We start from the raw sequence: 55821 nt of genomic DNA, 5'->3' as shown, positions 1-55821 counted from the left end.
ACGAGGAACACGATGGTCGTCGCGACCCCGATCAGGATCATGCCGATCGTGCCGCCCACGATCGCCGGCACCCACGCGACGATGACGCCGACGGGCGAGGCGATGGCCGACATCATGTCGTCCCACGCGGCGTCGATCGGCAGGGGTGCCGAATCCGACAGGGCGACGACGAGTCGCAGGGCGACGAAGAGCACGGTGGCGACGACCCCGACGACGAGCGCGCGGGCGCGGCGCGCATCAGGGCCGACGGGCGAGAGCGGTGCGACGGTGCCGGCCGCCGCGGCGTCGTCGGTGGAGGCGTCCATTCCGACATCATGGCAAGGGGCTCCCCGCCGGAAGGGGCACTTGCGAACCGCCGGATCAGTCCTCTCGGAACACGACGGGCGCGTCCGCGAGACGGAGGCCCGAGGCACGGATAGCCGCCTCGACGGCGTCCGCGGAGGCAGGATCGCCTCTGATCTGGGTTCTCGGGACCCCGTCGGTCGGCGTACCTCCGCCGGCACCGTCCCAGAATTCCGTCACGCCGTACTCGTCGACGATCGTGCGCAGCAGCGCGGCGTACGCGGCTGATTCTCCCGGCGCAGGTACAGCCGTCAGCTGCGGCCCGCTGATCTCGATCTCGCGGTCGGCCTCGACGCCGGCGGCTCGCCGCAGGTCGTCGGCCGCGGCGACGAACGGGATCATCGACGAGACCTCCGCGCGGCCGTCGAGCAGGTCCGAGAACGAGAGGCGACCGTTCTCCCATACGGCGGCCTGGATGCTGCGCCCCGGGGCGAGGCGGTCCACCGCCTCCACCGTGGGCACCACGTCGAGCCGGAAGTCCGGGCAGCCGGATTCCGTACGGTCGGCGAACACCCACACCTGGGCACGCGCGGGTGTCTGCACGACGAGCCCCCAGTCGATCGGGTCGGCGTTCCGCGAAGAGCACGCGATCTCGAGGACGGCCGGCAGTCCGGAGCGCTCGACCGTGACCCGGAGGGAGGACACCGGGCTCCAGAAGGCGGGCGCCTCCACCCACCGTTCCTTCTCGACGGCCCCGACGCCCGGCATCGCGGCGATCTCCGCAGCGAAGGCATCGAATTCCGCGCTCGGGCGATCGAAGTGCGTCTCATCGATCGACCAGCCGAAGACCAGCACGAAGCCGCCGCCGAGTCCGATGGCGGCAAGGACGAGCGCGGCGATGCCGAGGGTCCTCAGCCGGGACACCCGTGTCGGCGCGGACGTCGTCATGAGAGCCCCCGTTCCCGCGCGTGTCGGGTCCGAGGGTACAGACGTGAAGGAGACGCCGAATGGACGTGGGGGGAACGGGACGGGTCGGGGTGGGCGTCACCCCGGGAACAGCCCTGAGAGCACGAAGGCCCACAGGCTGATCACCACGAGCATCCCCAGGCTGTAGCCGATGGACGCCCGAAGGATCTCACCCTCTCGCCCCGACAGGCCGACCGCTCCCGCCGCGATCGCGATCGACTGCGGGGACACCACCTTCGCCGTGGTGCCGCCGGCGGTGTTCGCGGCGATGAGGAGGTCGGGCTGAACGGCGATGCGCTCGGCCGTCGCGACCTGGAGGGGACCGAAGAGGGTGTTGTTGTTGACCACCGACCCGGTGAGGAACACTCCGATCCACCCGATGATCGGCGCGAACAGCGGGAACAGCGGACCCACCGCGGCCAGCGCGCTCCCGATGCTCGCCGACCCTCCGGAGTAGTTCGCGATGTTGGCCAGCACCAGGATCGCGGCGATCAGCACCAGTGCCCGCCAGAGCTCGCGCAGCGTGGCGGCGAGCTCGCGGCCCAGATCGGAGCCCGACAGGCGCGGCGTCGTGAAGAACGACACGAGCACCGCGAGGAGGATCGCCGTTCCGGTGGCGTTGAGGGGCGTGAAGTCCCACGTCACCGCGACGGTCGTGCCGCTGGCGGTGACGACTTCGCCCGTGAGGCCGGGAATCGGCAGCTTCAGCACCGCCGCACTCAGCGGTCCGCCGGCGGCGAAGAGCGCCTTGAACCACGGCAGGCTCCACACGAGGATGAAGCCGGTCAGGATGTAGAACGGACTCCACGCCACGATCACCTCGCGCGCCGTGTGCCGCTCGACCGGGGGCGCCTCGCTGCCCCCCTCGCGGAAGACATTCCGGGGTTGCCACACGCGGCCGAAGAGGAACAGCGCCACCATCGCGCCGAGGCCCGCACCGAGGTCGGCCAGCTCGGGTCCGAGGAACCACAGGACTCCCGCCTGGATGCCGCTGAACACGACGCTCACGAGGAGGACGGCCGGCCACGTCTCCCGCAGCCCGCGCCATCCGTCGAGGATCACGACGAGGAGGAACGGCACGAGGAACGTCAGCGGCTGCAGAAGGAGGACCATCGTGCGCGACAGCTCGGCGACATCGATTCCCGCCACTTGGGCACCGACGATCACCGGGATGCCGATCGCCCCGTACGCCCCCGCCGCGACGTTGGCCACGAGCGACAGCATCGCCGCCTTGACCGGGCGGAATCCCAGCTGCACGAGCAGCGCCGCGCAGATCGCGATCGGGACACCGAACCCCGCGGCCCCCTCGAGGAACGCTCCGAACGCGAAGGTGATCAGCAGCACCTGGATGCGCTGGTCAGTGGAGATACCCGAGATCGAGGCCCGGATGACGTCGAATCGCCCGCTCGCGACCGCCAACCGGTACAGCCACACGGCCATGACGATGATGTAGGCGATCGGCCAGACGGCAGTGAGCAGGCCGATCAGCGCCGACCCGCCGATCGCGGGAGCGGGCATCCCGAAGACGAGGGCCGCGACGATCACTTCGGCGACGACCGCGATGGCCGCGGAGACGATCCCCGTGAGCTTGAGCACGACCAGGCACAGCAGGAAGATCACGAGCGGGATGGCGGCGACGAGCGCCGACAGCCAGAGGCTGGAGAGGGGATCGACGTTCTGGGTCCACAGCGCGTCGGTCATCGCGGCCCCGCCCCGTACGCCAGTGTCACGGTCCACGGGTCGCGCGAAAGGTCGGCCAGCGAGTAGTGCACCGGCCGGTCGGGCACCCATCCCCGGGAGAGGTCCTCATCGAGGCGGATGTGCTCGGGCTGAACCCGGGATCCGCGGCCGTCGGCGTGACGGACGGCGGTGACGCGGGTCCAGTGGGCGAGCAGCTGCGCCGCGCCGGCATCCGGGAAGAGGTGCGAATGCCGGCGCATCTCTTCGAGGTCTGCCGCTGTCGGGTTCGCCGCGCGCAGGTCGACACCGAGGGGGATGACGGTGTCGGCGACCGCGACGACGGTCGCCGGACCCCTGCTGCACGTGTGGATGGACAGGGGCACCTCTTCACCCGCCACCGTCGCGAGCAGGCGGGGGTGATAGCCGAACTGCGCGGGAGCCTCGCGGATGACCCTGACATCGCGGGGCTCGGCGCCCAGAAGTGCGGCGATGACTTCGCTCGCCAGAAGACGCTTGCGCTCGTGGTGGTCGAGCCGATCGCTCACCCCGAGGGCTGCGGCGACTCCCGCCGGTGCCGACAGTTCTTCCGAGTCCACGAGCTGCCCCTCTCTCGTCGCGGCGTGCAGAGACCGCGTCGACGGCTTCACGCTAGCGAGAATCGAGACAATTCTGAATGACCCCCCGTTGCGGAGCGGTCGGGGCTAGGCTCCGCAAGTCGCGGTGCCCCCGGCGAGGACGGACGGTCGCCGGCTCGGCCAGGACCGAGGAGGGCCCCGCCGCGCGGGCATTCCTCAGAACGGTGCGGGCTCTGCGCTGCAGGCTCCGGGCGGGCGGGGTGGTGGCGGTGGTGGCGGTGGTGCGGGGTCGTCGGGGAGGAATCTGACCGCTGGCGTGTAGGGGAGAGGGTGGTCGGTGTAGACGCGTCCGGTGGGGGAGGTCCATTCGAGGATCCCGGCGGGGAGTTGTCTCACTTTCCAGCGGGTGAATTGCTTCTGTGTGTGGTGTCTCTGGCAGAGGTGGGCGAGGTTGCTGACGTCGGTGGGGCCGCCGAGGGCGTGGTCGTGGGTGTGGTCGACTTCGCAGCGGATGGCGGGGGCGGCGCACCCGGGCCATCGGCAGTGGCGGTCGCGGGCGCGGAGGTGGCGGTTGATCGCTGTGGTGCGGTGGTAGGTGTCGGTGCGGAGCACGGCCCCGGTGACGGGGTGGGTGATGACCCGGTCCCAGGGGACGGGGGTGGTCTCGGCCAGGGCGCGGGCGGTTGCGGCGTCGATGGGTCCATGGCCGACGAGGTCGGCGGGATCGAGGTTCTCGTTCCCGGGTCGCAGCATGGTGAGGGCAGGAACGACGACCTGCACCCGCGCGCGGATCGCGCCGAGCATGCCGGGGCCGTCGTCGCCGCGGGTGGGGTCAGCGTCGGGCGCGGCGGTGAGCAGGAGGTCGGCGAGGAGGTCGGCGCGCACCTGATCGGCCGTCCGTATGTCAGGCGTTCGGGTGTCAGGCATCCGCGTGTCGGGCGCGGCCGTCGTCGCGGCCTGCGAGCGGTCGCCGCGGTCGTCACCACCCCCACGACCACCCGCGGGTTCTCCCGCGGAGTCACGGACCCGCGGCGCTGAGTCTCGGCGGAGGTCGACGATCGCGGCGCTCTGCTGCACGAGCCGGTCGTAGATCCCCACCGCGAGCACGGTGGGGAGGGTCGCGATCAGGTCGGACATCCCGTCCTCCCCGGTCACCACCCGCACGCACCGGGTTTGGCGGCCGCGGTGGTGCCGTTCGGTGAGGGTCGTGGGCTGCAGCGACTCCGCCAACGCCAGAAGACGGGTCTTCACCCGTCCGGGGCTCAGTCCGTCAGCGGTGGCGACGGCGAGAACGTCGAACTCGTGGCGACGATCCTGCGGCAGCGAGATACCGGCATCCACGATCACCTGCACGTGCGCGCGGGACAGGACCCCCGCCTCCCACGCGTCCAGCGTCACGGGGAAGTCGTCGGCGAGGGTCATCGCCCGCCCGATCTGTGCTTGCACGCTCCGATCCGACAGGTGCGACGCGGCCGCGATCTCGGACGCGACCTCCCGCACCGCCATCTCCGCCGCCCGCGCCGATGCCCGCACCCCTACGGAAGAGTCCAGGGCGAGGTGTCCCGCGCGGGCCAACGCCCGCACCCGCCGCGCTTCGGCCGAGGCGACCTCGGCATCTACTCCGCGCACCTCGACCAGCACCGACGACAGGGCCGCAGCCGAGTCATCCGGTGGTGTCGAGGACGGATCGAAGGTCATGTATGCATGCTAGCGAGGGGGTCCGACACCGAACCCGCCCCACCCACCCAAATGGGGACAGATCCGACACGCCACCCGATGGGGAGGAGGGGTGCTGCACCGTCGCACCAGCAGAATCCGCGACTGATCGGGGGTTTGCACGGAGGAACATGCCGCGGGTGAACTTCTGCAGGCGCGCAGCGATGCCCCGAACTGGCCGCCGTCAGGCCGCGTTCGCGACCCGCGACAAGCCCGCGCGGACCGCCCGCGTCGTCTCGTCGGCGAGGACCTCGCCGTGCCCGCGGCGCAACCCGTCGTAGATCGCCGCGACGACGTCGGCGGGGTCGTTCAGCGGCTGGTCGGTCAGACCGTCGTTCATCGGGGTGTCGGTGAAGGCGAGGTACGCGCCCACAACCTGCACACCCTGCGGCTCCAGTTCGAGGCGCAGCCCCTCGGTCGCCGACCAGAGGGCCGCCTTGGAAATGCTGTAGCCCTTGCCCCACGCCAGCCAGGACAGCACCGACGCGACGTTGATCACCGCACCCTTCGCGGCGACCAGGCGCGGCGCGAACGCACGGGTCAGCAGGAGGGGGCCGAACAGATTCGTCTCCAGCTGAGCGCGGATGTCCGCCACGTCGCCGGTCACCAGGTCACCCTGACGCAGGATGCCGGCGTTGTTGACGAGCACGTCGACATCCGCGGCATCCCGCGCCGCCCGCTCGATCGCGCTCTCGTCGGTGACGTCGAGGACGAGGGGCACGACGCGCGGGTCGCCCCAGTCCCGCGGCGAGCGCGCCGCCGCGTAGACCTTCTTCGCTCCGCCCGCGAGCGCCTGCCGCACGAACTCCGTGCCCAGCCCGCCGTTCGCGCCCGTGACGAGCACGACGGCATCCGAGATTTCCGTCATTTCTTCTCTCCTTGTTCGAGTCCGCCCGAGCGGGCGGGGGTCGGGTAGGCGGCACCGGAGCCCGGAATACCGCTGCCGGGTGTCGTGGCGCCGGGGCCCGGGTTGCCGGCGCCGGGGGCCCGGACACCCGCGCGGGACGCCAGCGCGACGAGGGCGACCGCGGCCAGGAACGCCGCGTATCCGATCGCCGTCGCGGGCAGCGCGAACACCGTCGCGAGCTGACCGGCGACGAGCGCGGGCACACCGTAGCTGAGGTAGGCGACGACGTAGATCGCCGCCATGAGGCCGCCGCGCTCGTGGGTGTGGGCGGCTGCGCTCAGGGGTCGGAGCACGGCCGCGAAGCCGAGGCCGTTGCCGATGCCCGCGGCGAGCGCGGCGGCCATCACGATCCCGGTCGAGGCGGTGCCGATGCCGACGATCAGAAGGATGCCGCCGACCGCGCATCCGAGCGCGCCCACCACCGCCGAGGTCCGTGGCGCGAGGCCGGTCGCGGCGAGTCCCGCGACGGCGGCGACGGCGGGCTGGAGGAACACGAGCGCCGAGGCGGCCACGGTGTCGAGCCCAAGGGTGTGGTGCGCGAGGGACGGCATGAGCCCGAGGAACAGGCCCGAGCTCATCCACGCGGCGGAGACGAGCCAGGCCCCGCGGAGGAACTCCGGACGCACGCGCCGGGGAATCGCGACGCGCGGGACGAGCGAGCGCCACGCGCCCGCGACCCTCGACGAGGACTCCGGCGTGAGCAGGACCGCTCCGAGGGCGACCACCACGAGCAGCGCGATCGGCACGAACACGGCGACCGAGGGCGCGGGCGCGAGGGCAACCGCCACGCCACCGAACAATGCGCCCAGCGCGAGGCCGCCGATCGGGATCGTTCCGGCGATCTGCGTCATGCGACCGCGCGCGTGCGGCGGCACGGTTTCGGACACCATCGCGGTGAACGTGCCGATCGCCGCGCCCGTCGAGATCCCCTGCACCGCGCGGGCCACGACGACCCACTCCGCCGATGCCGCCGCCAGGTGGAGACCGCACGCGACGAGGAGCAGCAGCAACGCACCGATCATGACGGGCCGGCGGCCGACGTGGTCGGACAACGACCCGGCGATCAGGAGCGTGACCAGCAGCGTGAACGCGTAGACGGAGAACATCACGGTGAGCGTCCCGTCGCCGAAGCCCCACAGCCCCTGGTCGTAGACGAACAGCGGACTGCCCGCGCCCGCGGCGGCCGCGACGGCGAGGGAGCCGAGAAGGTTCAGCGCCGTGTACCAGCGGGCGCGCGTCGTCCACTGGGCGGGCGGGCCGGACAGCGTGCCGGTACGGGGAGGTGCGGCGGAAACGGTGGTCTCGCTCACGACATTTACTTTCTTCAAAGGAGTAAGTACCGGAACGCTAACGCGTATGCTTGCTTCAAGCAAGTCAGAGGAGGATGCCATGCCCCTGCGGTCCGACTGGAGCGGGAACGTCTGCCCGATCGCGCGCGGGATCGACGCCGTCGGCGACCCGTGGGTGCTGTTGATCCTTCGCGAGTCGCTCGCCGGCGCGCGCCGCTTCGACGACTTCAAGCGTCGGATGGATGCCGCGGACAACGTGCTGTCGTCGCGCCTGTCGAGCATGGTGTCGTCGGGACTCCTCGAGACGAGGGCCTACACGACCGGACCGCGCCCGCGCGTCGAGTACCTCCCCACGCGCGCCGCGACCGATGCGCTGCCGATCCTGCAGGCGTACGCGGCCTGGGCGCACGAGCACCGCCCGTCCGAGAACGAGGACCCGACGTTCGCCGTGATCTGCGGCGCCTGTGGCGTGGCATCCGATCGGTCGGAGGTCTGCGAGCACTGCGGAGCGCTGCTCGACGTCGACAACGAGGTGGCGTGGCAGAGGCCCGGCCCGTGGGAGGGCCGCGTCGTGACCCTCGGCTGAACGCCACGACCGGGGCGCACCACGGAGCGCCCCGCGCCCCGGCACCGCGGACGCAGATCACGCCTCTCGTTAGGCTCGAAGGGATGAGTACACCGGTGAACGGCGACATGGTCTCCGCGGCCGTCGTCGCCTACCTCGGGTGGGGGCGCGGCCCGCACCCGGCCGCCGACGCGCAAGCGGTCGCGGATCTCGCGCATCGGCACGGTGTTCCCGCTTCCGACCTGGCGCGCGCCGTGGATCACGCGATCGCCGCGGCGAACACGATTCGCGTGGACGAGCTCGCGCCCGAGGGCGGCTCCCGTTTCGCATCCCGCCTCCGCGCCCTGCTTCCCTGGCTCGAGGACGACGCCGTCGCCGCACTGACCTCGCGCGCGTTCTGGTACGCGGGGTGGGACGGCGGAGAACCTCCCCCTCCGCACATCAGCCCTGGCCCCGACGGCCAGGCCGAACACGCGGCGACCGGCGAGACGCCCGACATCGCGCCTCGCGCCGACCGGCATGCCGAACACGCGGCGACCGGCGAGACGCCCGCACCACGGGAGTATTGGCGACACTCGACGAGTCTCGGGCCCCGCTACTTCGCTTTCTCCGCCGGGCACGACTTCATCCTCCGCGGTGGGGAATGGGTGCCCTATGACGTGTACAAGTCCGGTCCGAGCTGGTGGCGCCTCACGGGCGAGACCGACACGGAGGTCGTCGACAGGTCGGACCTGCCCCCGGGAACCCCGGACTGAACGACCGAACGCCGGCCCGCCCCGCTTCCCGCGGGACCGGCCGGCGTTCGGGAGGCAGGCCCGAAAGAGACCGTTCTAGGAGACGGTCTCCACTGCCTCGGCCACCGGCACCAGATCGGCCGTGTGGTACGCGAAGACCAGGCGCGCCGGCACCGACCCCGCGAGCACTTCCTCCACCGAGCGGTTCACGTCCGCCAGATCGCGTGTCTCGGTGATGACCCGCGTACGCCCGAGCGCGTGCAGGGCGAACACTTCGGCGAGGTCCTGACGCGTCCCGACGATGGAACCGATGACGCTGATGCCCTTGAGCACGGTGTCGAAGATGGGGATCGTCAGTTCGCCGTCCGCCGGGAGCGACACGAGCACGAGCCGACCGCCCCGGTTCAGCGAGTCGAACGCCTGCCGGAACACGGTGGGCGCGACGGCGAGCACGATGACGGCGTCGGCGCCGCCGTACTGGCGGATCGCCTCGACCGGGTCCGTGGTGCGGGCGTTCACCACGTGGTCGGCGCCGAGCTCGCTCGCCAGGCGCAGCTTCTCGTCCGTGACGTCGACGGCGATGACCCTCGCCCCCACGAGACGTGCGTACTGCACCGCCAGATGCCCGAGCCCGCCGACGCCGAACACCGCGACGGTCTCCCCCGGCGTCACCTGGGCGTTCTTCACGGCGGCGTACGTGGTGACCCCGGCGCAGGTCAGCGGCGCTGCGTCGAGCGGCGTGACACCATCCGGGACCGGCACCGCGAAGCGCGCGTCGGCGAGCATGTACTCGGCGTAGGCGCCGTCCACCCCGTAGCCGTTGTTGTACTGCTTCTCGCAGAGGTTCTCGCGCCCGTCGACGCAGTAGCGGCACTCACCGCACGCGTGACCGAGCCACGGCATCGCGACGCGCTGGCCGACCGTGCGGCCGGTGACGCCGGCGCCGAGCTCTTCGATGATCCCCACTCCCTCGTGTCCCGGGACGAGCGGAAGGCCGGGCTTGACGGGCCAGTCACCGTTCATCGCGTGGATGTCGGTGTGACACAGCCCGCACGTCTCGAGCCGCACGAGCACCTGCCCGGCTCCCGGGCGGGGGATGGCCCGCTCCTCGACCTCCGCGGGCGAACCGAACCGATCGACGACTGCTGCACGCATGATCTCTCCTTGGATTCTGTGCTGATCCGAGTCTTCGCCGGTGATTCCCCGTTCGGCGGGTCGAAGGTCCCGTGGCGATCGCGCCGCCGGCGGGACGATCGGAACGAGCCGATCCCCGGCTCGGACGGAGGAGTGATGATGAACGGGACGATCGCGGTCGGAGTCACCGACGCGGCGGGTGCGCGGAGCGCGCTCCAGTGGGCGATCGAGCGCGCGGTCGCTCGACGGGAGCGGCTGCTGCTGGTGTCCGTCGTGGGCTCGGCGTGGGGTGTCGCCGGCGAGGAGACGCTCGTCGCACGCGCGCTCACGCGCGCCACGGCCCTGCTCGAGTACGCGGCCGAGCAGGCTCGGAACGCCGGGGTGGATGCCGAGATCCTCATCGAGCGCGGAGACCCCGTGGCGCGCCTGATCGCGGTGTCCGAGCGCGCCGACCTGCTCGTGCTGGGCAGCGACTTCGCCCGGGACGGTTCGCATCTGCGCGGGGTCCGCGGGGTGCGGATCACCGCCGGAGCCCACTGCCCCGTCGTGGTCGTCCCCGAGAACGACGTCGCGGGCCGTTCCGGCGTCGTCGTCGGGGTCGACGGGTCGGAGGCGTCCGAGAAAGCCGTGGCGTTCGCGGCCGCCGAGGCGGACCGGACGGGCGAGGCCCTCACCGCCGTCATGACCTGGTCGCCGGTGCCGGTGCCCTTCGAACTGGACGAGTACCCGCAGGACTACCTCGATCGGATGCAGTCCCTCACGACGGAGGATCTGGCGATCTCGCTCGCGGGCCTCCGGCAGGACTACCCCGATCTCGCGGTGTCCACCGTCGTCGAGGCCGGGTACCCCACGGGTGTCATGCTGCGGACGGCCCGCTCCGCCCGACTCCTCGTCGTGGGCAGCCACGGACGCGGGCCCCTGGCCCGGTTCCTTCTCGGGTCGACGAGTCAAGCGGTGCTGTCGCACCTGCCCACCGTCACGGCCATCGTGCGGTGAGCGGCGCGGCGACCGCTCACCGCAGGGCGGCGCCGGGCTCGGCCGCGAACGCCTCGAGCGCCGCGATCACGGCATCCGGGAGCGTCGCCTTGCTCGCCTCGACGGCGTCGTCGACCTGGCTCGGCCGCGATGCGCCGATGATGGCGGTCGTCACCACCGGGTCGCGCAGCACCCAGGCGACCGCCAGCTGCGGGATCGACAGGCCCGCCTCGCGCGCGACGCCGTCGATGCCGCGGATGCGCTCGAGGTAGTCGTCGGTGAGGGCGCTGCCGTCCAGGAACCGGCTGTCGGCGGCGCGCGAGTCGGCGGGGACGGTGCCGTCGAGGTACTTCGCCGTCAGGAGGCCTTGCGCGAGGGGCGAGAAGACCGCGCTGCCCACGCCCAGCTCGCGCAGAGCCGGGAACAGGTCGGTCTCAGGGGTCCGGTCGAACAGCGAGTAGCGCGGCTGGTGCACGAACAGCCGCACGCCCTCTGCGGCGAGCAGTTCGTGCGCCCGGCGCGCGAGGTCGGCGGGGTAGTTCGAGATGCCGGCGTAGAGCGCCTTGCCGCTGCGCACGATGTCGGCGAGTGCGGTCGTCGTCTCTTCCAGCGGCGTCTCGGGGTCGGGACGGTGCGAGTAGAACACGTCGACGTGATCGGTCCGCATACGCGTCAGGCTCTGCTCGAGGGAGCGGACGAGGTACTTGCGCGACCCGCCGTCGCCGAAGGGGCCGGGCCACATGTCGTAGCCGGCCTTGGTCGAGAGGAACAGCTCGTCACGGTAGGGGCGCAGGTCGCTCTCGAACACGGTCCCGAACGTCGTTTCGGCGGCGCCGTACGGAGGGCCGTAGTTGTTGGCGAGGTCGATGTGCACGACGCCGCGATCGAACGCGTGCAGCAGTATCTCGCGCTGCGAGTCGAGCGTGCGGCCGCTGCCGAAGTTCTGCCACAGCCCCAGCGAGATACGGGGCAGACGGATGCCGCTGGCCCCCGCGCGCGCGAACGGGACGTCGTCGTAGCGGTCCGTCGACGCCACGAAAGCGGAGGTCAGGCGGGGGTCATCGGCGGCGATGGGCATGGTGCTCCTCGGGGCTCAGGGGGCTCACGTCCACTCTGGCATCCGAGGCGCCCTCCTCGCTCCCCTTCCCGCGCACGATGACGGCGTCAGTGCGGCGCGCCGCCGCGCGGCGCGAGACCCGCGATCGGGTGCGGCGACCGCGCCGACGCCGGCAGGGACTCGTCGCTCGGTCGGAAGATCCGTGCGCGCAGCGGGTCCTCCTCCCCGCCCTCGGGGCGCTCTGTGAAGCGGCGGCCCGCGACGCTGCGCGGCAGGATGCGGACGACGTACGGCTTCGGCGCCGGGCTCATCGATCGCAGCCCGGTCGCACGCGTGCGGCGGATCTCGGCATCCCGGTCCACCCGGAACGCGTGCCCGAGGACGACGACGCTCCATCGGTCGCCGGCATCCTCTCCGTCGATCTCGAATGCGACGGCCGGCCGCGAGCGCAGGTAGCGCAGCTTGGCGTCCTCGGCGCTGCGGACGTAGAGCACACCGTCGCCGGTGGCGTAGTTCACCGGGTAGATCCGCGGCTCGCCGGAGGCGTCGACGAGTGCCAGGCGCCCGAGACGCTGCGATTCGAGCAGGCGCCAGCATTCCGCGGGTCCGAGCTCGACGACGGCCGCGGCGGGGTTCTGATCGTGGGTCATGAGGGACCTCCTTCTCACAGTCCAGCGCGCGCCGACCGGGATCGACGGGTCGAAGGTCCCCTGATCTGGTCAGACACCGGCACCGGTCGTAGATTGAAGCGGGGAGAGGGGTGCCGGATGCCGAGCGAGGATCCCGCCGCCGTCGCCGCGGAGCCACCGTCGTCTTCGCAGGACCGCCTGAGGGGGCTCCTCCGAGCGGTGGAGACGGTGGTCGGTGAGATCGAGCTGCCCGTCGTCCTGCGTCGCGTCGTCGAAGCGGCCGTCGAACTGGTGGATGCCGAGTACGGGGCGCTCGGGATCATCGCCGCCGATCGCTCCTCCCTGGATCAGTTCATCCACGTCGGCCTCTCGACCGAGGACGCGGATGCCATCGGCCACCTCCCCCGCGGTCGCGGTGTGCTCGGCGCGCTGATCGCTCACCCCGAGCCCATCCGACTCGACCGCCTCGGGACGGATCCCCGGGCGGCCGGCTTCCCGGCCCACCACCCGCGGATGGAGTCGTTCCTCGGGGCGCCGATCCGTGTGCGTGGCGAGGTGTACGGGAACCTGTACCTCACGAACGCACGGCGGGGCTCGTTCTCGGCGGAGGACGAGGAGCTCGTCCGCGCTCTGGCATCCACCGCGGGTTTCGCGATCCAGAACGCTCGACTGTTCGACGAGGCCCGCACCCGGGCGACGTGGATGGCGGCGACGGCGGAACTGTCCGCGGCGATCCTCTCGACCCCGCCGGACAACGTGTACGACCTGCTCGCGGGACGTGTCGCCGACCTCGTCGAGGGGAGCCTGGTGAGCGTTCTCGTCCCGGTCGAGGGGACGGCGGCGCTCCGTGTCGCGGCCGCCCGCGGCCCGCGCGAGGAAGACGTGCTGGGCACGACCGTCGAGGAGACGGCGACCATCGCGGGCGCCGCGATCGAGGAGGACGGCGTCCGGGTCGCCACCGTCGCCGCCGGGGAGCACCCCGACCCGGCGTTGCTCCGGGTCGAGCACGAGACCGGTCCCGCGATCGCCGTACCCCTGCGCACGCGGCACCGGACCCGCGGCGTGCTGTGCGTCGCACGGGCACCCGGCGAGCGCGGGTTCACCGCCGTCGAACTCGAGGTGCTCGGCAGCCTCGGTGCGCAGGCGAGCATCGCGGCGGAACTCTCCCGCGCGCGTGGAGCTCAGCAGCGGGCGATGCTCACCGACGAACGGGCGCGGATCGCGCGGGACCTGCACGACCACGTCATCCAGCAGATCTTCGGGGCGGGCCTCACGCTCCAGTCGATGGCCGCCACGGTGGACGACACGCGCCAGCGGGATCGCGTCGACGAGGTGATCCGCCAGCTCGACGATGCGATCACCCAGATCCGCACCGTCGTGTTCGCCCTGTCGGCCCGCGACGGGAGCTCGCTGCGCCACCGTCTGATCGACGTGGTCGCCGAGGTGTCGGGTTCTCTCCGCCGGCCGCCCGCGCTGCGGTTCGCCGGGGCGGTCGACCACGCGATCCGCGACGCGCTGGCCGACGATGTCGTCGGCGTTGCGCGGGAGCTGCTCACCAACAGCGTGCGCCACGCCGGTGCCGACACCATCGCCCTGGACGTCGGGATCACGGGGCGGGACGTGTCCGTCGTCGTCACCGACGACGGAACGGGGATCCGCGACGAACGACGCAGCGGCCTGGCCAACCTCACGCAGCGTGCCGCCGCACGCGGGGGCTCGATGACCCTGGACACCGGCCCGGACGGCACGCGCGCCGAGTGGCGCGTTCCGCTCGAGGACACCGAGGAACGGAGATCGACCCGATGACACGCGTCTTCCTCGTCGACGATCACGAGATCGTCCGGCGCGGCCTGTCCGACCTGATCGACGGCAGCCCGGGTCTCGAGGTGGTGGGCGAAGCGGGCACCGTCCGCCAGGCGCTCGCCCGCATCGAGGCGGCCCGGCCGGACGTGGCCGTGCTCGACGTGCGCCTGCCCGACGGCAGCGGGATCGACCTGTGCCGGCAGATCCGCTCGTCGATGCCCCAGGTCGCGTGCCTCATCCTCACGGCCTACGACGACGACGCCGCCACGTACGCCGCCGTGCTCGCGGGGGCGGCCGGATACCTGCTGAAGAACATCGCTGCGATGCGGCTGCTCGAAGACATCCGCGCCGTCAGCACCGGCCGCATCCTGCTGAACGGCGCGGCCGCGGCGCGGGCCGCGGCGAGCCTGCGCGACGGCTCCCGCGACGACGACCCCCGCTGGGGGTCGCTGGGGATGCGGGAGCGGCAGGTGCTCGCGCTCATCGCCGACGGTCTCACCAACCGCCAGATCGGCGAGCGCCTGGGGTTGGCGGAGAAGACGGTGAAGAACTACGTGTCCTCGCTGCTGCTGAAGCTGGGGGTGGAGTCGCGCACGCAGGCGGCCGTCCTGCGCCTCGGCCACCCGGACCTCTGATCCGCGGGACCTTCGGCCCTCCCGAGCACCTCCGCCCGCTCCTACGCTCGGGGCGTCCGGAGGGAGTCACACCATGGAACGAATGGTGCTGGGGTTCGATGGCAGCCCCGCGTCCGAGGCAGCCCTGGAGTGGGCGGCGGAGAGGACCCGCGGCGAACGGTTCGAGGTGGACCTCGTCCTGGTCACGAACATGTTCCTCGCCGACCGCGTCGAAGCGGATCGGATCCTGGATGCCGCCGTCCGGCGGTGGCGGGCCCTGGCGCCGGATGCGCCGGTCGACGTCTCCCGGCTCGACGGCACGATGCCCGCGACGCTGACGAACGCGGCCCGCGGCGCCGGCCTGCTGGTCCTCGGGATCCAGACGGGATCGCGCATGCGGTCGGTCCTCGGCGGATGGATGCCGCTGCGCGCGGCGCTCCGATCCGGCGCGCCGACGGTGCTGGTGCCCGCGGGGTGGGCCGGCGGCGACGATCCGGTCGTCGTCGGGTTGGACGACGACGACTCATCGGAGGATGCCCTCCTCTTCGCGGCGGCGGCGGCGTCATCCGCGGACGTGCCGCTCCGCGTCATCCATTCCTGGCTCATGGGCGGATCGCACGTGCGGGGCGCCACCGCGCTGCAGCCGAGCCCGCACCGGGTCGCCGATGAGCACGCCCGGATCCTGGATGCCGCCGTCGCGCGCATCCACGCGGACTTCCCCGACCTCGAGGTCCGGCCGGAGCTGGTGCGGGACAACCCCACCTCCGCGCTGACGCGCGCCGCGCGGCGTTCGAGCATGATCGTGATCGGGTCGCACGGGCGCGGCCTGGTCAGCGGTGCTCTGCTCGGCTCCGTGGGACTGGATCTCGTCGGGAGTCTGGACCGACCGATCGGCGTGGTGCCCGTCTCCCCGCGCGGCGTCTGAGCCCGTCACCGGCGGGCGGATTGGCTCACGCGCCTTTCGCCGGGAAGCTCGCCGAGGGCACCACCGCGATGGGGCATCCGGCACGCCACAGGAGGTCGCGGTCGACCGAGCCGACGTACGCCCCCGACAGGACGCCCTCGCGGTGGGTGCCGACCACGATCATCGCCGAGCGCGGCGCCTGCTGCAGAAGGGCGGACGCAGGGTCTGCGCGCACCAGATCCTCCTCGATGTGGAGGGCGGGGAAACGCCGGTGCACGGATCGGACGGCGGCGTCGAGCAGCTCGCGATGCTCCTCGAGGATGCGTTGCGGCTCCACGAGCAGCGCCGCGGCGCCGTCGACCGAGGGCTCGGGCAGGCGCCAGGCGTGCACGATCCGGAGCCGGCCGGAGGTCGCCTCCGCCTCGCGCGCGGCGAACGTCAGCGCCTCCGCCGACGACACGTCGTCCTCGAGCCCGACGGTCACGGCGCCGGGCCGCGGCGCCCACCCGGCGGGCACGATGCACACCGGCGGCCCGGTTCGCGCGATGACCCGCACGGGCAGCCACCCGCCGAGGGCAGCACGGACGGGATGCTCCGGATCGACCCCGATGACGAGGAGGTCCGCGTGCGCGGAGACCTCCGCCAGCGTCTGCGCGACGCCGCCCTGCGCGCGGTGATACGTCGCGCTCTGCTCGGGGACGGCGGCCCGCAGCACCCGACGGGCGTTCGCGAGCGGATCCTGCTGCGGCGTGGTGTGCGCCTCGGCCGGCCCCACCACGTGGACCACGTCGACCTCGGCCGCCCGCTGGATGCACCGGTCGACCACCCACGCGAGCGCGGACCGCGCCGCGGCGCTGTCATCGACCCCGAGAACGATCTTCTCCATGGGACCCTCCCATCGTCCCGCACGCTACGCGTCGCCCGCCCCGGCGCGGGGGACGAAGGTCCCGCGGGAGAGCCGCGGGTGCGCCCCGACCTGCGATCCTGAACGGATGACTCCGCCCGAGAAGGAAGGTCTCCCCGTGGCATCCGCATCCACCGTGCTCGACCGGATCGTGGCGTCGGTCGACGAAGAGTCGCTCGGCGCGTACGGCGTCCACGTCGCCGTCGGAGACGACGTCGCGGAGCACCGATGGCGCAGCGACGATCGCGTCAACGTCTACTCGGTGTCCAAGGGCGTGAGCGCCCTGGCCGCGGGGATCGCCGCCGACGAAGGGATCCTGTCGCTCGACACCCGCGTCGGAGAGATGCTGTCCGACCTGCAGCTCGGCGCGGGCGTCGAGGCGGTGACCCTGCGGCACCTCCTGACGATGACCAGCGGCATCGACTTCGCGTGGTTCGGCCGCGAGCCGGCGCCCTGGTCCGACCTCGCGCAGGAGATGCTCCGCCGCCCGACCCGGGGTCCCGGCACGGTCTTCCAGTACTCGGATGCCAGCACCTACGTGGCCATGCGGATGCTCGGTGCAGCCGTCGGCGACGTGCGCGACTGGCTCCTCCCCCGCCTCTTCGATCCCCTCGGCATCGACAACCCGCAGTGGCACCGCTGCCCGCGGGGCTGGATCGTCGGCGGGAGCGGCCTCGAGCTGCGCACCGGAGAGCTGGCGCGGATCACCCGCGTGCTCCGCGACCGGGGCCTCTGGCGGGGCGAACGGATCGTGAGCGCCGAGTGGGTGGATGCCATACGCTCGACCGACGTCGACACCGGCGGCGAGGGCGACTTCGCGCGCTACGGCCTGGCGACCTGGGCCGGGCCGGGCGACGGCTGGCGCCTCGATGGGCTCTACGGCCAGTATGTCTACGTCGCGAACGACCGGTCCGCCGCGGTGACGATCACGGCGCACGAGGAGACGCGCGACCACCGGCTCGTGGAGATCGCCGCGGCGGCGCTCCGGGGGTAGACGTCGCGGCCCGCACTAGAGTCGGGCCTGTGGACTCCCCCGCGCCTTCTCCGCACGCGGAGTACGACCGCTGGATCGCGCGACGGGAGCGCTGGGGCGCGTGGTGGCGACGATTCGGCCAGATCGCGTTCTACGTCGTCGGCGGCATCCTGGCGATCGCCTTCGCGGCGCTGTTGGTCGCCAGCCTGATCGATCTCGGTCAACCGCGCATCTGGGGGACGTTCACGCAGGCGGGCTGCGAAGAGCGATTTCGGGGCGGCTGCCGCCCCTACGGGACGTGGGTCAGTGACGACGGCACCCTCGTCCTCCACGATGTCGATCTCGACGGCGGGACCGACGAGTCCGGCACCGCGCGAGCCAGCTACCAGCCCACCGCGCTGCTCGGCCACGATGTGGTGCACGTGCCCCTCCTGTCCGGCATCGGGCCCTGGCTGATCGGCGGCATCCTCATCTGGTGGGTCGGCTACATCCTCTACAAGGCCGGAACCTGGGGAGATGTCCCCCGTCCCCGCAGCCGCTGGCTCGGCGGACCCGGACCTCGGCGACGCCAAGGATCACTCGGCATCCGCGGATCTTTCCGGCGCCAGTATCGGCAGTCCCTCGAACACGGCCCGCGCGGAGCGCCATCGACGGACAGCGAGGCGCCGTAACGCAGATCAGCCCCGCTCGAAAGCGGGGCTGATCTGGTGAAAATGGCGGTGACGGTGGGATTTGAACCCACGGTAGGGGGTTACCCTACACAACTTTTCGAGAGTTGCACCTTCGGCCGCTCGGACACGTCACCGCCGACCAGCTTACGACACTCGGCGGTATGCCGCGAATCCGAGCGCCCCCAGCCGCCGGTATCCACTCCTCCACCGTCGAGAAACCCCCTGGCAGGGGTCCCACCCGGATGCCAGGATCGAGCCATGAGCGTGATCGAGAACTCCAAACTGACCGTCGTCGGCGCGGGAAGCGTGGGGGCCAGCGTCGCGTACGCCGCCCTCATCCGCGGATCGGCCCGGCACGTCGCCCTCTACGACATCGCCGAGGCGAAGGTCGAGGCCGAGGTGCTCGACCTCGCCCACGGCACGCAGTTCACCGGATCGAGCGACATCACCGGCGGCAGCGACGTCTCGGTCGCCGAAGGGTCGCACGTCGTCGTCATCACCGCCGGCGCGAAGCAGAACCCCGGCCAGACGCGCACCGAGCTCGCCGCGACGAACGCGGGGATCATCCAGCGCATGATGCCCCAGCTGCTCGAGGTGGCGCCGAACGCGATCTACGTCATCGTCACCAACCCGTGCGACGTGCTCACCGTCCTCGCGCAGCAGGCGACGGGGCTGCCCCGGGAGCGGATCTTCGCGTCCGGCACGGTGCTCGACACCTCGCGCCTGCGCTGGAAGATCGCGCAGCGCGCCGGTGTCGCCACCTCGAGCGTGCACGCCTGGATCGTCGGCGAGCACGGCGACACCGAGTTCCCGCTGTGGTCGACCGCGACGATCGGCTCGATCCCGATCACCGAGTACGACCTCCCCGACGGCACCCGCTTCGACGAAGCCGAATTGGATGCCATCGCCATCGACGTCCGCGACGCGGCCTACAAGGTCATCCAGGGCAAGGGCGCGACCAACTACGCGATCGGGCTCTCCAGCGCGCGCATCGTGGAGGCGATCCTGCGCGACGAGCACGCGATCCTCCCCGTGAGCACCGTGCTGCAGGACTTCCACGGGATCACCGGCATGGCGCTGTCGGTGCCGTCCATCGTCAGCGCGCAGGGCGCGGTGCCCCTGACCGGGACGCCGTTCTCCGACCGGGAGCTGACGCTCCTGCGCCGCTCCGCCGACGCCCTGACGACGGTGGCCGAGTCGCTCCGCGACTGAGCGCCCGGGGGCTCGCGTCGGCGCCCGCGTCGTGCCGGCGCGGGGGCCCGCGTCGGCGCCGGCGTCGTGCCGCCCCGGGGCTCGCGTCGGCGCCCGCGTCGTGCCGGCGCGGGGGCCCGCGTCGGCGCCGGCGTCGTGCCGCCCCGGGGCTCGCGTCGGCGCCGGCGCCGGCGCGGTCCGACGCCCGGTCGGGTGCCTGTCCTCGATAAACGCGATCCGCGACGAGAAACGCGCCGTCACCGCGTTTATGCCCGCGGATCGCGTTTATCGGGATGCCGCCGACACCCTGCGCCGACGATGTCGGAGGGCCCGCGTAGCCTGGGCGCATGGCATCCCGTCGCCCCTCCCCCACGGCCGCTCCGTACCGGTGCACCGAGTGCGGATGGACGACGCTGAAGTGGGTCGGCCGGTGCGGCGAGTGCCAGTCGTGGGGCACGGTCGTCGAGGCGGCCGAGCAGACGGGCATCACGCGGTCGGTCACTCCGGTCGCGCCCGGCGCCGCGCGCGCGGCCCGGCGCATCACCGAGATCGACACGCAAGACGCCCCTCGGCGCACGAGCGGTGTCGGCGAGTTCGACCGGGTGCTCGGTGGCGGCATCGTGCCCGGTGCCGCGATCCTCTTGAGCGGTGAGCCCGGCGTCGGCAAGTCCACGCTGCTGCTCGAGGTCGCAGCACAGAGCGCCCGCGCCGGTCGCCGTGTGCTCTACGCCAGCGGCGAAGAGTCGGCGGCGCAGGTGCGCCTCCGCGCCGAGCGCACCGGTGCCCTGCACCACGAACTGTTCCTCGCCGCCGAGACCGACCTCGCCACGATTCTGGGGCACATCGATCAGGTCGAGCCCGAGCTGCTCATCGTCGACTCCGTGCAGACCGTGTCGTCCGCGCTCAGTGACGGAGCGGCGGGTCAGCCCGCGCAGGTGCGGGAGGTGGCATCCACGCTCATCCGGATCGCGAAGGAGCGGGGACTCCCCGTCGTGATCGTGGGTCACGTGACGAAAGACGGCACGATCGCGGGGCCGCGCGTTCTGGAGCACCTCGTCGACGTCGTCTGCCACTTCGAGGGCGACCGGCAGACGTCGCTGCGATTCGTCCGAGCGCTGAAGAACCGCTTCGGCCCGACCGACGAGGTCGGCTGCTTCGACATGACCGGGAGCGGCATCGCCGAGGTCAGTGACCCCAGCGCGCTGTTCCTCGGGCACGGCGACCCCGAGCCCGGTACATGCGTCACGATCGCGATGGAGGGGCGCCGCGCGCTGCCCGTCGAGATCCAGGCGCTCACCGTGAAGCAGTCGGCGCCGAACCCGCGCCGCATCGTCAACGGTGTCGATTCGTCCCGCGTGGCGATGGTGCTCGCCGTCCTCGAGAGCCGCATGGGCGTCTCGCTGTCCGACAAAGACGTCTACGTCTCGACGGTGGGCGGGGTGCGCCTCGTCGAACCCGCCGCCGATCTCGCGATCGCGATCGCCGTGGCCAATGCCGTGCACAACCGTAAGGTCTCGAAGCGGCTCGCCGCGATCGGCGAGCTGACGCTCACCGGCGAGATCCGCAACGTCACGCAGGCGGCGCAGCGTGCGTCCGAGGCCGCGCGCCTCGGGTACCACACGGTCCTCGACTCGTCGTCGCGCAAGCTCGCGCAGGCGCTCAACGAGTTGAAGGTACGCGGGATGCCACGCGAGGAGGCCGTACCCGAGTTCTGAGACTCACCCCACCCGCGCGACGTAGCGAGCGTTGCAGCGAAGCGGCCGGTCGGGTCAGCGGCCGGGAGGCGCGGAACGGCGGCGGCGGTGCGGCGACGTGAAGCCGAGCACTGCGGGGATCACGAGCCCGGCGGCGCACACAGCGCCGGCGATCAGGTACTCCATGCCCCGAGTCTTACACGAGCGCCTCACCCGCGCGACCCAGGTACTTCACCCTCGGAGTGTCGCCGAGTCGTGGCATCCACTCCTGCCTCGCAAATGAGCGCTCAGGCGTCGAGGGCGGCGAGCAGGTCGGCGGGGGTGGCCTGGATCGGATGCGGACCCGCGATGTCGATGAACACCGTCGTGATCTCGTCGCGGTGACGATCGAGGAAGGCCCGCAGCCACTGCGGCGACTGCAGCGCGACGTGCGGCGGGAGCGTCTCGGGCTTGTGCGCCGCGTCGCTGAAGAGCAGCAGCGCGATCTGCGCCGTGTTCGGGTCGCGGTACGTCCACACCTCGCCGACGTCGAGCGGGTTGTCGGCGTCGCCCGCGCGCATCAGCGGTACGACCGTGGGTCCGTGCCGCAGCGCGAAGGCGATCGCGGCCATGTCCTGCGTCTGCAGCGCATCGGTGAGCGCGGTGTTCTTGAACTCCACGTCGAGCTTCTTCCCCTTGCGCTTCTTCCCACCGGCCATCCTCCGAGCCTAATCGCCCAGCCGCCGACCCCGATCTTGGGGCGGGTTCTTCCGGTTGGGGCGCGGAATTCCACGCCCCGAGCGGAAGAACCCGCCCCAAACCCGTCGAAACCCCGGCGCGACCGCCCCCGCGCTACGCGAGGAACCCGCGCAGCAGCGCCTCGCTGCCGGCGAGGTGATCGCGCATCGCCGCGTGGGCGGCATCCGGTCGCCCGGCCAGGATCGCCGACACGATCGCGGCGTGCTGCGCGGTGGAGTGGTCGATGTTGCGCGGCAGCAGCGGGAACGTGTCGAGCCACGCGTTCACGCGCGCGCGGTTGTCGGCGACGAGCGGAACGAGAGAGGGGATGCCGGCGAGTTCCGCGATCGTCAGGTGCAGCAGCGTGTCGAGCCGGCGGTAGTCCTCGCCACCGGCGACGGCCGCGGCCTCGTGTCGCGCCCACAGCACGTCGCGTTCCTCGGGCGCCAACGTGCGCCCGGCGGCGGCCCAGGCGGCGCCGGGTTCGAGCACGCCCCGCAGGGCGATGACGTCATCCAGCTCACCCGCGGCCACCTCCGCCGGGCCCGAGGGCCGGGGCACCGGGTCGACGACGAACGTGCCGCCGTAGCGTCCGCGGCGCGTCTCGAGCCAGCCGGCATCGGAGAGTTCACGGATCGCCTCGCGCACCGTGTCGCGGCTGACGCCGTACATCGCCGCGAGTTCGCGCTCCGCGGGAAGCGATTCCCCCGGTGCGACGAGCCCCAGCCGCACCGTCTGCACGATGCGCGCCGTGGTGTCCTCGAGCGCGTTGCCGCTGCGGACGGGCCGATACACGGCCCGGCGCAGATCGTCCAACGGCGCTTCGGTCATCCCGTCAGCCTGTCACGCCGCGGGTCACAGGGGCGTCACGTACGCGTTGGTGATACCGCCGTCAACGACGAACGCCGTCGCGGTGATGAAAGAGGCGTCGTCGGATGCCAGGAACGCCACGGCCGCGGCCATCTCCTCCGGCTCCGCGAACCGGCCCATCGGCACGTGCACGAGCCGGCGCTGTGCGCGCTCGGGGTCCTTGGCGAACAGCTCCTGGAGCAGCGGCGTGTTCACCGGCCCGGGGCACAGCGCGTTCACCCGGATGCCCTGCCGCGCGAACTGCACGCCGAGCTCGCGGGTCAGGGCGAGCACGCCGCCCTTGGACGCCGTGTACGAGATCTGCGACGTGGCCGACCCGAGCAGCGCGACGAACGACGCGGTGTTGATGATCGAGCCGCGCCCCGCGGGCACCATGTGCCGGAGCGCCGCGCGCGAGCAGAGGTACACGCTCTTGAGGTTGACGTCCTGCACGCGGTCCCAGGCGGGCAGTTCCGTCGTCTCGATCGAGTCGTCGTCGGCGGGCGAGATGCCGGCGTTGTTGAACGCGATGTCGACGCTGCCGAGCTCCGCCGCGACACCGTCGAAGAGGGCGTTGACGGATGCCTCGTCGGCGACGTTCACCTGCCGGAACACGCCGTCGACCTCGGCGGCCGCCGCGGTGCCGGTGGTCTCGTCGAGGTCGGCGATGACGACGCGCGCGCCCTCGGCGGCGAAGCGACGGGCCGTGGCGAGGCCGATCCCCGATGCGCCGCCGGTGACGATAGCGACGCGGTCGCGCAGCCGCTGGGTGAGGTCGATGGTCATGGTGCGGTGGTTCCTTTCGAGCTGAACCTCGTCCCATTCATTGCTGCTGTGGAGCCTCCAGAACAGCCGGAAGTGGGACGAGGGGCGTCATAAGTGGGACGAGGGGGCGGAGGCGGGGTCACTCGGTGGCGTAGAAGACGTTCTTGGTCTCGGTGAAGTGCTCGGCGGCATCCGGACCCAGCTCCCGACCGAGACCCGAGGCCTTCATGCCGCCGAAGGGGGTGGAGTACCGCACCGACGAGTGCGAGTTCACCGACAGCACCCCGCTGCGCACACCGCGCGAGACCCGGATGCCACGCCCCAGGTTCTCGGTCCAGATCGAGCCCGCGAGACCGTACGCGGTGTCGTTCGCCAGGCGGATGGCATCCGCTTCGTCGTCGAACGGGAGCACGGCGAGGACGGGACCGAACACCTCGTCGCGCGCGATGCGGTCGCCGGGCTGCGCGAGCACGACGGCGGGGGCGAACCAGAAGCCGTCGCCCTCCGGCGCCGACCCGCGGAACGCGACGTCGGCCCCGTCGAGGAAGCCCGCGACGGTGGAGCGGTGGGATGCCGAGATCAACGGCCCCATCTGGGTGTCCTCGTCGTGCGGGTCGCCGACGCGCCACGCGGCGACGGCGGGTTCGAGCAGCTCGAGGAACCGGTCGTAGACGCTCCGCTCGACGAGGAGGCGGCTGCGGGCGCAGCAGTCCTGGCCGGCGTTGTCGAAGACGGAACCGGGGACCCCGGCCGCGGCCTTCTCGAGGTCGGCATCCGCGAAGACGATGTTGGCGCTCTTGCCGCCGAGTTCGAGCGTGACGGGCTTGAGCAGCTGCGCGCACCCGGCGGCGACCTCGGTACCGACCTCGGTCGAGCCGGTGAAGACGACCTTGTGCACGTCGGGGTGCGAGACGAAACGCTGGCCCACGACCGAGCCCGAACCGACGATCACCCGGAACAGCCCCTCCGGGAGCCCCGCCTCCAGCGCCAGCTCCCCCAGACGGATGGCCGTGAGCGGGGTCAGCTCGGCGGGCTTCAGCACCACGGCGTTGCCCGCGGCGAGCGCCGGGGCGAAGCCCCACGCGGCGATGGTCATGGGGAAGTTCCACGGCACGATGATCCCGACGACGCCGTACGGCTCGTGGTAGGTCACGTCGAGGCCGCCGGCGACGGGGATCTGCTTCCCGATCAGGCGTTCCGGCGATCCGGCGTAGTAATTGAGCACCTGGGCGACGTGCTGCGCCTCCCACCGGGCCGAACCGATCGGGTGACCCGAGTTACGGACCTCGAGCGCCGCGAGCTCCTCCACGTGCGCCTCGACGACCCGGGCGAACGACCGCAGCGCGTCGGCGCGGGCGACGGGGGCGAGCGCGGCCCACGCGCGCTGCGTGCGGACGGCGTCGGCGACGGCGGCATCCACCTCGGCGACCTCGGCGCGGGCGAGCGTCGTGATCGGGGTGCCGGTCGACGGGTCGGTGACGGTGAAGGTGCTCATGCGGGAACTCCCTGGTGCGCGGAGGAACGTGCGGCGCGGTGGGCCGCGGCGGCGGCGACGAGCCCGAGGAACAGGCGTCGGTCCTCGGCGTTCTCCTCGGGATGCCACTGCACGGCGACCAGGTAGTCGTCGCCGGGGGTCTCGATGGCCTGCACGAGCCCGTCGTCGGTCCGCGCGGTGACCCGCAGTCCCTCGCCGACCCGGTCGATGCCCTGGTGGTGGTAGCTGTGGACGGTCAGCGCTCCGGCACCGACGAGACCGGCGAGCCGGGTGCCGGCATCCACCTCGACGACGTTCTCGGCGAAGACCCCTCCGCCGATCTTGTAGCGCTCGGTGCCGAGGGCCTCGGGCAGGTGCTGATGGAGCGTGCCGCCGAGGGCCACGTTGATGAGCTGCAGTCCGCGGCAGATCCCGAACACCGGGATGCCGCGCTCCCGGGCCCCGGCGAGGAGCGCGAGCTCCCACGCGTCGCGGTCGGCGCGCGGCGGGTCGGTGAGCGGGTGCCGCTCGGCGCCGTACAGCTCGGGCTGCACGTCGAGGCCGCCTGTGAGGATGAGTCCGTCGAGGCCGTCCAGCACCGCGGCGGCAGCTTCGACGGGCCGGGGCTGCGGCGGGAGCAGCACGGCGGTGGCACCTGAGGCGGTCACCGCGTCGAAGTACTGCTGCGGGAGGAACGACGCGCGCACGTCCCACACGCCCTGCGTCGCGCGTTCGAGGTAGGTCGTGAGTCCCACGACGGGGGTCCGGGCCGGATCAGAGACGCTCGAAACCACGCACGCGCTCCCAGTCGGTGACGGCCGCGTCGAAGGCTTCGACCTCGATGCGGGCCTGGTTCAGGTAGTGCTCGACGACGTCGTCGCCGAAGGCGGCACGCGCCACGGTCGACTCCGAGAAGAGCTTCGCGGCCTCGCGGAGCGTCGTCGGCAGGGTGTCGACGCCGGCCGCGTAGGCGTTACCGGTGAGGGGCGCGGGCAGCGGCAGCTCGTTCTCGATGCCGTGGAGGCCGCCCGCGATGATCGCCGAGATCGCGAGGTACGGGTTCACGTCTCCGCCGGGCACGCGGTTCTCGACGCGGAGGGACGCGCCGTGGCCGACGACGCGGAGCGCGCACGTGCGGTTGTCGACGCCCCACGCGACGCCGGTCGGCGCGAACGAGCCCTTGGCGTACCGCTTGTAGGAGTTGATGGTCGGGGCGTACAGCAGCGTGAACTCGCGGAGGGTGGCGAGGATGCCGGCGATCCAGTGCTCCATGAGGGGGCTGAAGCCGTGCTCTCCGTCGCCGGCCATGACGGCCTCGCCGTTCTCGCCGCGGACCGACAGGTGGATGTGGCAGCTGTTGCCCTCGCGCTGGTCGAACTTGGCCATGAAGGTCAGCGACTTGCCGTGCCGGTCGGCGATCTCCTTCGCGCCGTTCTTGTAGATCGTGTGGTTGTCGGCGGTCTCGAGCGCTTCGGCGTAGCGGAACGCGATCTCCTGCTGCCCGTCGTTGCACTCGCCCTTGACGCCCTCGCAGTACATGCCCGCGCCGTCCATTCCGCGGCGGATGTCGCGCAGGAGCGGCTCCAGCCGCGTGGTGGCGAGGAGGTTGTAGTCGACGTTGTAGTCGGTGGAGGCCGTGAGCCCGGTGTAGCCCTTGGCCCAGGCATCCCGGAACGAATCGTCGAAGACGATGAACTCCAGCTCCGTACCGACGTAGGGGGTCAGCCCGCGCTCCGCGAGCCGGGCGCGCTGGGCGTTCAGGATGCCACGCGGCGACTGCACGACCGGCGCGCGGTCCTCCCACGCGAGGTCGGCCATGACGAGTGCCGTCCCCTCCTGCCACGGGACGCGGCGCAGGGTGTCGAGGTCGGGCACGAGCAGCATGTCGCCGTAGCCCTTCTCCCAGCTCGACATCGCGTACCCGTCGACGGTGTTCATGTCGACGTCGACCGACAGCAGGTAGTTGCACGCTTCGGCTCCGTGCGGCAGCACCTCGTCGCGCCAGAACCGTGCGGCGACGCGCTTGCCGACGAGGCGGCCCTGGGCGTCCGGGAAGGCGACGACGACGGTGTCGATCTCGCCGGAGTCGATCGCGGCATCCAATTCCGCGGTGGTGAGATTGCCCGCCATGGTCTCCCTCTCGCCTGCTCGAGGTCCCCACGATCGGAGGACGTAACGAGGAACTTACACGCCAAAGGTAGACAGGTCGACCAATAGAACGCCATGATTCTCCGCAAAGGCGCTCCCGAAGCCTGTCCGTAAACGTCTGGAGGCTCCATGTCCACCTCGAGCAGTTCGCAGAAAAAGGTCGCCGGGGCCACCTATACGGCGACCGACTCCACATACTTCGAAAAACGCACGCTGAAACGCTCCGCGGGAGTGTGGGGCCTGTGGGGCCTCGCGGTCGCCGCCGTGATCTCGGGCGACTTCTCCGGCTGGAACTTCGGTATCGGCTTCGCCGGCTTCGGCGGCATGCTGATCGCCTTCGTCGTGCTCGTGGTCATGTACTACGGTCTGACGTTCTCGATCGGCGAGATGGCCGCGGCGATGCCGCACACCGGCGGCGCCTACTCGTTCGCCCGGTCGGCGATGGGGCCGTGGGGAGGCCTGGCGACCGGCCTCGCCGAGACCATCGAGTACGTCGCGACGACCGCTGTCGTCGTCTACTTCTCGGGGCAGTACGCCGACTCCGCGCTGGAACTGCTCACCGGCGTGAGCCTGCCCGCGTTCGTCTGGTGGATCATCCTCTACGCCGTGTTCATCGCCCTGAACGCCGCCGGAGCCAACATCTCCTTCGTCTTCGCGATCGTCGTCTCGATCATCTCGATCGGCATCATCGTGGTCTTCGGCATCATGGCATTGGCATCCGGGGCCTTCGACTGGGGGTCGCTGTGGAACATCGTCCCCGACCCCGGCCAGTCCGAGTTCCTGCCCTTCGGCGTCGGTTCGATCCTGCTCGCCCTCCCCTTCGCGATGTGGTTCTTCCTCGGCATCGAGGAACTCCCCCTCGCGGCCGAGGAGTCGCACAACCCCGCCCGCGACATCCCCCGTGCGGGACTCTGGGCCCGCGGGACCCTCATCGCCACGGGTCTCATCGTGCTGTTCCTCAACACCGGCGTCCTCGGCGCCGAGGCCACGGGCAGCTCGCTCGAACCGCTGCTCGACGGCTTCCGCGCGATGGTCGGCGACCAGGCGGCAGCCCTGCTGTCGCTCCTCGCGCTCGTCGGGCTCCTGGCCTCGCTGATGGGCATCATGTTCGCCTACGGCCGCAACATGTACTCGCTGTCGCGCGCCGGCTACTACCCGCGGTGGCTGTCGCTCACCGGCGCCCGCAAGACCCCGTGGGTCGCACTGGTCTTCGGTGCGGTGCTCGGCTTCGCGGCTCTCGTCGTCGTCCAGTTCGCGGGTGGGGATGCCAGCCCCGCCGGCGCCATCGTGCTGAACATCGCCGTGTGGGGCGCGGTCGTGGCCTACTTCCTGCAGATGGTGTCGTTCATCGTGCTGCGACGGAAGTTCCCGAACGCCCTCCGCCCGTACAAGAGCCCGTGGGGCCTGTTCGGCGCGTACTCGGCGGCGATCATCGCGGCGATCGTGTTCTTCGGCCTGCTGCTGAACCCCGCCTACCTGCTCGCGATCGTCGCGATCATCGCCGTGTACGCCGTGATCTTCATCGGCTTCGCGGTCTACGGGCGCCACCGGCTCGTGCTCTCCCCGGAGGAGGAGTACGCCCTGTCCGGCGGTCTGCACCGCGACCCCCAGGCAGAGGGCTACGACGCGATGGAGGACGAGGTCTTCGGCGAGAAGCGCTGACGAAAGCGGGACGGATGCCACTGGCATCCGTCCCGCTTCGTTTGCTCGCTCGCCGCCGCCGGCGCCGGCGCGGGTTCAGTGTCCAAGACGCGCGGACGCGCGGGCTTCGCGTCCGCGTGTTCTGGACACTCAGTGCCGGGGAGCCCTCACCGGAGGATGAACGACACCGTCCCGGTCGACGGGATGCCGCCGATCGACACGCTCAAGTGATACGTGGCGCCACCACCCGGGGCGAACGGGCGCTCCCCGCCGCACGACGACACGGACGAGCGGGTGCGATCCCAGGTCAGGGGCGCGGCGCTCGTGACCTCCTGGCCGGCGGCGAGCGTGACCTCCATGTCGCTCGGCTCGGACTGGCAGTCCGTCGAGCGCCACCAGACGTCGGACCCGCTCGTGACCGTGAAGGACTGCGCGCTCGTGCCGACGTTCATCGTGCACGCGTTCGCCGAGGTGTTCGTGAGGCGGATCGACAGCTGCGGGTTCTCACCCTGGCCGTACTCCCCCTTGTCGGTGAGCGCTTCGACGGTGATGTCGGCCGGGGTGCACTCGACCGGCCCGGCCGGCGCTGTGGGCGTCGGGGTGGGTGTCGGTGTCGGTGAGGCGACGACGGCGGGAGCGGACGCCGCGGGGGCCGTCGAGCTCGCCGCGGGCGCGGGGTCGGCGGTCGGGGCGGAGCGCCACGGAGGCGCCGCGACGAGCCACACGACGAGGCCGATCACGAGCAGCGCGAAGAGCGCGGCGGCGAGACGGCGACGACGGTAGACCGCCGGGGATTGCCGCCGCCTGCGGGGGGCATCGGTCATCGTTCCAGCGTAGGCCGCAAGGCTGAGCGCCCGCGCCATGCCGCGCTCACAGCTGCTTCAGCATCCGCGTGTTGCCGAGGGTGTTGGGCTTGACGTGCGCGAGGTCGAGGAACTCCGCGACGCCCTCGTCGGGGCTGCGGACCAGCTGCGAGTAGACGTCGGGATCGACGACCTGCTCGCCGATGGGCGCGAAGCCGCGGCGCGTGAAGAAGTCGACCTCGAAGGTGAGGCAGAAGAGCCGCGAGACGCCGAGCTCGCGCGCGTTCTCCTCCAGCATCTCCACGATCGCCCGGCCCACCCCGTGGTGCAGCCAGTCGTCGTGGACGATGAGGGTGCGGATCTCGCCCAGGTCCTCCCACATGACGTGCAGCGCCCCGCACCCGATGACCTCGCCGTCGACTTCGGCGACGACGAACTGCTGCACCGAGCCGTACAGCACGACCAGGTCCTTGCCGAGGAGGATGCGCTTCTGCACGAACGGCTCGAGCAGTTCGTGGATGCGTCGCACGTCGCCGGTCGCGGCGGGGCGGACGACGAACGGCGCGGCGGAGGTCATCGTCCCAGGGTACGACGAGGGCCCGGATGCCATGGCATCCGGGCCCTGTTGTCGCGTGATCGTCAGCTGCCGGCGACGATGTCGGGCGTCGCGGAGATCTCTCCCGCGGTGCCGACGCCGATCGCCACCTTGTCGCCGCGCGGAGCGGTGTCGAAGGTGAACTGCCCGTTCTCGACGCCGACCTTGACGTGGTCGCCGGACTCGAGCTCGCCGTGCAGGATCTTCTCGCTCAGCCGGTCCTCGACCTCGCGCTGCATGGCGCGGCGGAGCGGTCGGGCACCGAGGGTCGGGTCGAAGCCGATCTCGATGAGCTTGTCCTTCGCGTCGTCCGACAGCTCGACCGTCATGTCGCGGTCCAGCAGACGATCGGCGAGGCGCTTCACGAACAGGCCGACGATCTGGCGGAGCTCGTCCTTGTTCAGCTGCGGGAAGACGATGACGTCGTCGACGCGGTTGAGGAACTCGGGCTTGAAGTGGCGCTTGAGCTCTTCGTCGACCTTGCCCTTCATCCGCTCGTAGGACGTCTGCGCGCTGCCCTCGACCTGGAAGCCGACCGGACCACCGGCGATCGCCGACGAACCGAGGTTCGTCGTCATGATGATCACGGTGTTCTTGAAGTCGACCACGCGGCCCTGACCGTCGGTCAGACGACCCTCTTCGAGGATCTGCAGGAGCGAGTTGAAGATGTCGGGGTGCGCCTTCTCGATCTCGTCGAACAGCACGACCGAGAACGGCTTGCGGCGCACCTTCTCGGTGAGCTGGCCGCCCTCTTCGAATCCGACGAATCCGGGAGGAGCACCGAACAGACGCGAGACCGTGTGCTTCTCACCGAACTCCGACATGTCGAGGGAGATCAGCGCGCCCTCGTCGTCGAAGAGGAACTCGGCGAGCGCCTTGGCCAGCTCGGTCTTTCCGACGCCCGTGGGGCCGGCGAAGATGAACGAGCCGCTGGGACGCTTCGGGTCCTTGAGGCCCGCGCGCTGACGACGGATCGTGCGCGACAGGGCCGCGATCGCCTCTTCCTGGCCGATGACCCGCTGGTGCAGGGCCTTCTCCATGAACATGAGGCGGCTGGACTCCTCCTCGGTGAGCTTGAACACCGGGATGCCGGTCGCCTGCGCGAGCACCTCGGCGATCAGGCCCTCGTCGACCACCGCGTGGGAGGCGACGTCGCCCGAGCGCCACTGCTTCTCGAGGCGCAGACGCTCGGCGAGCAGGGACTTCTCCTCGTCGCGGAGGGCGGCGGCCTTCTCGAAGTCCTGCTCCTCGGAGGCGAACTCCTTCTGCTCGCGGACCTTGGCGATCTTCTCGTCGAACTCGCGCAGCTCCGGCGGCGACGACAGGATCGACAGGCGGAGGCGCGCGCCGGCCTCGTCGATCAGGTCGATCGCCTTGTCGGGCAGGAAGCGGTCGCTGATGTACCGGTCGGCGAGGTTCGCCGCGGCGACGATCGCGCCGTCCGTGATCTGCACCTTGTGGTGCGCCTCGTAGCGGTCGCGCAGCCCCTTCAGGATGTTGATCGCGTGGGGCAGGCTCGGCTCGGCGACCTGGATCGGCTGGAAGCGGCGCTCGAGCGCGGCATCCTTCTCGAAGTGCTTGCGGTACTCGTCGAGCGTGGTGGCACCGATGGTCTGGAGCTCACCGCGGGCGAGGAGCGGCTTGAGGATGGATGCCGCGTCGATCGCACCCTCGGCGGCACCGGCACCCACGAGGGTGTGGATCTCGTCGATGAAGACGATGATGTCGCCGCGCGTGCGGATCTCCTTGGTGACCTTCTTCAGGCGCTCCTCGAAGTCACCGCGGTAGCGGGAACCGGCGATGAGCGAACCGAGGTCGAGCGAGTAGACCTGCTTGTCCTTGAGCGTCTCGGGGACATCGCCCTTGACGATGGCCTGCGCGAGGCCCTCGACGACCGCCGTCTTTCCGACACCGGGCTCGCCGATGAGGACGGGGTTGTTCTTGGAGCGACGCGAGAGGATCTGCATGACCCGCTCGATCTCCTTCTCGCGCCCGATCACGGGGTCGAGCTTGTTGTCGCGCGCGGCCTGCGTGAGGTTTCGACCGAACTGGTCGAGCACGGCCGACCCGCCCTGCGCACCCTGCGAGGTCTGCTCGCCGGCGCCGGACGCGACGCCCGCGGGCTCCTTGCCCTGGTAACCCGAGAGCAGTTGGATGACCTGCTGGCGGACCTTGTTCAGATCGGCGCCGAGCTTCACGAGCACCTGGGCGGCCACGCCCTCGCCCTCGCGGATGAGGCCGAGCAGGATGTGCTCGGTCCCGATGTAGTTGTGGCCGAGCTGCAGCGCTTCGCGCAGCGACAGCTCGAGCACCTTCTTCGCGCGCGGCGTGAAGGGGATGTGCCCGGTCGGCTGCTGCTGGCCCTGGCCGATGATGTCCTGCACCTGCTCGCGCACGGCGTCGAGCGAGATCCCGAGGGACTCGAGCGCCTTGGCGGCGACACCTTCTCCCTCGTGGATGAGGCCGAGGAGGATGTGCTCGGTCCCGATGTAGTTGTGGTTGAGCATCTTCGCCTCTTCTTGGGCGAGCACAACCACGCGACGGGCACGGTCGGTGAATCTCTCGAACATCTCTCAGTCCCTCCAGAAATGGGCTGACAGGCACGCCTCCGCGCGCCGTACATCGAGAGTAACCAGCGGCCGGATGCCAGAGCCCCGTGTTCGCCGTGGGCATAGCCGTCGCACCATCGGGGTTGCGGATCACATCGACAGTCGATAACTTATCGACAACCGATAACAACGACTTTCGATAAGGAGTGAGCCATGGCATCCCCCCGTCCGACCTCGCGCATCCTCTCCCGCGGTGACACCGCGGGGTTCCTCTTCTTCGTCGTGCTCGGCATGGGCCTCGCCGTGTGGGCCGTCGTGCACAGCGTGATACGCATCGTCGAGGTCCTCCCGAACCGCGACGTGCGCGTGAGCGCACCGTTCCTCGATACCGTCGCGCAGGCGCCGCTCGGCCCGGACGGCGCCCCCGTACCGGTCGAGCTCGGCACCGGCGTCATCGTCGCCCCCGAGCTGCCGATCGCCTCCCTGTGGGCGCTCGTCATCGCCGAGGTGCTCCTCGCCGCCGTCGTCGTGACCGTCGTCGTGCTCCTCCTCCTGCTCACCGCCGACATCCTGCGCGGCCGCATCTTCAGCCGACGCAACACGGCCCTCGTCTCGGTCGCGGGCACCGTGACCCTCGTCGGCCTCGCGGGCGTGCCGTTCTTCCAGAACATGGTGGCCAACGGCGCGCTGGCGCGGATGTCGGACTACACCTACGACCGCGGAGCCGTGCAGGTCATCGATCTGCCGACGCTCTTCGGAGCGGCCTTCGTCGCGGCCCTGGCCGGCACGGTGTTCACCGTCGGCGACCGCCTGCAGCGCGACACGGAAGGACTCGTGTGATGACCGATGCGACACCGGTCTCTCCCCGGATGGAGCGCGGCATCGTGCTGCTGTTCGTCGCGGCGGGTCTCGTGATGGGCTTCGCCCTCGCCCTCCCCGGCGTTCGCGCGGCGATCGGCATCGCCACGGGTGCGGGTGGCTTCAGCCTCTTGACGGAGGCGCCCGTCGCGACGGACCCCGGCGGGCCGATCCTGTCGGCCCGGTACGAATCTGCGTGGGTGATCACCGACGCCCTGAGCTTCGGCGCGCGCACCCTTCTCGTGCTCGGTACCGCTGCAGGAGCGCTGACGACCCTCTGCACCATCGGAGCGCTGATGCTGTTCTTCCTGCTGCTGATGTGGCGGCGCCCGTTCCATCGTGCCCTGGCGGTCGCGACGCGCGTCGCGGGAGCCTCCCTGCTCATCGGCGGCGTCCTGTCTGCCGGTCTGACCGGTCTCGGTCGCATGATGGCCGCCTCCGAGTTGAACCCCTCGGCCGGGGACGTCTTCGTCGTCGGATCCGCCTTCGACCCTGCCTGGGCGCTGGTCGGTCTGGCCGTACTGGCCCTTTCCGTCGTGTTCTCCTACGGAACCCGCCTGCAGCGCGACACGGAAGGACTCGTGTGAGCCCCGCGATCGAAGACGACGGCCCCAGCGGCATCCACTGCCGACTCGACGAGCTGCTCGCCGAACGGGGCATGACGCTGACGCGGCTGAGCGAGCTGGTCGGGGTGAGCATCGTCAATCTCTCGGTGCTCAAGAACGACCGCGCTCGGGCCATCCGCTACTCGACGCTCGCCGCGATCTGCCGCGCCCTCGACTGCGAGGTCGGCGACCTGCTGGTGGTGCAGGGGTAGCTCAGCGGGCGCCGAGAACGGCGATCGGGCCCTCGGACGCGACGTTGCCGCCGGTCAACGTGAGCTCCACGGGTCCGTCGTCGACGATGCCCGTGAGGTCGGCCAGGCTCACGCGAGGCGCCATGTCGGCCGTGCAGACCTGATCGGCGGGCGGTTCCACGAACGTCACCGTCGCCCCCTCGCCGGCCGATGTCACCGCTTCGACCTGCGGACGGCAGCCGGAACTCCCCCAGGTGAGGATCGCGACCTGGCCGTCTCCGACCCACCCGGCGCTGGGGAGGAACTCGTCGCCCGCGGCCGGCGCATCGGCGAGGCCCGCGAGCGACGTGGAGCCCTCGACCGCACCGGTCACCACGACCTCGAGATCGCGGGTCGGGTCGACACCGGCGGGCAGGCCCACGTACGTCGCCCGCGGCGCCAGGTCGCGCGTGCACGGCCCGTCCGACGGCTCGACGAGGTCGACGGTGAGCGTCGTTCCGGAGAGGACGGGCTCGGTCGCGACCGGAACGCACGAGGAGCTGCCGAGCGTCACGACCGCGATCCCGCGGCCCGCGTCGAGCCAGCCCGCGCGCACCTCGGAGGGGGCGATGGATGCCGTGGCATCCGGGGTCGCCTCCGACGTCGGCGACGAGGCGGCGCCCGTCGCGCATCCGACCAGCGCGCCCATCGACAGGATGCCGACGCTCAGGAGTGCGACGAGGGAACGGCGGGTCATCTGTGCCTCCAGAAGGTCACTGCAGCGCCGAGGTGAGGCGCGCGAGGTTGTCGAGAATCGTCGAGCGGAGGGGCTGACGGCGCCACTCCTCGACCGTGAGTTCGCGGCTGAGCGTCCGGTACACGTCTTCGACGCGCCGCATGTCGCGGACGAACTCCTCACCGCGCACGAGCATGGAGATCTCGAGGTTGAGACCGAACGAGCGCATGTCCATGTTGCTCGACCCGATCACGGCGACCTCGTCGTCGATGGTCAGGCTCTTGCTGTGCAGGATGAAGGGCTTGCGGTACATCCAGATCTTCACGCCGGCCGTCAGCAGTGCCTCGTAGTAGCTGCGCTGGGCGTGGTAGACCATCGCCTGATCGCCCTCTTCCGAGACGAACAGCTCCACGTGGACGCCGCGCTGGCAGGCCGTCGTGATCGCCAGCAGGAGCGCCTCGTCGGGCACGAAGTACGGGCTCACGATGATGATGCGCTCGCGGGCGGCGAAGAGCAGGCCGAGGAACAGCTTGAGGTTGTTCTGGAAGTCGAAGCCGGGGCCGGAGGGGACGATCTGGCAGTCGAGGTCGCCGGGGCCGGATTCGACGCTGAACAGGTCGATCTCGTCGGTCAACGTCTCGTCGGTCTCGCTGTACCAATCGCTGAGGAACACGGCGTTGATGCTCGCGACGACGGGGCCCTCGACCCGGACCATGAGGTCGACCCAGTGGAGCCCGCGGCGGATGTTCTTGCTCAGGTTGTACGTCGAGTCGGTCACGTTCTGCGAGCCCATGAACGCCACGTCGCCGTCGATGACCAGGAGCTTCCGGTGGTTGCGCAGGTCGGGTCGCTGATACCGGCCCCGCAGCGGCTGGACGGGCAGCATCAGATGCCAGTGCGCGCCCATCTCGTCGAGTCGGCGAAGCGTCTGCCGGTAGTACGGCTTGCCCCTGTTCGCCCAGTGGTCGAGCAGGACGCGCACGACCACGCCCCGTGCAGCGACCTCTTCGAGGGCGCGGAAGAAGTTGTCGGTCGCGGCGTCGGCCTGGAGGATGTAGAACTCGACGTGCACGTACCGATCGGCCCGGCGGATGGCGTCCGCCATCGTGTCGAGGCTCTCCTGGTAGTCGGCGATGAGGGTCGCGCCGTTGTCACCCGCGATGGGCATGGCGCCGAGGTTGCGGTTCAGCCGGACGAGCGCACGGAACCAGTCGGGCGCGTTCGGTCGCAGCGTGCCGAACTCGAGGGATTCGCTCGTGTCGTGGATGTACCGGTTGATGTCGGCCTGCTTGCGGCGGCGCGTGCGCGGCAGCCGCGGATTCCCGATCAGGAGGAACAGGACCACGCCGACGAAGGGGATGAAGTAGATCGCCAGCAGCCACGCCATGGCCGCGGTCGGGCGACGGTTGCGCGGCACGATGATGACCGCGGCGATGCGCACGACCAGATCGATCACGAACAGCGCGATGACGAGCCAGCTCGCCTCGAACGTGGTGTCGATCACGGGACCTCCTGGGCGGGATGTCCCCCCAGCGTAGTGATCGGCCCCGACACGCGGGGGATCCGGGCGATCAGCGGGTCGTGCCGTCGGAGGCGGGGAGACCGCGCTTGGCGCGCTCCTGCGCCTCGATGCGCGCGTACGCCTTGCGCTCGGTGCGATCCATCCGGATCACGCCGCGCAGGATGAAGAAGAAGCTCACCGACACGGCGAGCGTCGGCAGGAGTGGCCACAGCACGGCGGCCCAGATGTCATCCACGGTTCCAGGATACGGGCACCGCCTGAGTGTCGGGAGGGAACGCACCCCTCCTCCCCACCGCACGGATCCGCCCCGCTCTCCCCCGATCGCGCGTCCCCGGCCCCGCGAGCATGCGCCGCCCGGGCACTCTCGGGACATGTCACAGATCGTCCGCGCCGGCGCTCCCGCCGAGTTCCTCTCCCTCGTCCCCCATCTGCTGGGATGCACGCCCCGCTCCAGCCTCGCCGTGGTCACGTTCGCGGCGGGCCGCTCGCTCGGCGCACTCCGGATCGACCTGCCCGACCCCGGCGCCGTCGCGGACGTCGAGAGCGTCGCCTCCACCGTGATCGGCATGGCCTGCAAGGTCTCGCGGACGGATGCCGTCGCGCTTGTCGTGTACACCGATCTCGCACTCCGGGATGCCGGGGAGCTCCCCCATCGCGCCCTCGTCGACGCCGTCCTGGCCCGCGCCGACATCTGCGGCCTGCGCGTGATCGATGCGTTCGCCGTCGGCCTCGACGGGTGGAACGGCTATCTGAGCGGAGGGGAGGGTGAGCCGCGGCCGCTCGCGGAGATCGCGCCCGACCCCGATCTCGTGCCGACGCCGGAGGTCGACGGCGACCAGTTCGCCGCAGCGACCCTCCCCCCGATCACCGCCGCCGAACGCACGGCGGTGCACCGGCTTCTGGACGACGCCGAACAGCTGGTCGCCCGCTCGCGCGAGGCCAAGCGCCTCCCGGCCCGGCGGCGCGCCGCCGCCACGCTCCTCCTCGACGACATCGCCGACCCGCCGGCGGTGTTCGAGGCGTTCGTCTCCCCCGACGACGATCCGGATCACCGCACGGTCGCGGCCGTCTCGTTCGGCTTGCAACGGCCGCTCCTGCGGGACGTCGCCCTGATGCAGTGGCTCAGCGACCTCGCCACCGGCGATGCGACCTACGGGGCGCAGACCGCCTATGCGGCGGGGCAGCCGTTCCCGGCGGACCTCGCCCGGCCGATGTGGGGAGAGGGCGCCCACCCCGATCCTCCGCGGCTGCTGCGGGCGCTCGACCGGTGCCGGTACGCGGCCGCCGCGACACCGCGCGCGCGACGGGCGGGCCCTCTCGCCGCGTGCGCATGGCTCGCGTGGGCGACGGGCAGGTCGACGCACGCCGCGGCCTACGCCGCCGACGCGCTCGAGATCGACCCCGACCACGGACTCGCCGACATCGTCCGGATCATGTGCGCACAGGGACGACTGCCGGAGTGGGTCTTCGAGCGCGAGCCGGTCACTTCACCAGCGGGAACAGGATCGTCTCGCGGATCCCGAGACCGGTGATGGCCATGAGCAGTCGATCGATACCCATCCCCATGCCGCCGGTGGGGGGCATGCCGTGCTCGAGCGCACGGAGGAACTCCTCATCGATGGGCATCGCCTCGTCGTCGCCCCGCGCGGCGAGCTTGGCCTGCTCGGTGAAGCGTTCGCGCTGGATGACGGGGTCGACCAGCTCGGAGTACCCGGTCGCCAGCTCGAAGCCGCGCACGTACAGGTCCCACTTCTCCACCACGCCGGCGATGGAACGGTGCTCGCGCACCAGCGGGCTGGTGTCGAGGGGGAAATCCATGACGAACGTCGGCCGGGTGAGTCCGCCCTTGACGAAGTGCTCCCACAGCTCTTCGACCCACTTGCCGTGCGTCTCGTGAGCCGGCGCCCCGACACCGGCTTCGGCGCCGAAGGCCCGCAGGTCCTCCAGCGTGGTCTCGGGCGTGATCGTCCGGCCGGCGGCCTCGGACAGCGAGTCGTACATCGAGATGCGATCCCACTCGCCGCCGAGGTCGTACTCGGTCCCGTCCGCCCAGGTCACCGTCGTCGAACCGGCCACCGCGATGGCCGCGTCCTGGATCAGCGTCTGCGTCAGATCCGCGATGCCGTTGTAATCGGTGTAGGCCTGGTACGCCTCGAGCATCGCGAACTCGGGGCTGTGCGTGGAGTCGGCGCCCTCGTTGCGGAAGTTGCGATTGATCTCGAACACCCGGTCGATACCGCCCACGACCGCGCGCTTGAGGAACAGCTCCGGCGCGATGCGCAGGTACAGGTCGGCGTCGAACGCGTTCGAGTGCGTGATGAACGGGCGAGCGCTGGCACCGCCGTGTTGCACCTGCAGCATGGGCGTCTCGACCTCGACGAACGCCCGGTCGGCGAAGGTGCGTCGCAGGCTGGCGTTGACTTTCGCGCGCGCGAGCACGGTCTCGCGGGCACGATCGCGCACGATGAGATCGAGGAACCGGCTGCGGACCCGGCTCTCCTCGTTCAACTCGGAGTACATGTTGGGCAGGGGCAGAACGGCCTTGGCGGCGATGGCCCACTCCGACACCATGATCGACAGCTCGCCGCGGCGGCTCGAGATCACCTCTCCCGAGACGAAGACGTGATCGCCGAGGTCGACGAGTTCCTTCCACGCCTGCAGCGACTCGTCACCCACGTTCGCGAGCGACACCATCGCCTGGATCCGGCTGCCGTCGCCGGACTGCAGCGACGCGAAGCACAGCTTCCCGGTGTTGCGACTGAAGACGACGCGTCCCGCGACGCCCGCGGTCACGCCGGTCTCGTCGCCCGCCTCGAGGTCGGCGTAGCGTTCGCGGAGCGACGGGATCGTGTCCGTCACCGGAACGAAGACGGGGTACGGGCCCCCGGCGGCATCCGACCGCTCCTCGAGCAGGCGTTCCCGCTTGGCGAGGCGGACCGCCTTCTGCTCGAAGACGTCCTCTTCGGTCGGTTCGGCGTCGTTCGCGGGCGCGTCGGTCATCGTGAAGGCTCCTCGGGGTCGCATCGAGTTTATCCGCGAGGCGCGGGACGTTTCCCCGCGCGGTGCAGCCCGCGAGGAGCGTCAGCGCAGCGAGATCTCCGCGTTGTCGATGAACCGGTGCCCACCCACGGTCGCGGCGATGAGCGCGATCGCGCGCCCGCGGTGGCCGTCGTCCACGGGCAGGAACGTCTCGGGGTCGACGACCGACAGGTACTCCAGGTGGATCCGCGCCTCGCCCATGAGCGAGGACTGCGCCGCCGCGATGCAGGAATCCACACCCAGATCGGCGTTGGATGCCGCCGCTTCCAGGGCCACGGGAAGCTTGGCGGCGGCTCGGCGATCGGCCTCGTCCAACAGACCCACGCGGCTCGAGACGGGCAGGCCGTCCTCGGCGCGCACGGTCGGGACGAGGATCGTGTCGATGCCGAAGTCGAGGTCGCGGATCATGCGGCGAACGAGGAAGGCCCGCTGCAGATCCCGCTCTCCGTAGACGGCGACGTCGGGCCGGATGAGGTGGAACAGCTTCGCTTCGACCGTGAGGACTCCGTCGAAGTAGAACGGGCGGGTCCGCCCCTCGTATCGGAGCCCCAGGTCGCCCGCCGACACCCGCGTGGTCGCCGTTCCCGCGGGCAGGAATTCCGCGGCGGTCGGCGCGAAGACCAGATCGATGCCCAGGTCGTCGAGAAGATCGGCGTCGGCGTCCGGCGTGCGCGGATAGGCCGCGGTCTCCTCGGCCGTCCGGAAGCGCAGCGGATTGACGAAGGTCGACACGACGACGACGTCCGCGCGCTCGCGGGCCGCGCGGATGAGGTCGACATGGCCGTCGTGCAGGGCCCCGAGCGTCGAGACGAGCGCGACGCGGGCCGCACCGCCCGGGCGGTCTGCGCTTCTGGCCTCGGCCAGTCGGGTGCGCAGATCCTCGATGGTGCGGATCATCCGTCGATCGTAGCGTCCGGCGGAGCGCCGTCCGCACCGACCGGCCCCGCTCCGTCGGCGAGCGCCTGGTCGACGCTCGACCGCACGAGCGCGGACAGGTACGCCCCCGCATTCTCCACACCCACCCCGGTGAGCAGCGCCGCGGACTGGCGGATGATCGAGCGCGAGAACTGCGTCGCCGTGGCCACCGCCTCGGCGTACGCGACGCGGTCCGCCTCGGCGACGACCACCGGCTCGCACCCCAGCTCGACGGCGAGCGCCTGGGCGATCGGCAGTACCGGCCCCGGTGCGGTCACGGCGGCATACGCCTGCGCGAGCTGGCGCAGATCGATCGACGATGCGCCCGTGAACACGATCGCCGGATGGATGGCGAGCGGGATCGCGCCGCGCTGCAGCGCCGGCGCGAGAACCTCGACGCCGTATCCGGGGTCGGTGTGCATCACGAGCTGCCCGGGCTGCCACGCGCCCAGATCGGCGAGCCCGGCGACGAGGCCGGGGAGTTGATCGTGCGGGACCGCGACGACCACGAGTTCGCTCCGACGGACGACCTCCTCGGGTGGCAGCACCGGCACACCCGGCAGGATCGCCTCGACACGGTCGTCATCGGATCCCGACGTGATCCCGGTCAGCGCGTGGCCCGCTCCCGCCAGCGCCGCCCCGATCACCGGACCCACGCGACCCGCACCGATGATGCCGACGCCGAGTCGACCGTCGCGACCCCCGCTCATCCGGCCCACCGGTGGCTGCGGTCGCCGGCCGCGGCGGCGACGGTCGCGCGGGCCGTCTCACCGAACAGGGTCAGCGCGGCGTCACGGTCGAGGGCTCCGACCGAGGTCCGCACCGTCCCCGCGATCACGTGCGCCGCCAAGGTGGCGGTACGCGTGGCGCGCGCCAGGGGACCCTGATGCAGGCCGATCGACTGCAGCCTCGCCAAGGGCACGATCGCGAGCGTGCGGCGCACCCACCCGCGACGGAGGAACAGCGCGTCCTCCGTCACCACCGCACCGTTGCGTCGCCAGGAAAGGGGTCGGAGCAGCCGCACGCGCCGCGGGGTGACGACGTACGGGTCATCGTCCTCCGGACCGAGGATGCCGTCACGGAACACGAAGCTCCACTCCTCCGCCGGCAGCGCCGGAGCGAGGATGCGCAGAACCCGCTCGATGTCGTCGCGTGTGCCGATGGGGAGCACCGCCGCGAAGGGGTCGGTGCTCGAGTCGGTCGAGCCCCGGCCGGTGAGCCGATTGACCGAGATGCTCCACCACCCGAACGGGCGCCACAGCAGCGGCTGGTGCACCTCGATCGCGTGCACGCGGCCCGGCGGGACCACCTCGCTGATCGTCGTGAACAGCCCGAACGTCAGCCGCACGCCGTCGGAGCTCGGAGCGATCGAATAGCGCAGACCGCGGGCGATCGAGCGCACGTAGTACGCCCCGAACGCGAGGAACGCCGGGACGATCGTGAACAGGAGCCACAGTGTCGAGAGCGAGGCCGCGACGATGATCGCGACGATCAGTGCCACCAGCATGAGCGTCGACCCGCTCAGCACGCGCGAGGCGACGAGTCGTCCGAACGGGATCCGAACGATGCTCTCGGGCTCGGCATCCGAGAAGTCCTCGCCGTCGACGATGCCCTGGATGCCGGCCGCCACCGCATCGGCGGCCTGCTGGACCGCCGAACCCGCCGGCGCAGCCGCGACTCCGCGCTCCGCGAGGCGTCGGCCCGAGGCCAGGCGGAGGATGTCGCCGCGGACCGTCTCGGCGGCCTTGGCGGACAGGTACTCCAGCTTGACGTTGGAGTCGAGCCCGGCACCGACCACCTCGAGCTTCGCCAACCCCAGGAGGCGCGCCACCATCGGACGCGTGAGGTTGACGCCCTGCACCCGATCGAGCGGGGCACGGCGATGGGTGCGGAAGAGGACGCCGGAACGCACCTCGACGTCGTCGTCGCTGATGCGGAAGGTGTGGAACCGCCAGGACAGGCGGAAGATCACGAGCAGCACGATGAGGACTGCGAGGGCACCGCCGCCGGCGATCAGGATGAGGTTGTTCGCGAGGATGAAGTCGACCGGGTCGGGCGGGATGACTCCCGGCGGCAGATCCGTCACGGCCGGGAGGAACAGCTCGAACAGCCTCTCGCGCAGGTTCGCCACGATCACGCCGATGATCACGAGGAGGAACAGCCCGCCCCGCAGGAGCGGTGTCAGCGGATGCAGGCGCTGCCACTCGCCGTCGCTCAGCGGCGATCGGACGAGGGCACGTGCCGCCGGGGAATCGGGACCCCGGCGGTCGGCATCGTGCGGGTCGGTCACAGCCCGGTCCGGCGGGTCTCGGCGACGTCGATGAGGGTGTCGCGCAGCTGTTCGGCCGCGCCCTGCGTCAGGCCCGGGATCGTGACTCCCGACGACGCGGCCGCCGTGACGAGCTTGAGCTGAGCGATCCCGAAGCCCCGGTCGAGAGGGCCGTGGGTGATGTCGACGAGCTGCATGCGTCCGTACGGGACGGCGACGACGCGCTGCCACAGGATCCCGCGGCGGAACACCAGGTCGTCACGCCGCAGCTGGTAGCCGAAGGACCGCGCCTGGCGGGGCGTGATGATCATGCCGATCGCCGTGACGAGGAGCACGACACCGACCGGGATCCACTGCCACATGAATCCGGAGACGGCCTGCGCGACGATCGCGGCGACGAGCACCAGGACGAAGACCGCACCCTGCGAGATCAGCTGCACCCGCACGTAGGCCCGAGCGAGCTGGTGCCACGTGCCGTCGCCGAGCGGCAGGCGGCCGGCGCCCCGCGGCTCGAGGATCCGGTCGTACGTGGCCTCGTCCAGGACGGGAGCCGGCGACTCAACGAACGGAGGGTCCGGCGTCGGGGTGCGCTCCGGAAGATCCGGGGTGTTCGTCATCGTCGTCCTTCCGGATGGTGCACAGCTGCTCGGCCACGAGGCCCGCGGCGACGAGGACGGCCCCGCACACGGCCGTCGCGATCACCGACCCCAACGAGCCTAGCGACGGAGTGAACGGGCGCGTGAAGACGAACGCCAGGAGCCCGAGAGCGAAACCCGTCGCGGCCGCCCCGACGAGCGAGGACGCCTTGGCGAGCATCGCGACCCGCAACGCGCGGAACGGGTCGATGCGCCGAGCGGTCCGCCCCCGGGAGGCGCGGAAGATCGGCACCGCCACCGCCACCACGATCGCGCCCAGGAGCACGAGGATCGTCGGCAGGCTCGCCGCCGGGACGAAGGTCGGACGTCCGGCCGCCGTCAGCGCCGCGTCGACGAGGAACCCGACCACCAGCCCCGCGAGTGCCGCCACGATGAGGATCGTCGCCCCGGTCCGCTTCACGATGCCTCCTCCCGCACGACGGCGAGCAGCGCGTCGACGCGGCCGCGGCCGGGGATCTCGGCATCCGGGTCGACGTCGAGCCAGGGAGCGAGCACGAACTCGCGCTCGTGCGCACGCGGGTGCGGGACCGTCAGGTGGGGCTCGTCGATGCGGGCGTCGCCGTAGGCGATGAGGTCGAGGTCGAGGGTCCGGTCGCCCCACTTCTCGCGACGCACGCGCCCGTGGTCCGCCTCGATGCGGTGCAGCTCGCGCAGCAGCGTCGCCGGCGCCAGCCGCGTCTGCAGCAGCGCGACGGCGTTCAGATAGCGCGGCGCGTCGGCGTCCTCTCCGGTGAGGGTCACGGCGACGGTCTCGATGGGCGCCGACACCCGGACGTCGGTCGTCAGAGGCAGGAAGCGCAGCTCGTCGACGGCCGCCGCGAGCGTCTCGGCGCGGGCACCGAGGTTCGCGCCGAGGGCGACGACGGCGGCGACCGGTTCGTCGGAGGGCGGGTCGCCGATGCCGTGGGCGAGACGGACGCTCACGCGCGTCCCCTCCGGATCGTCACCGAGACGTCCGCGAAGGGCACGGTGATCGGGGCCTGGGGTTTGTGGACGGTCACGGTGACCAGCATGACGCGCTCGTCGGCGAGGACGTCGTCGGCGATGCGTTGCGCGAGCGTCTCCAGCAGGTCGACGGCGTCGCCCTCGACGTGGGCCACGATGCGTTCGGCCAGTTCCCCGTAGTGCACCGTGTCCGCGACATCGTCCGACTCGGCCGCCGGTCGCAGCGAGAGCTGCAGCACCACGTCGACGACGAACTCCTGCCCCTCCCGCTTCTCCTCGGCGTAGACGCCGTGGAAGCCGAAGGCGCGCACCCCCGTCAGCGTGATCTCGTCGGCGAAGTCCATCAGGCCTCCCAGGCGCGGGCGACGGCGAGGGCGTCGCGAGTGGTCGGGACGTCGTGCACGCGCACGGCCCACGCGCCCGCGCGATCCGCGAGAGCACTGGTGACGGCCGTGGCGAGGTCTCGGCGGACGAGGTCGGCGTCGGCGCCGATCGTCTCGGCGAGGAACCGCTTCCGGCTCGCACCGACGAGCACGCGGCATCCGAGCCCCGCCACCCGCGGGAGCGCGCGCAGCACCTGCCAGTTCTGGTCGCCGCGCTTGCCGAACCCGATGCCCGGGTCGACGACGACACGGGAACGCGGGATGCCGGCGGCCTCGGCCGCGTCGACCCGCTCGTGGAGTTCCGCGAGCACCTCGGCCACCACGTCGCCGTACTCGGCGCGTGCGTACATCTCCGCCGACGGACCCCGCCAGTGTCCGAGCGCGATCTCGGCGCCCGATTCGGCGACGGCGGCGAGCATCTCGGGGTCGGCCAGCCCGCCCGACACGTCGTTGACCAGGCGCGCTCCCAGGGCGACGGCGGCACGCGCGGTCGTCGCGTTCATCGTGTCGACGCTCACGTACAGACCCTCGGATGCCAGCGCCTCGACGACGGGCAGCACCCGCTGCTGCTCGATCCGGGGCGCGACCCGCTCGGCTCCGGGCCGCGTCGACTCACCGCCGACGTCCAGGAGGTCGGCGCCCTGCGCGTGGAGCGCACGGGCGTGCGCGATCGCGACGTCGGGATCGAGGAACCGGCCGCCGTCGCTGAACGAGTCGGGGGTCACGTTGACGATCCCCATGACGAGCGTCATCCGCGACCTCGACCGATCAGCGCGATCAGCTCCGCACGGGCGACGGGGTCGGTGTACACCCCACGCGCGGCGATCGTGACGGTCGACGCGTCGGGCTGGCGTCCCCCGCGCATCGTGACGCATTCGTGCGTGGCATCCAGCACGACCAGCACGCCACGGGCGTCGAGCGACCCCGCGATCGTGTCGGCCACCTGCTCGCCGAGGCGCTCCTGCACCTGGGGTCGCGCGGCCAGGATGTCGATGACACGGGGCAGAGCACCGAGCCCGACGACCTCCTCGCCGGGGAGGTACGCGACGTGCGCATGCCCCCGGAACGGGAGCAGATGATGCTCGCACATCGAGCGGAACGCGATGTCGCGCAGCATCACCGCCCCCGAGGGAAGGGTGTCGGGCGCCGGCCCGCGGGTCACCGAGATGGTGTGCTGCAGCGGAGCACCGGCATCCTCGCCCACTCCCCCGAAGAACTCGCTCCACGAGTCGGCGACGCGGGCCGGGGTCTGCCGCAGGCCCGGGCGATCGGGATCCTCACCGATCGCTTCGAGCAGCTCGCGTACGAGCGCGGACACGCGCTCCCGGTCGACGGCCACGGCGCCTTAGGCGGTGGCCGGACGCGTCTGTCCGCTCGGCCGGCGCTGCGGCTGGGTCGCGGTCTGCGCGTCGGCCTCGGTGGACGCCGCGACCCCGGCGGGGGCCGAGCGACGCGGGACCTCGACGGGCGGCAGGCTCGACACCGGACGGTCGCCCGACGAAAGCCACTGCGGGCGCGGGGGCAGACGCTTGACGTCCTTGAAGATCTCGGCGAGCTCCAGGTGGTCGAGCGTCTCCTTCTCGAGCAGCGCGAGCGCGAGGCGGTCGAGCACCTCGCGGTTGTCGTTGATCACCTGGTAGGCCTCGTTGTGGGCCTGCTCGATGAGTCCGCGCACCTGCGCGTCGACGCGTTCGGCGATGCGCTCCGAGAAGTCGCGGCCGTGACCCATGTCGCGGCCCATGAACACCTCACCGGACGAGGAACCCAGCTTGACCGGGCCGACCTCGTTCGTCATGCCGTACTCGGTGACCATCTTGCGGGCGATGCTCGTCGCCTTCTCGATGTCGTTGGAGGCACCCGTGGTGGGGTCGTGGAACACGATCTCCTCCGCCACACGGCCGCCCATCGCGTAGGTCAGCTGGTCCTGCAGCTCGTTGCGGGTGACGGAGTACTTGTCATCCAGCGGCAGCACCATCGTGTAGCCGAGCGCCTTGCCGCGCGGGAGGATCGTGACCTTGGTGACGGGGTCGGTGTGGTTCATCGCCGCCGCCGCGAGCGCGTGTCCGCCCTCGTGGTAGGCCGTGATGAGCTTCTCCTTGTCCTTCATCACGCGCGTGCGCCGCTGCGGACCCGCGATGACGCGGTCGATCGCCTCGTCGAGCGCACGGTTGTCGATGAGCTGCGCGTTCGAGCGCGCGGTCAGCAGGGCGGCCTCGTTGAGCACGTTCGCGAGATCGGCGCCGGTGAAGCCGGGCGTCTTGCGTGCGACGACCTCGAGGTCGACGGAGTCCGAGAGCGGCTTGCCGCGACCGTGCACCTCGAGGATGCGCTGGCGGCCCTTCAGGTCGGGGGCGTCGACGCCGATCTGACGGTCGAAGCGGCCCGGGCGAAGCAGTGCGGGGTCGAGGATGTCGGGGCGGTTGGTGGCCGCGATCACGATCACGTTGACCTTGGGGTCGAAGCCGTCCATCTCGACGAGCATCTGGTTCAGGGTCTGCTCGCGCTCGTCGTGCCCGCCGCCCATGCCGGCGCCGCGGTGGCGACCGACGGCGTCGATCTCGTCGATGAAGATGATCGCGGGCGAGTTCTCCTTGGCCTGGTTGAACAGGTCGCGGACGCGGCTCGCACCGACGCCGACGAACATCTCGACGAAGTCCGAACCGGAGATCGAGTAGAACGGCACGCCCGCCTCCCCGGCGACCGCGCGGGCGAGCAGCGTCTTACCGGTTCCGGGAGGGCCGTACAGCAGCACGCCCTTGGGGATGCGCGCACCGACCTCCTCGAACTTCTTCGGGTCCTTCAGGAAGTCCTTGATCTCCTCGAGCTCCTCGATGGCTTCGTCGGAGCCGGCGACGTCCTGGAACGTCACGGTCGGGGTCTCCTTCGTCACGAGCTTCGCCCGCGACTTGCCGAACTGCATCACTTTGCTGCCGCCGCCCTGCGCGCTGGAGAGCAGCCACCAGAAGAGAAGGCCGAGCAGCACGAGCGGCAGCATCAGGGAGATGAATCCGTCGAGGAAGCCCGGACGCGGCACGACGTCGTTGAACCCGTCCGTGGGGGCGGCCGCGTCGATGGCCGTGGCCACCTCGGACGCGCGCGCGCTGCCGTAGTAGAACTGCACGGAGTCGGCGCCCTCGAAGGGCTGGGAGAGCTTCAGATCGACGCGCTGATCGGTGTCATTGGTCGTCGCCGAGGTGACCGTGGTCCCCTTGAGCAGCTGCAGACCCTCCTGGGTGGAGATCTGCTTGGCTCCGCTGAGGTTCGAGATCAGCGAGAAACCGATGACCAGAAGCAGACCGACCAGCAGAACGTAGATGATCGGATTGCGCGTGATCTTCTTGAAATCCATGGTGGGCGAGCCCAGCCCTTTCGTGATCCGCTTCGGAAAAAGCGGTGGGATCAGGGTAACGCCCGCCGGCTATGCCGGGACTGTGCGTTCGTCGTGGGCGTACCCCGTGCGACGGATGCCGCGCCGAGGCGCGCCCGGCATCCGGTCCGCGGTCAGGAGTAGACGTGCGGTGCGAGGACGGCGACGTCGCGGAGGTTCCGGTACTTCTCCGCGTAGTCGAGGCCGTAGCCGATGACGAAGTCGTTGGGGATGTCGAACCCGACGTAGCGGCAGTCGACCTCGACCTTCATCGCGTCGGGCTTGCGCAGGAGCGCCAGGACCTCGACGGACTCCGCGCCGCGCGAGGCGAAGTTCTCCAGCAGCCAGCTGAGGGTCAGACCCGAGTCGATGATGTCCTCGACGATCAGCACGTGCTTGCCGGTGATGTCGGTGTCGAGGTCCTTCCGGATCTGGACGACACCGCTCGAGCGGGTGCTCGCCCCGTACGACGACACCGCCATCCAGTCCATCGTGATGTGCCGGGGAAGGTGACGGGCGAAGTCGGCCATGACCATGACCGCGCCCTTGAGGACGCCGACGAGCACGACCTCTTTGCCGGCGTAGTCGGCGACGACCAGCTGCGCCAGTTCGGCGAGCTTCTCGTGGATCTGCTCCTCGGTGAGGAGGACTTCGCTGATGTCGTCGGGAATGTCGGCCGCGCGCATCCCTGAATCCTACGCGGGACGACTCAGGATGCCGCCCGCGCGACGATCTCGATCCGGCCTCCGACACGGCGGGCGAGGCATCCGGGCAGGTCGATCGGCCCCTGGCCGCGCCAATCGGTCGCCAGCCGCGCGACCTCGAGGGTCTGCGCCCGCGTGAGCGACACACCGAACTCGCTGTCGACGACGTAGCGCACGATCCGGTTGCGCAGCGCCGCGGGGTTGGCCGCCAGCGCCGCGACCGACACCGAGATGCCCGCTTCGGCGTGCTCGACGATGTCCTCGATGGTCTCGTCGATCATGTCCTGGAACGCCGCCGCGTCCTCGCGCAGCTGCTCCGCGGTGCGGGCGAGGGCCTCGGCGACACCGGGACCGAGTTCGCGCTCGAGCGTCGGCAGCACCGTCTCACGGACTCGCACGCGCGCGTACGCGGGGTCGAGGTTGTGCGGGTCGCGCCACGGGTCGAGGCCTTCCGCGACGCACGCCGCCGCGGTCGTCTCACGTCGGATGCCGAGGAGCGGGCGCAGCCACACCGGGCCCGTGGGATCCCTCCGCTCCGGCGACATCCCGGACAGGCTCGTGGCGCCGGAACCGCGGGCGAGACCCAGGAGCACCGTCTCGGCCTGGTCGTCGAGGGTGTGCCCCACCAGCACCGCGTCGGCTCCCGTCTCGGCGGCGGCGCCGGCGAGACCGGCGTACCGCGCGTCGCGCGCGGCGGCCTCCGGGCCGCTCCCGGGCCGCACGTCGACCGCCACGACACGGGCGGCGAGCCCGAGGCCACGGGCGAGGTCGGCGGCGCGGGAGGCGATCGCGGCGGACCCCTCCTGTAGGCGGTGATCGATGACGACGGCTTCCGCCCGGATGCCGAGCCGCGGCGCCTCGAACGCGGTGGCTGCCGCGAGCGCGAGGGAGTCGGCACCACCGGAGAGTGCCACGACGACGGCGCCGTCGCGCCCGTCGAGCGCGGCACGGACCGCTCGACGCACCTCGGCGACGGCGGGATCGAGTCCGGGTCGCCGTTCGTGCATGGCATCCACGCTATCCGTCGTGTCGCCGTGAGTACCGGAGCCGACGGCGGCGAGGGCGCCCCGACTAGGCTGGGCGCGGAATTCCACCGATCTAAGGAGCACACGTATGGGCGCGTACGACGCCGTCATCGAGATCCCGCGCGGCAGCCGCGTGAAGTACGAAGTCGACCACGGCACCGGCCGGGTCTTCCTCGACCGCATCCTGTACACGGTGTTCGGCTACCCGGCCAACTACGGCTTCTTCGAGAACACCCTCGGCGAAGACGGCGACCCGCTCGACGTGCTCGTGCTGCTCGACCGCGATCTCTACCCCGGCATCCTGGCGAAGGTGCGCCCCGTCGGCGTGCTGAAGATGAGCGACGAGGCCGGCGGTGACGACAAGGTCGTCGCGGTCCTCGCGAAGGATCCGCGCTGGGACCACATCCAGGACGTCGACGACATCGACGACTGGACGAAGAAGGAGATCTCGCACTTCTTCGAGCACTACAAGGACCTCGAGCCCAACAAGTGGGTCAAGGTCGACGAGTGGGCGGATGCCGCCGAGGCCGAGCGCCTGGTCGACGAGGCGTTCGCGCGCTTCGAGGAGCACGAGGGTCAGACCAAGACGCAGGGCGAGGGCGAGTCCCCGAGCACCCTCTGACCCCCCGGTCACGACGAAGCCCCCGGTCATCGACCGGGGGCTTTCGCGTTGGCTCAGACCCAGACGCCGCGATCGCGCAGCCACGGCGCGGGGTCGGTCGTCCCGCCCCACGGCGGGTAGACCTCGAAGTGGAGGTGGCATCCGAAGGAGTTGCCCGTCTGCCCGGTCGCGGCGATCTGCTGACCGGCGGACACGCGCTGGCCGTAGGAGACGTAGATGCCACCGGCGACGATGTGGGCGTACCCGGTGCCCGAGCCGTCGTCGTGCTGGATGCGGATGTAGTTGCCGTACCCGCTGTTCGGGCCGGCGTACGTGACGCGCCCGCTCGCCGCGGCGTAGATCGGCGACCAGCAGCTCGCACCGAAGTCGAGTCCGAGGTGCCAGGTGCTCGCGCAGTAGCTCGCCCCGCACTGCCCGGTGCGGGGTCCATAGCCCGACGTCGTTCCCGCCCAGGACGGTCGCGCCCAACCCGAGCTGACGACCTCTCCGCCGCCACCACCACCGCTGCTCCCGCCGCCGCCGCCGCTGCTGCCGCCTCCACCGCCGCTGTTGTTGTTGTTCGCAGCGGCCGCGGCCGCCGCAGCCGCGGCGGCCTCTCGGGCGGCACGGTCTCGCGCCTCGGCCTCTTCGCGGGCTTTGCGCTCACGCTCCTCGCGGGCCTTGCGCTCGGCCTCGACACCAGCCTGGTAGTCGGCGACCGTCTTTGCGGTCGTGTCCTGCAGGGCGGCGAGCTGCGCCTGCAGAACGACCTGATTCGCCTGCTGCTCGGCCAGAGCGGCCTGCGCGGCGGCGGCCGCCTGCTGCGCGGCGACCATCTTGTCTTCGGCGATCTTCTGCAGGCGGTCGCGCTCGGCCTTGGCGTCGTCGGCCTGGCCGCTGAGGTTCTTCGCGCTGTCACGGGCGGCGACCGCGGCCGCGTACACCGAACGGTTGCGGTCGAGCAGCTTGTCCATCGTGCCGAGCTTCGCGAGGAGATCGTCGGCGCTGGCTGCCGAGCCCGAGAAGAAGAGGTCGAGGGAGGTATCGTCGCCGCCGGAGCGGTAGAGCTGCGCGGCCACCTTGCCGGCCTTGGTCGCGGCATCCGTCGCCTTGGCGGCCTCGGCGTCGGCTTGCGAGCGCAGCTGCTGCGCGCGGTAGTCGGCGTCGAAGAAGGCCTGCTGCGCGGTGTAGTACTCGTCGGACCGGGCGACCACCTCGGCCTGCGTGCGCTCGACCTCGGACTGCAGGCCGGCGATCAGACCCTGGATGCGGGTGATCTCGGCGCCCTTGGCAGCTTCATTGGCTCGCGCGGCCTCGACATCGGCCCAGGACGGGTAGTCGGCGGCGAAGGCGGGGGACGACGAGATGAAGGAGGGCACCGTGGCGCCGATCGCGCCGAGGGCGACGGCGCCGAAGGCACCCAGTCGCAACGCTCCGCGGCGGTCGAGCGAGGGCCACAGACGTGCGCGCTCGCTGGGGCTGGGCGCGCAACCGCAGTCGTCCGCGCCTTCGGGGGGTTCAGGCGTCACGGGAATACCTCATCTCACCGGTTCGCAACTCGCACCACAGTAGCAACACGAATCACACGAACAACAGGGCGAGTTCCCGCTGCCGCGGCCCAGTCTGGCCCCTCGACACGCCGGGGACGAGGACCGCCACGCCCCCGATTGGCAATCTCGAGAATCATGAAGTAGGCTCGGTCGTCGGCAAGTGAGCACGGAATCGCAGGATTTCGGGGTTCATCCGGCCCCATCGTTTAGCGGCCTAGGACGCCGCCCTTTCACGGCGGTAGCACGGGTTCGAATCCCGTTGGGGTCACTCGCCGAACATAATTGAACAAGCATGGCCCTGTAGCGCAGTTGGTTAGCGTGCCGCCCTGTCACGGCGGAGGTCGCGGGTTCAAGTCCCGTCAGGGTCGCTCCACAGCGACGGGCCTTCTTTCGAGGAGGCCTTTCGTTTAGGAAGCGGCAGACATGCCGCTCGGCTCTGTAGCTCAGTTGGTAGAGCGTTCGACTGAAAATCGAAAGGTCACCGGATCGATGCCGGTCGGAGCCACACGGGTGACCGTTACAGTCACCCCAGGAACCCTCGCGTAGCTTCTACATCGCGGGGGTTTCGTCTTTTTCCGGCGCCCTCGCGCCACGTGCCCGCGCCCCGCGTCACCCGTCCGGGTGAGGCTCTCCCCACCGGGCGTTCGAACGGGCACGATGAACCGGTGAACGAATCGGTGCCGCTCGAGGTGGATGGCCGGCGCCGCACCCGACCCGGCCTCGTCCTCGCGACCGTCTGCGGCGCGCTCGCCCTCGTCTCCATCGACGTCACCGTGCTCCACGTGGTCGCCCCCACGATCGCGCGAGAGCTCCCCGCCACCGACGCCGAGCTGCTCTGGATCATCGACGCGTTCCCGTTCGTGATCGCGCCGCTCCTGCTGTCGGCGGGCGTCCTGAGCGACCGCTACGGCCGGCGGCTGTTCCTCGTCGTCGGGATGGCGCTGTTCGCGGCGGCCTCGGCCGCGGCGGCCTTCGCCCCCGGACCCGTCTGGCTCATCGCCGCCCGTGCCGCGATGGCGGTGGGGGCCGCCGGCATCCTGCCCCCGACGATGTCGCTGCTGCGCGTTGCCTACCCGGATCGGCAGAGGCGGGTCCGGGCGGTCGCGATCTGGTCGATGTCGTCGGCGGCCGCGGCGGCGGCGGGCCCGGTCATCGGCGGGGTCATCGTCGCGCACAGCTGGTGGGGCGGGGTGTTCCTCGTGAACGTGCCGCTCGCGGCGCTCGTGATCGCCACGGCGCTGCGGTGGGTGCCGGAATCGCGCTCGGATCGCCCCGGCAGCACCGACCTGGCCAGTCAGGGCCTCGCGATCGGAGCGGTGCTCGCGGCCGCCGTCGCGGCGAACAGTCTCGCCGAGCACCACGTCGAGGTGTTCATCGGGGGCACGGTGCTCTCGCTCGGCCTCGGGTGGGCGTTCGTCCGGCGGCAGTTCGGGCTGGGCCGCCGGGGTGAGCAGCCCACGCTGGACATGGCGCTCTTCCGCAACGCCGCGTTCTCGAGCGCGCTCATCGCGGTGGCGTTGGCGATGTTCGCGATCGTCGGCCTCGAGCTGCAGTTCGCGCGCTACCTCCAACTCGAGCGCGGCTTCGCTCCGCTGGATGCCGCGATCGCCCTCGTCCCGCTCGCTCTGGCCACGGTGGTCGGCGCGCTGCTGTCGCCGTGGGTGCTGCGACTCCTGCGGCACCGCGCGACGATCGCGTCGACGCTGACCGTCGCGGGGCTCGCGCTGGCCGGCCTCACGCTCGCGGGTGAGCCCGTGAACCTCGCGGTGTTCGCCGCCACGACGGCGCTGGCGGGGCTCGCCGTCGAGATCGCCGCGGTCAGCGCGAACGATCTCATCGTGTCGTCCGCGGGGGTGCACGAAGTCGGGGGCGCGGCCGCGCTGGAGGAGATCTCCTACGACCTCGGCGGCGGCTTCGGCACGGCCGTCCTCGGCGCCGTCGCCGTCTCCGCCCCCTCGATCGCGGGCGGCTTCCATGCCGCCGTCGCGACCTCCGCGGGGCTCCTCGTCGTGGCCGGCCTCGCGATGGTCTGGGCCCTTCGCCGCGTGTGAGACCTGCGTCATCCCTCCCGGGCGCGCAGGTCCTTCCGCAGGATCTTCCCCGACGCGGACTTGGGGATGGCGTCGATGAACTCCACCCGCCGCACCTTCTTGTGCGGCGCGACCTCCCCGGCGACGAACTCCATGACGTCCTCCGCTGTCAGCTCCGCACCCGGCGCGACGACCACGAACGCCTTCGGGATCTCCTGCTTGTCCTCGTCGAGGACGCCGATGACAGCGGCATCCTGGATTCTCGGATGCGACAGCAGCAGCGCCTCGAGCTCGGCGGGGGCGATCTGATAGCCCTTGTACTTGATGAGCTCCTTCAGTCGGTCCACGATCGTGAAGTACCCGTCGACGTGGTGCGTGGCGATGTCACCGGTGTGGAGCAAGCCGTCGGCGTCGATCGTGTCGGCGGTGGCATCCGGACGATTGAGGTAGCCGAGCATCACGTTCGGCCCGCGCACCCACAGCTCGCCGGGAGCGGTCAGTCCGTCGGCGCCGTGCTCCTCGATCTCGGCACCGGTCTCGGTGTCGACGAGCTTCGCCTCGACGTTGGGGATGAGCACGCCCACCGAGCTCACGGGCATGTCGTCGCGCTCCGGCGGGATCGCGTGCGACACCGGGCTGAGCTCACTCATCCCGTAACCCTGGAAGAACCGCGCGTGGATGCGACGACCGGCGGTCTCGGCCGTCTCGCCGTCCAGGGGCGCCGCGCCCGAGAACACGGTGTGGACGCTCGAGATGTCGAAGTCGTCGACGACGGGGTGCTTCGCGAGGGCCACCGCGATCGGCGGCGCGATGAAGAGAAAGGTGCAGCGGTGCGCCTGGATACACCGGAGGAAGGCGAGCAGATCGAACTTCGGCATCGTGACGAGGGTCGCGCGCTGCCGGAGAGCCAGGTTCAGCAGCACCGTCATCCCGTAGATGTGGAAGAACGGCAGCACCGCGAGGACGCGGTCGTCGCTCCCGAGCCGGATGCTCACGCGGCACTGATCCACGTTCGCCACGAGGTTCCGGTGCGAGAGCATCACCCCCTTCGGCACCCCCGTCGTCCCCGACGAGTACGGCAGCACGGCCACGTGCGTCTCGGGATCGAAGTCGACGGCGGGCGGGGTGCGCTGCTCGGCGAGCAGCGACCGCAGGTCGGGGTGGCCCGGAGCGCCGTCCAGCACGATCACACGGTCGTCGGGGATACCGGCCGCGGCGGCCGCTTCCGCAGCGGGTCCAAGCAGCGGCGACACGGTGACGAGCCAGGTGGCCCCGGCATCCGTCAGCTGCGTCTCGATCTCGTGCGCGGTGTAGAGGGAGTTGACCGTCGTCACGGCGGCGCCTAGACGAAGGATGCCGTGGAAGACCGTCGCGAACGCGGGGATGTTGGGGCACAGCAGCGCGACGACCGTGTCGGCGCCGACGCCCCGGTGGGCCAATGCGCCGGCGAACGCGTCGACCTGGGCCCGCAGGCGGCCGTAGGTCGTCTCGTCGCCCGACGCGGGGTCGATCAGTGCGACGCGGTCGAGGTCGTCCTCGTCGAGCGAGCCGAAGAGGTGGTCGTAGACGCTGTGCGACGGAACGTCGATGCGCGGGTAAGGGCTCTGGAACACGGGATCTCCTTCGATACCGACGCGGCGAC

General features: G+C 71.1%; 55 protein-coding genes and 4 tRNA genes (1 of these 59 cut by a window edge). 20 read left to right on the top strand and 39 right to left on the bottom strand.

Annotated features, from left to right (window positions below; all coding sequences use genetic code 11):
• The 7 genes from P8R59_RS08215 to P8R59_RS08185 form a co-directional block, all read right to left on the bottom strand.
• Positions 1–305 carry the beginning of a phosphatase PAP2 family protein gene (locus tag P8R59_RS08215; protein ID WP_278103533.1) on the bottom strand. The gene continues 391 nt to the left of window position 1, outside the view, so the window shows 305 of its 696 coding nt (coding positions 1–305); it begins with the start codon at positions 303–305; its stop codon lies off the left edge, out of view.
• 55 nt (positions 306–360) lie between these two features.
• Positions 361–1230: a hypothetical protein gene (locus P8R59_RS08210; RefSeq protein ID WP_278103532.1), complete on the bottom strand. Its 870-nt coding sequence runs from the start codon at positions 1228–1230 to the stop codon at positions 361–363.
• A gap of 96 nt (positions 1231–1326) precedes the next feature.
• Positions 1327–2937 (bottom strand): L-lactate permease, encoded by a 1611-nt coding sequence (locus P8R59_RS08205; RefSeq protein WP_278103801.1) that lies wholly within the window; start codon positions 2935–2937, stop codon positions 1327–1329.
• Positions 2938–2945: 8 nt separating this feature from the next.
• Positions 2946–3524, bottom strand: a complete 579-nt coding sequence (locus P8R59_RS08200) for a hypothetical protein (RefSeq protein WP_278103531.1) — start codon at positions 3522–3524, stop codon at positions 2946–2948.
• Between the two features lie 195 nt (positions 3525–3719).
• Positions 3720–5201 carry an HNH endonuclease gene (locus tag P8R59_RS08195; RefSeq protein ID WP_278103530.1) on the bottom strand — a complete coding sequence of 494 codons (1482 nt, stop codon included), beginning with the start codon at positions 5199–5201 and terminating at the stop codon, positions 3720–3722.
• A gap of 202 nt (positions 5202–5403) precedes the next feature.
• Positions 5404–6087 carry an SDR family oxidoreductase gene (locus P8R59_RS08190; RefSeq protein WP_278103529.1) on the bottom strand — a complete coding sequence of 228 codons (684 nt, stop codon included), beginning with the start codon at positions 6085–6087 and terminating at the stop codon, positions 5404–5406.
• Positions 6084–7436 (bottom strand): MFS transporter, encoded by a 1353-nt coding sequence (locus tag P8R59_RS08185; RefSeq protein ID WP_278103528.1) that lies wholly within the window; start codon positions 7434–7436, stop codon positions 6084–6086. The genes P8R59_RS08190 and P8R59_RS08185 overlap by 4 nt, the downstream gene beginning before the upstream one ends.
• A gap of 79 nt (positions 7437–7515) precedes the next feature.
• Here P8R59_RS08185 and P8R59_RS08180 point away from each other — a divergent pair, with 79 nt between their 5' ends.
• The gene (locus P8R59_RS08180) at positions 7516–8001 is read left to right on the top strand and encodes a winged helix-turn-helix transcriptional regulator (RefSeq protein WP_077050773.1); all 486 of its coding nucleotides are present in this window, start codon (positions 7516–7518) and stop codon (positions 7999–8001) included.
• Positions 8002–8084: 83 nt separating this feature from the next.
• Positions 8085–8735, top strand: a complete 651-nt coding sequence (locus P8R59_RS08175; RefSeq protein WP_278103527.1) for a hypothetical protein — start codon at positions 8085–8087, stop codon at positions 8733–8735.
• Positions 8736–8810: 75 nt separating this feature from the next.
• Here the strand turns inward: P8R59_RS08175 and adhP are convergent, their stop codons facing one another.
• Positions 8811–9869, bottom strand: a complete 1059-nt coding sequence (gene adhP / locus P8R59_RS08170; RefSeq protein ID WP_278103526.1) for an alcohol dehydrogenase AdhP — start codon at positions 9867–9869, stop codon at positions 8811–8813.
• Positions 9870–10007: 138 nt separating this feature from the next.
• Here adhP and P8R59_RS08165 point away from each other — a divergent pair, with 138 nt between their 5' ends.
• Positions 10008–10844, top strand: coding sequence for a universal stress protein (locus tag P8R59_RS08165; protein WP_278103525.1), 837 nt, complete (start codon positions 10008–10010; stop codon positions 10842–10844).
• A 16-nt stretch (positions 10845–10860) separates the two neighbouring features.
• Here P8R59_RS08165 and P8R59_RS08160 read toward each other — a convergent pair whose 3' ends face one another.
• Together P8R59_RS08160 and P8R59_RS08155 are read right to left on the bottom strand one after the other, a co-directional pair.
• Complete coding sequence (locus P8R59_RS08160) at positions 10861–11901, bottom strand: aldo/keto reductase (RefSeq protein ID WP_278103524.1); 1041 nt, start codon at positions 11899–11901, stop codon at positions 10861–10863.
• Between the two features lie 86 nt (positions 11902–11987).
• On the bottom strand, positions 11988–12530 hold the full coding sequence (locus P8R59_RS08155) for a pyridoxamine 5'-phosphate oxidase family protein (protein WP_278103523.1): 543 nt from the start codon (positions 12528–12530) through the stop codon (positions 11988–11990).
• Positions 12531–12647: 117 nt separating this feature from the next.
• Here P8R59_RS08155 and P8R59_RS08150 point away from each other — a divergent pair, with 117 nt between their 5' ends.
• The 3 genes from P8R59_RS08150 (at position 12648) to P8R59_RS08140 (ending at position 15851) form a co-directional block, all read left to right on the top strand.
• A complete protein-coding gene (locus P8R59_RS08150) occupies positions 12648–14315 on the top strand; it encodes a sensor histidine kinase (protein WP_278103522.1) in 1668 nt (555 codons plus the stop codon).
• Positions 14312–14947: a response regulator gene (locus P8R59_RS08145; RefSeq protein ID WP_077050778.1), complete on the top strand. Its 636-nt coding sequence runs from the start codon at positions 14312–14314 to the stop codon at positions 14945–14947. The genes P8R59_RS08150 and P8R59_RS08145 overlap by 4 nt, the downstream gene beginning before the upstream one ends.
• A 73-nt stretch (positions 14948–15020) precedes the next feature.
• Positions 15021–15851, top strand: coding sequence for a universal stress protein (locus tag P8R59_RS08140; RefSeq protein ID WP_278103521.1), 831 nt, complete (start codon positions 15021–15023; stop codon positions 15849–15851).
• 25 nt (positions 15852–15876) lie between these two features.
• Here P8R59_RS08140 and P8R59_RS08135 read toward each other — a convergent pair whose 3' ends face one another.
• A complete protein-coding gene (locus P8R59_RS08135) occupies positions 15877–16716 on the bottom strand; it encodes a universal stress protein (protein ID WP_278103520.1) in 840 nt (279 codons plus the stop codon).
• A gap of 106 nt (positions 16717–16822) precedes the next feature.
• Between P8R59_RS08135 and P8R59_RS08130 the strand changes: the two genes are divergently transcribed.
• Complete coding sequence (locus P8R59_RS08130) at positions 16823–17728, top strand: serine hydrolase domain-containing protein (protein WP_431606882.1); 906 nt, start codon at positions 16823–16825, stop codon at positions 17726–17728.
• A 29-nt stretch (positions 17729–17757) separates the two neighbouring features.
• Complete coding sequence (locus tag P8R59_RS08125) at positions 17758–18378, top strand: hypothetical protein (RefSeq protein WP_278103519.1); 621 nt, start codon at positions 17758–17760, stop codon at positions 18376–18378.
• Between the two features lie 43 nt (positions 18379–18421).
• Here P8R59_RS08125 and P8R59_RS08120 read toward each other — a convergent pair.
• Positions 18422–18512 (bottom strand) — tRNA-Ser (locus tag P8R59_RS08120).
• Positions 18513–18636: 124 nt separating this feature from the next.
• On the opposite strand from P8R59_RS08120, the gene P8R59_RS08115 reads away from it, so the two are divergent.
• Entirely contained in the window at positions 18637–19590 is a 954-nt protein-coding gene (locus P8R59_RS08115; RefSeq protein WP_278103518.1) for an L-lactate dehydrogenase, read from the top strand.
• Positions 19591–19916: 326 nt separating this feature from the next.
• Positions 19917–21284, top strand: coding sequence for a DNA repair protein RadA (gene radA / locus P8R59_RS08110; RefSeq protein WP_278103517.1), 1368 nt, complete (start codon positions 19917–19919; stop codon positions 21282–21284).
• Between the two features lie 266 nt (positions 21285–21550).
• Here the strand turns inward: radA and P8R59_RS08105 are convergent, their stop codons facing one another.
• The 6 genes from P8R59_RS08105 to P8R59_RS08080 form a co-directional block, all read right to left on the bottom strand.
• Positions 21551–21961, bottom strand: a complete 411-nt coding sequence (locus P8R59_RS08105) for a dehydrogenase (RefSeq protein WP_278103516.1) — start codon at positions 21959–21961, stop codon at positions 21551–21553.
• A 133-nt stretch (positions 21962–22094) separates the two neighbouring features.
• Positions 22095–22811 carry a FadR/GntR family transcriptional regulator gene (locus P8R59_RS08100; protein WP_278103515.1) on the bottom strand — a complete coding sequence of 239 codons (717 nt, stop codon included), beginning with the start codon at positions 22809–22811 and terminating at the stop codon, positions 22095–22097.
• 24 nt (positions 22812–22835) lie between these two features.
• Positions 22836–23615 carry a 3-oxoacyl-ACP reductase gene (locus P8R59_RS08095; protein ID WP_278103514.1) on the bottom strand — a complete coding sequence of 260 codons (780 nt, stop codon included), beginning with the start codon at positions 23613–23615 and terminating at the stop codon, positions 22836–22838.
• Between the two features lie 118 nt (positions 23616–23733).
• Entirely contained in the window at positions 23734–25089 is a 1356-nt protein-coding gene (locus P8R59_RS08090) for an aldehyde dehydrogenase family protein (RefSeq protein WP_278103513.1), read from the bottom strand.
• Positions 25086–25862, bottom strand: coding sequence for a gamma-glutamyl-gamma-aminobutyrate hydrolase family protein (locus P8R59_RS08085; protein WP_278103512.1), 777 nt, complete (start codon positions 25860–25862; stop codon positions 25086–25088). The genes P8R59_RS08090 and P8R59_RS08085 overlap by 4 nt, the downstream gene beginning before the upstream one ends.
• A complete protein-coding gene (locus tag P8R59_RS08080; protein WP_278103511.1) occupies positions 25843–27198 on the bottom strand; it encodes a glutamine synthetase family protein in 1356 nt (451 codons plus the stop codon). Before P8R59_RS08080 ends, P8R59_RS08085 begins: the two co-directional genes overlap by 20 nt.
• A gap of 147 nt (positions 27199–27345) precedes the next feature.
• Between P8R59_RS08080 and P8R59_RS08075 the strand changes: the two genes are divergently transcribed.
• A complete protein-coding gene (locus tag P8R59_RS08075; RefSeq protein WP_278103510.1) occupies positions 27346–28878 on the top strand; it encodes an amino acid permease in 1533 nt (510 codons plus the stop codon).
• 146 nt (positions 28879–29024) lie between these two features.
• Here the strand turns inward: P8R59_RS08075 and P8R59_RS08070 are convergent, their stop codons facing one another.
• The 3 genes from P8R59_RS08070 to P8R59_RS08060 form a co-directional block, all read right to left on the bottom strand.
• Positions 29025–29681, bottom strand: coding sequence for a hypothetical protein (locus P8R59_RS08070; RefSeq protein ID WP_175627579.1), 657 nt, complete (start codon positions 29679–29681; stop codon positions 29025–29027).
• Positions 29682–29727: 46 nt separating this feature from the next.
• Positions 29728–30237: an amino-acid N-acetyltransferase gene (locus tag P8R59_RS08065; RefSeq protein WP_077050790.1), complete on the bottom strand. Its 510-nt coding sequence runs from the start codon at positions 30235–30237 to the stop codon at positions 29728–29730.
• Positions 30238–30299: 62 nt separating this feature from the next.
• Positions 30300–32825 carry an ATP-dependent Clp protease ATP-binding subunit gene (locus tag P8R59_RS08060; RefSeq protein ID WP_278103509.1) on the bottom strand — a complete coding sequence of 842 codons (2526 nt, stop codon included), beginning with the start codon at positions 32823–32825 and terminating at the stop codon, positions 30300–30302.
• Between the two features lie 192 nt (positions 32826–33017).
• Here P8R59_RS08060 and P8R59_RS08055 point away from each other — a divergent pair, with 192 nt between their 5' ends.
• The 3 genes from P8R59_RS08055 to P8R59_RS08045 are packed head-to-tail and all read left to right on the top strand — an operon-like array spanning position 33018 to position 34479.
• Entirely contained in the window at positions 33018–33644 is a 627-nt protein-coding gene (locus P8R59_RS08055; RefSeq protein ID WP_278103508.1) for a hypothetical protein, read from the top strand.
• Positions 33644–34249, top strand: a complete 606-nt coding sequence (locus P8R59_RS08050; RefSeq protein WP_278103507.1) for a hypothetical protein — start codon at positions 33644–33646, stop codon at positions 34247–34249. The genes P8R59_RS08055 and P8R59_RS08050 overlap by 1 nt, the downstream gene beginning before the upstream one ends.
• The gene (locus P8R59_RS08045) at positions 34246–34479 is read left to right on the top strand and encodes a helix-turn-helix domain-containing protein (RefSeq protein WP_278103506.1); all 234 of its coding nucleotides are present in this window, start codon (positions 34246–34248) and stop codon (positions 34477–34479) included. The genes P8R59_RS08050 and P8R59_RS08045 overlap by 4 nt, the downstream gene beginning before the upstream one ends.
• Position 34480: 1 nt before the next feature.
• Here the strand turns inward: P8R59_RS08045 and P8R59_RS08040 are convergent, their stop codons facing one another.
• The 3 genes from P8R59_RS08040 to P8R59_RS08030 form a co-directional block, all read right to left on the bottom strand.
• The gene (locus P8R59_RS08040) at positions 34481–35194 is read right to left on the bottom strand and encodes a hypothetical protein (protein ID WP_278103505.1); all 714 of its coding nucleotides are present in this window, start codon (positions 35192–35194) and stop codon (positions 34481–34483) included.
• A 16-nt stretch (positions 35195–35210) separates the two neighbouring features.
• The gene (gene cls / locus P8R59_RS08035; protein WP_077051350.1) at positions 35211–36674 is read right to left on the bottom strand and encodes a cardiolipin synthase; all 1464 of its coding nucleotides are present in this window, start codon (positions 36672–36674) and stop codon (positions 35211–35213) included.
• A gap of 70 nt (positions 36675–36744) precedes the next feature.
• Entirely contained in the window at positions 36745–36930 is a 186-nt protein-coding gene (locus P8R59_RS08030) for a hypothetical protein (RefSeq protein ID WP_077050796.1), read from the bottom strand.
• Between the two features lie 136 nt (positions 36931–37066).
• On the opposite strand from P8R59_RS08030, the gene P8R59_RS08025 reads away from it, so the two are divergent.
• The gene (locus P8R59_RS08025) at positions 37067–38227 is read left to right on the top strand and encodes a DUF4192 family protein (protein ID WP_278103504.1); all 1161 of its coding nucleotides are present in this window, start codon (positions 37067–37069) and stop codon (positions 38225–38227) included.
• On the opposite strand, the gene lysS is transcribed toward P8R59_RS08025, so the two are convergent.
• From lysS to tilS, 13 genes are all read right to left on the bottom strand, one after another.
• Positions 38178–39695, bottom strand: a complete 1518-nt coding sequence (gene lysS / locus P8R59_RS08020) for a lysine--tRNA ligase (protein WP_278103503.1) — start codon at positions 39693–39695, stop codon at positions 38178–38180. The two genes, P8R59_RS08025 and lysS, sit on opposite strands and share 50 nt — an antisense overlap.
• An 81-nt stretch (positions 39696–39776) precedes the next feature.
• Positions 39777–40631 carry a pantoate--beta-alanine ligase gene (gene panC / locus P8R59_RS08015; protein WP_278103502.1) on the bottom strand — a complete coding sequence of 285 codons (855 nt, stop codon included), beginning with the start codon at positions 40629–40631 and terminating at the stop codon, positions 39777–39779.
• Positions 40628–41359 (bottom strand): DUF2520 domain-containing protein, encoded by a 732-nt coding sequence (locus P8R59_RS08010; protein ID WP_278103501.1) that lies wholly within the window; start codon positions 41357–41359, stop codon positions 40628–40630. The genes panC and P8R59_RS08010 overlap by 4 nt, the downstream gene beginning before the upstream one ends.
• Positions 41356–42939, bottom strand: a complete 1584-nt coding sequence (locus P8R59_RS08005; RefSeq protein ID WP_278103500.1) for a PH domain-containing protein — start codon at positions 42937–42939, stop codon at positions 41356–41358. The genes P8R59_RS08010 and P8R59_RS08005 overlap by 4 nt, the downstream gene beginning before the upstream one ends.
• Entirely contained in the window at positions 42936–43535 is a 600-nt protein-coding gene (locus tag P8R59_RS08000) for a PH domain-containing protein (RefSeq protein ID WP_278103499.1), read from the bottom strand. Before P8R59_RS08000 ends, P8R59_RS08005 begins: the two co-directional genes overlap by 4 nt.
• Positions 43477–43974, bottom strand: a complete 498-nt coding sequence (locus P8R59_RS07995; protein ID WP_278103498.1) for a DUF3180 domain-containing protein — start codon at positions 43972–43974, stop codon at positions 43477–43479. The genes P8R59_RS08000 and P8R59_RS07995 overlap by 59 nt, the downstream gene beginning before the upstream one ends.
• Positions 43971–44498 (bottom strand): 2-amino-4-hydroxy-6-hydroxymethyldihydropteridine diphosphokinase, encoded by a 528-nt coding sequence (gene folK, locus P8R59_RS07990; RefSeq protein ID WP_278103497.1) that lies wholly within the window; start codon positions 44496–44498, stop codon positions 43971–43973. Before folK ends, P8R59_RS07995 begins: the two co-directional genes overlap by 4 nt.
• Positions 44495–44863 (bottom strand): dihydroneopterin aldolase, encoded by a 369-nt coding sequence (gene folB / locus P8R59_RS07985; protein ID WP_278103496.1) that lies wholly within the window; start codon positions 44861–44863, stop codon positions 44495–44497. Before folB ends, folK begins: the two co-directional genes overlap by 4 nt.
• A complete protein-coding gene (gene folP, locus P8R59_RS07980) occupies positions 44863–45654 on the bottom strand; it encodes a dihydropteroate synthase (protein ID WP_278103495.1) in 792 nt (263 codons plus the stop codon). Before folP ends, folB begins: the two co-directional genes overlap by 1 nt.
• Entirely contained in the window at positions 45651–46241 is a 591-nt protein-coding gene (folE, locus tag P8R59_RS07975; RefSeq protein ID WP_278103494.1) for a GTP cyclohydrolase I, read from the bottom strand. The genes folP and folE overlap by 4 nt, the downstream gene beginning before the upstream one ends.
• A 6-nt stretch (positions 46242–46247) precedes the next feature.
• Entirely contained in the window at positions 46248–48251 is a 2004-nt protein-coding gene (gene ftsH / locus P8R59_RS07970) for an ATP-dependent zinc metalloprotease FtsH (RefSeq protein ID WP_278103493.1), read from the bottom strand.
• Between the two features lie 152 nt (positions 48252–48403).
• Positions 48404–48955, bottom strand: a complete 552-nt coding sequence (hpt, locus tag P8R59_RS07965) for a hypoxanthine phosphoribosyltransferase (protein WP_077050806.1) — start codon at positions 48953–48955, stop codon at positions 48404–48406.
• A 23-nt stretch (positions 48956–48978) separates the two neighbouring features.
• A complete protein-coding gene (gene tilS, locus P8R59_RS07960) occupies positions 48979–49980 on the bottom strand; it encodes a tRNA lysidine(34) synthetase TilS (RefSeq protein ID WP_278103492.1) in 1002 nt (333 codons plus the stop codon).
• Positions 49981–50086: 106 nt separating this feature from the next.
• Between tilS and P8R59_RS07955 the strand changes: the two genes are divergently transcribed.
• The gene (locus tag P8R59_RS07955; RefSeq protein ID WP_278103491.1) at positions 50087–50620 is read left to right on the top strand and encodes an inorganic diphosphatase; all 534 of its coding nucleotides are present in this window, start codon (positions 50087–50089) and stop codon (positions 50618–50620) included.
• A 53-nt stretch (positions 50621–50673) separates the two neighbouring features.
• Here the strand turns inward: P8R59_RS07955 and P8R59_RS07950 are convergent, their stop codons facing one another.
• The gene (locus tag P8R59_RS07950) at positions 50674–52128 is read right to left on the bottom strand and encodes a M23 family metallopeptidase (RefSeq protein ID WP_278103490.1); all 1455 of its coding nucleotides are present in this window, start codon (positions 52126–52128) and stop codon (positions 50674–50676) included.
• Between the two features lie 216 nt (positions 52129–52344).
• Between P8R59_RS07950 and P8R59_RS07945 the strand changes: the two genes are divergently transcribed.
• The 4 genes from P8R59_RS07945 (at position 52345) to P8R59_RS07930 (ending at position 54200) form a co-directional block, all read left to right on the top strand.
• Positions 52345–52417: transfer RNA gene (locus tag P8R59_RS07945), tRNA-Glu, on the top strand.
• A gap of 26 nt (positions 52418–52443) precedes the next feature.
• A tRNA-Asp gene (locus tag P8R59_RS07940) sits at positions 52444–52517 on the top strand.
• A gap of 64 nt (positions 52518–52581) precedes the next feature.
• Positions 52582–52654: transfer RNA gene (locus P8R59_RS07935), tRNA-Phe, on the top strand.
• A gap of 160 nt (positions 52655–52814) precedes the next feature.
• Positions 52815–54200 carry an MFS transporter gene (locus P8R59_RS07930; protein ID WP_278103489.1) on the top strand — a complete coding sequence of 462 codons (1386 nt, stop codon included), beginning with the start codon at positions 52815–52817 and terminating at the stop codon, positions 54198–54200.
• Between the two features lie 8 nt (positions 54201–54208).
• Here the strand turns inward: P8R59_RS07930 and P8R59_RS07925 are convergent, their stop codons facing one another.
• Positions 54209–55792, bottom strand: coding sequence for an AMP-binding protein (locus P8R59_RS07925; RefSeq protein ID WP_278103488.1), 1584 nt, complete (start codon positions 55790–55792; stop codon positions 54209–54211).
• Between the last annotated feature and the right edge of the window lie 29 nt (positions 55793–55821).

The sequence above is a fragment of the Microbacterium proteolyticum genome (assembly GCF_029639405.1).
Taxonomy (GTDB): domain Bacteria; phylum Actinomycetota; class Actinomycetes; order Actinomycetales; family Microbacteriaceae; genus Microbacterium.
This window is presented reverse-complemented; position numbering and strand designations above follow the sequence as displayed.

Coding starts and splice junctions, on each gene's coding strand:
- P8R59_RS08210 (WP_278103532.1), bottom strand. CDS start 1,230: ATGACGACGTCCGCGCCGACACGGGTGTCCCGGCTGAGGACCCTCGGC.
- P8R59_RS08195 (WP_278103530.1), bottom strand. CDS start 5,201: ATGACCTTCGATCCGTCCTCGACACCACCGGATGACTCGGCTGCGGCC.
- P8R59_RS08190 (WP_278103529.1), bottom strand. CDS start 6,087: ATGACGGAAATCTCGGATGCCGTCGTGCTCGTCACGGGCGCGAACGGC.
- P8R59_RS08180 (WP_077050773.1), top strand. CDS start 7,516: ATGCCCCTGCGGTCCGACTGGAGCGGGAACGTCTGCCCGATCGCGCGC.
- P8R59_RS08175 (WP_278103527.1), top strand. CDS start 8,085: ATGAGTACACCGGTGAACGGCGACATGGTCTCCGCGGCCGTCGTCGCC.
- adhP (WP_278103526.1), bottom strand. CDS start 9,869: ATGCGTGCAGCAGTCGTCGATCGGTTCGGTTCGCCCGCGGAGGTCGAG.
- P8R59_RS08165 (WP_278103525.1), top strand. CDS start 10,008: ATGAACGGGACGATCGCGGTCGGAGTCACCGACGCGGCGGGTGCGCGG.
- P8R59_RS08160 (WP_278103524.1), bottom strand. CDS start 11,901: ATGCCCATCGCCGCCGATGACCCCCGCCTGACCTCCGCTTTCGTGGCG.
- P8R59_RS08155 (WP_278103523.1), bottom strand. CDS start 12,530: ATGACCCACGATCAGAACCCCGCCGCGGCCGTCGTCGAGCTCGGACCC.
- P8R59_RS08150 (WP_278103522.1), top strand. CDS start 12,648: ATGCCGAGCGAGGATCCCGCCGCCGTCGCCGCGGAGCCACCGTCGTCT.
- P8R59_RS08145 (WP_077050778.1), top strand. CDS start 14,312: ATGACACGCGTCTTCCTCGTCGACGATCACGAGATCGTCCGGCGCGGC.
- P8R59_RS08140 (WP_278103521.1), top strand. CDS start 15,021: ATGGAACGAATGGTGCTGGGGTTCGATGGCAGCCCCGCGTCCGAGGCA.
- P8R59_RS08135 (WP_278103520.1), bottom strand. CDS start 16,716: ATGGAGAAGATCGTTCTCGGGGTCGATGACAGCGCCGCGGCGCGGTCC.
- P8R59_RS08130 (WP_431606882.1), top strand. CDS start 16,823: ATGACTCCGCCCGAGAAGGAAGGTCTCCCCGTGGCATCCGCATCCACC.
- P8R59_RS08115 (WP_278103518.1), top strand. CDS start 18,637: ATGAGCGTGATCGAGAACTCCAAACTGACCGTCGTCGGCGCGGGAAGC.
- radA (WP_278103517.1), top strand. CDS start 19,917: ATGGCATCCCGTCGCCCCTCCCCCACGGCCGCTCCGTACCGGTGCACC.
- P8R59_RS08105 (WP_278103516.1), bottom strand. CDS start 21,961: ATGGCCGGTGGGAAGAAGCGCAAGGGGAAGAAGCTCGACGTGGAGTTC.
- P8R59_RS08100 (WP_278103515.1), bottom strand. CDS start 22,811: ATGACCGAAGCGCCGTTGGACGATCTGCGCCGGGCCGTGTATCGGCCC.
- P8R59_RS08095 (WP_278103514.1), bottom strand. CDS start 23,615: ATGACCATCGACCTCACCCAGCGGCTGCGCGACCGCGTCGCTATCGTC.
- P8R59_RS08090 (WP_278103513.1), bottom strand. CDS start 25,089: ATGAGCACCTTCACCGTCACCGACCCGTCGACCGGCACCCCGATCACG.
- P8R59_RS08080 (WP_278103511.1), bottom strand. CDS start 27,198: ATGGCGGGCAATCTCACCACCGCGGAATTGGATGCCGCGATCGACTCC.
- P8R59_RS08075 (WP_278103510.1), top strand. CDS start 27,346: ATGTCCACCTCGAGCAGTTCGCAGAAAAAGGTCGCCGGGGCCACCTAT.
- P8R59_RS08070 (WP_175627579.1), bottom strand. CDS start 29,681: ATGACCGATGCCCCCCGCAGGCGGCGGCAATCCCCGGCGGTCTACCGT.
- P8R59_RS08065 (WP_077050790.1), bottom strand. CDS start 30,237: ATGACCTCCGCCGCGCCGTTCGTCGTCCGCCCCGCCGCGACCGGCGAC.
- P8R59_RS08060 (WP_278103509.1), bottom strand. CDS start 32,825: ATGTTCGAGAGATTCACCGACCGTGCCCGTCGCGTGGTTGTGCTCGCC.
- P8R59_RS08055 (WP_278103508.1), top strand. CDS start 33,018: ATGGCATCCCCCCGTCCGACCTCGCGCATCCTCTCCCGCGGTGACACC.
- P8R59_RS08050 (WP_278103507.1), top strand. CDS start 33,644: ATGACCGATGCGACACCGGTCTCTCCCCGGATGGAGCGCGGCATCGTG.
- P8R59_RS08040 (WP_278103505.1), bottom strand. CDS start 35,194: ATGACCCGCCGTTCCCTCGTCGCACTCCTGAGCGTCGGCATCCTGTCG.
- P8R59_RS08025 (WP_278103504.1), top strand. CDS start 37,067: ATGTCACAGATCGTCCGCGCCGGCGCTCCCGCCGAGTTCCTCTCCCTC.
- lysS (WP_278103503.1), bottom strand. CDS start 39,695: ATGACCGACGCGCCCGCGAACGACGCCGAACCGACCGAAGAGGACGTC.
- panC (WP_278103502.1), bottom strand. CDS start 40,631: ATGATCCGCACCATCGAGGATCTGCGCACCCGACTGGCCGAGGCCAGA.
- P8R59_RS08010 (WP_278103501.1), bottom strand. CDS start 41,359: ATGAGCGGGGGTCGCGACGGTCGACTCGGCGTCGGCATCATCGGTGCG.
- P8R59_RS08000 (WP_278103499.1), bottom strand. CDS start 43,535: ATGACGAACACCCCGGATCTTCCGGAGCGCACCCCGACGCCGGACCCT.
- folB (WP_278103496.1), bottom strand. CDS start 44,863: ATGGACTTCGCCGACGAGATCACGCTGACGGGGGTGCGCGCCTTCGGC.
- folP (WP_278103495.1), bottom strand. CDS start 45,654: ATGACGCTCGTCATGGGGATCGTCAACGTGACCCCCGACTCGTTCAGC.
- ftsH (WP_278103493.1), bottom strand. CDS start 48,251: ATGGATTTCAAGAAGATCACGCGCAATCCGATCATCTACGTTCTGCTG.
- hpt (WP_077050806.1), bottom strand. CDS start 48,955: ATGCGCGCGGCCGACATTCCCGACGACATCAGCGAAGTCCTCCTCACC.
- tilS (WP_278103492.1), bottom strand. CDS start 49,980: ATGCACGAACGGCGACCCGGACTCGATCCCGCCGTCGCCGAGGTGCGT.
- P8R59_RS07955 (WP_278103491.1), top strand. CDS start 50,087: ATGGGCGCGTACGACGCCGTCATCGAGATCCCGCGCGGCAGCCGCGTG.